General features: G+C 60.6%; 48 protein-coding genes (1 of these 48 only partly in view). 16 read left to right on the top strand and 32 right to left on the bottom strand.

Annotation, left to right across the window (positions count from 1 at the left end; all coding sequences use genetic code 11):
- The 3 genes in view from hemH to ACQZ5N_RS06460 are tightly spaced (at most 57 nt apart) and all read left to right on the top strand, a layout consistent with a single transcriptional unit that may run on beyond the window.
- Positions 1–760 carry the 3' portion of a ferrochelatase gene (gene hemH / locus ACQZ5N_RS06470; RefSeq protein ID WP_448732460.1) on the top strand. It extends 275 nt beyond the left edge of the window, so 760 of the gene's 1,035 nt are visible here — the last part of the coding sequence; its start codon lies beyond the left edge, outside the window; the stop codon is at positions 758–760.
- A gap of 57 nt (positions 761–817) precedes the next feature.
- Positions 818–1,867, top strand: coding sequence for an SPFH domain-containing protein (locus ACQZ5N_RS06465; protein WP_137453620.1), 1,050 nt, complete (start codon positions 818–820; stop codon positions 1,865–1,867).
- Positions 1,868–1,869: 2 nt separating this feature from the next.
- Positions 1,870–2,334: an NfeD family protein gene (locus tag ACQZ5N_RS06460; protein WP_031233584.1), complete on the top strand. Its 465-nt coding sequence runs from the start codon at positions 1,870–1,872 to the stop codon at positions 2,332–2,334.
- Positions 2,335–2,371: 37 nt separating this feature from the next.
- Here the strand turns inward: ACQZ5N_RS06460 and ACQZ5N_RS06455 are convergent, their stop codons facing one another.
- Positions 2,372–3,367 carry a KpsF/GutQ family sugar-phosphate isomerase gene (locus ACQZ5N_RS06455; RefSeq protein WP_174058066.1) on the bottom strand — a complete coding sequence of 332 codons (996 nt, stop codon included), beginning with the start codon at positions 3,365–3,367 and terminating at the stop codon, positions 2,372–2,374.
- 112 nt (positions 3,368–3,479) lie between these two features.
- Entirely contained in the window at positions 3,480–3,845 is a 366-nt protein-coding gene (locus ACQZ5N_RS06450; protein WP_020809352.1) for a PAS domain-containing protein, read from the bottom strand.
- 419 nt (positions 3,846–4,264) lie between these two features.
- On the opposite strand from ACQZ5N_RS06450, the gene uppP reads away from it, so the two are divergent.
- On the top strand, positions 4,265–5,770 hold the full coding sequence (gene uppP, locus ACQZ5N_RS06445) for a polysaccharide biosynthesis protein UppP (RefSeq protein WP_448732459.1): 1,506 nt from the start codon (positions 4,265–4,267) through the stop codon (positions 5,768–5,770).
- 59 nt (positions 5,771–5,829) lie between these two features.
- Here uppP and galU read toward each other — a convergent pair whose 3' ends face one another.
- On the bottom strand, positions 5,830–6,717 hold the full coding sequence (galU, locus tag ACQZ5N_RS06440) for a UTP--glucose-1-phosphate uridylyltransferase GalU (RefSeq protein WP_003519549.1): 888 nt from the start codon (positions 6,715–6,717) through the stop codon (positions 5,830–5,832).
- Positions 6,718–6,912: 195 nt separating this feature from the next.
- Here galU and ACQZ5N_RS06435 point away from each other — a divergent pair, with 195 nt between their 5' ends.
- The 4 genes from ACQZ5N_RS06435 to ACQZ5N_RS06420 all read left to right on the top strand — a co-directional run bounded on the left by ACQZ5N_RS06435 (position 6,913) and on the right by ACQZ5N_RS06420 (position 11,711).
- Entirely contained in the window at positions 6,913–8,136 is a 1,224-nt protein-coding gene (locus ACQZ5N_RS06435) for a lytic murein transglycosylase (protein WP_003519550.1), read from the top strand.
- A gap of 63 nt (positions 8,137–8,199) precedes the next feature.
- Positions 8,200–9,435, top strand: coding sequence for an SGNH/GDSL hydrolase family protein (locus ACQZ5N_RS06430; protein ID WP_448732458.1), 1,236 nt, complete (start codon positions 8,200–8,202; stop codon positions 9,433–9,435).
- A gap of 249 nt (positions 9,436–9,684) precedes the next feature.
- On the top strand, positions 9,685–10,359 hold the full coding sequence (locus ACQZ5N_RS06425; RefSeq protein ID WP_003519552.1) for a response regulator transcription factor: 675 nt from the start codon (positions 9,685–9,687) through the stop codon (positions 10,357–10,359).
- Positions 10,356–11,711, top strand: a complete 1,356-nt coding sequence (locus ACQZ5N_RS06420) for a sensor histidine kinase (RefSeq protein WP_080854235.1) — start codon at positions 10,356–10,358, stop codon at positions 11,709–11,711. Before ACQZ5N_RS06425 ends, ACQZ5N_RS06420 begins: the two co-directional genes overlap by 4 nt.
- Before the next feature lie 84 nt (positions 11,712–11,795).
- Here ACQZ5N_RS06420 and ACQZ5N_RS06415 read toward each other — a convergent pair whose 3' ends face one another.
- Both ACQZ5N_RS06415 and gltB read right to left on the bottom strand, forming a co-directional pair.
- Positions 11,796–13,250 (bottom strand): glutamate synthase subunit beta, encoded by a 1,455-nt coding sequence (locus tag ACQZ5N_RS06415; RefSeq protein WP_127755537.1) that lies wholly within the window; start codon positions 13,248–13,250, stop codon positions 11,796–11,798.
- A gap of 182 nt (positions 13,251–13,432) precedes the next feature.
- Positions 13,433–18,178, bottom strand: a complete 4,746-nt coding sequence (gene gltB, locus ACQZ5N_RS06410; RefSeq protein ID WP_448732457.1) for a glutamate synthase large subunit — start codon at positions 18,176–18,178, stop codon at positions 13,433–13,435.
- 372 nt (positions 18,179–18,550) lie between these two features.
- On the opposite strand from gltB, the gene ACQZ5N_RS06405 reads away from it, so the two are divergent.
- A complete protein-coding gene (locus ACQZ5N_RS06405; protein WP_020809054.1) occupies positions 18,551–19,603 on the top strand; it encodes a threonine aldolase family protein in 1,053 nt (350 codons plus the stop codon).
- Between the two features lie 30 nt (positions 19,604–19,633).
- Here ACQZ5N_RS06405 and ACQZ5N_RS06400 read toward each other — a convergent pair whose 3' ends face one another.
- From ACQZ5N_RS06400 to ACQZ5N_RS06360, 9 genes are all read right to left on the bottom strand, one after another.
- Positions 19,634–20,323, bottom strand: a complete 690-nt coding sequence (locus ACQZ5N_RS06400; protein ID WP_448732456.1) for a response regulator transcription factor — start codon at positions 20,321–20,323, stop codon at positions 19,634–19,636.
- Positions 20,324–20,371: 48 nt separating this feature from the next.
- Positions 20,372–23,074 carry a DUF4118 domain-containing protein gene (locus tag ACQZ5N_RS06395; protein ID WP_448732455.1) on the bottom strand — a complete coding sequence of 901 codons (2,703 nt, stop codon included), beginning with the start codon at positions 23,072–23,074 and terminating at the stop codon, positions 20,372–20,374.
- Positions 23,075–23,128: 54 nt separating this feature from the next.
- The gene (gene kdpC / locus ACQZ5N_RS06390) at positions 23,129–23,695 is read right to left on the bottom strand and encodes a potassium-transporting ATPase subunit KdpC (RefSeq protein WP_448732454.1); all 567 of its coding nucleotides are present in this window, start codon (positions 23,693–23,695) and stop codon (positions 23,129–23,131) included.
- A 12-nt stretch (positions 23,696–23,707) separates the two neighbouring features.
- Positions 23,708–25,792: a potassium-transporting ATPase subunit KdpB gene (gene kdpB, locus ACQZ5N_RS06385; RefSeq protein WP_448732453.1), complete on the bottom strand. Its 2,085-nt coding sequence runs from the start codon at positions 25,790–25,792 to the stop codon at positions 23,708–23,710.
- A 44-nt stretch (positions 25,793–25,836) separates the two neighbouring features.
- On the bottom strand, positions 25,837–25,998 hold the full coding sequence (locus ACQZ5N_RS06380) for a hypothetical protein (protein WP_448732452.1): 162 nt from the start codon (positions 25,996–25,998) through the stop codon (positions 25,837–25,839).
- A gap of 9 nt (positions 25,999–26,007) precedes the next feature.
- The gene (kdpA, locus tag ACQZ5N_RS06375) at positions 26,008–27,711 is read right to left on the bottom strand and encodes a potassium-transporting ATPase subunit KdpA (protein ID WP_448732451.1); all 1,704 of its coding nucleotides are present in this window, start codon (positions 27,709–27,711) and stop codon (positions 26,008–26,010) included.
- 33 nt (positions 27,712–27,744) lie between these two features.
- Positions 27,745–27,834 carry a K(+)-transporting ATPase subunit F gene (gene kdpF, locus ACQZ5N_RS06370; RefSeq protein WP_003506089.1) on the bottom strand — a complete coding sequence of 30 codons (90 nt, stop codon included), beginning with the start codon at positions 27,832–27,834 and terminating at the stop codon, positions 27,745–27,747.
- 375 nt (positions 27,835–28,209) lie between these two features.
- Positions 28,210–29,163, bottom strand: coding sequence for an asparaginase (locus ACQZ5N_RS06365; RefSeq protein WP_448732450.1), 954 nt, complete (start codon positions 29,161–29,163; stop codon positions 28,210–28,212).
- Positions 29,160–30,611, bottom strand: coding sequence for an amino acid permease (locus tag ACQZ5N_RS06360; RefSeq protein ID WP_003519567.1), 1,452 nt, complete (start codon positions 30,609–30,611; stop codon positions 29,160–29,162). The genes ACQZ5N_RS06365 and ACQZ5N_RS06360 overlap by 4 nt, the downstream gene beginning before the upstream one ends.
- A gap of 273 nt (positions 30,612–30,884) precedes the next feature.
- On the opposite strand from ACQZ5N_RS06360, the gene ACQZ5N_RS06355 reads away from it, so the two are divergent.
- Entirely contained in the window at positions 30,885–32,312 is a 1,428-nt protein-coding gene (locus ACQZ5N_RS06355) for an aspartate ammonia-lyase (protein ID WP_448732449.1), read from the top strand.
- On the opposite strand, the gene ACQZ5N_RS06350 is transcribed toward ACQZ5N_RS06355, so the two are convergent.
- The 4 genes from ACQZ5N_RS06350 to ACQZ5N_RS06335 all read right to left on the bottom strand — a co-directional run bounded on the left by ACQZ5N_RS06350 (position 32,281) and on the right by ACQZ5N_RS06335 (position 38,424).
- Positions 32,281–32,997 (bottom strand): FadR/GntR family transcriptional regulator, encoded by a 717-nt coding sequence (locus ACQZ5N_RS06350; RefSeq protein ID WP_020012272.1) that lies wholly within the window; start codon positions 32,995–32,997, stop codon positions 32,281–32,283. The two genes, ACQZ5N_RS06355 and ACQZ5N_RS06350, sit on opposite strands and share 32 nt — an antisense overlap.
- A gap of 197 nt (positions 32,998–33,194) precedes the next feature.
- Entirely contained in the window at positions 33,195–36,266 is a 3,072-nt protein-coding gene (locus ACQZ5N_RS06345; protein WP_448732448.1) for an efflux RND transporter permease subunit, read from the bottom strand.
- Positions 36,263–37,348 carry an efflux RND transporter periplasmic adaptor subunit gene (locus tag ACQZ5N_RS06340; RefSeq protein ID WP_448732447.1) on the bottom strand — a complete coding sequence of 362 codons (1,086 nt, stop codon included), beginning with the start codon at positions 37,346–37,348 and terminating at the stop codon, positions 36,263–36,265. The genes ACQZ5N_RS06345 and ACQZ5N_RS06340 overlap by 4 nt, the downstream gene beginning before the upstream one ends.
- The gene (locus ACQZ5N_RS06335; RefSeq protein ID WP_448732446.1) at positions 37,348–38,424 is read right to left on the bottom strand and encodes an efflux RND transporter periplasmic adaptor subunit; all 1,077 of its coding nucleotides are present in this window, start codon (positions 38,422–38,424) and stop codon (positions 37,348–37,350) included. The genes ACQZ5N_RS06340 and ACQZ5N_RS06335 overlap by 1 nt, the downstream gene beginning before the upstream one ends.
- A 305-nt stretch (positions 38,425–38,729) precedes the next feature.
- Between ACQZ5N_RS06335 and ACQZ5N_RS06330 the strand changes: the two genes are divergently transcribed.
- Positions 38,730–39,344, top strand: a complete 615-nt coding sequence (locus ACQZ5N_RS06330) for a TetR/AcrR family transcriptional regulator (protein ID WP_059757763.1) — start codon at positions 38,730–38,732, stop codon at positions 39,342–39,344.
- Positions 39,345–39,367: 23 nt separating this feature from the next.
- On the opposite strand, the gene ACQZ5N_RS06325 is transcribed toward ACQZ5N_RS06330, so the two are convergent.
- From ACQZ5N_RS06325 to hutC, 12 genes are all read right to left on the bottom strand, one after another.
- On the bottom strand, positions 39,368–40,822 hold the full coding sequence (locus tag ACQZ5N_RS06325; protein ID WP_448732445.1) for an NAD-dependent succinate-semialdehyde dehydrogenase: 1,455 nt from the start codon (positions 40,820–40,822) through the stop codon (positions 39,368–39,370).
- Between the two features lie 10 nt (positions 40,823–40,832).
- The gene (locus tag ACQZ5N_RS06320; protein ID WP_059757769.1) at positions 40,833–41,915 is read right to left on the bottom strand and encodes an ABC transporter ATP-binding protein; all 1,083 of its coding nucleotides are present in this window, start codon (positions 41,913–41,915) and stop codon (positions 40,833–40,835) included.
- Positions 41,912–42,712, bottom strand: coding sequence for an ABC transporter permease (locus tag ACQZ5N_RS06315; RefSeq protein ID WP_080857499.1), 801 nt, complete (start codon positions 42,710–42,712; stop codon positions 41,912–41,914). The genes ACQZ5N_RS06320 and ACQZ5N_RS06315 overlap by 4 nt, the downstream gene beginning before the upstream one ends.
- Position 42,713: 1 nt before the next feature.
- A complete protein-coding gene (locus ACQZ5N_RS06310) occupies positions 42,714–43,541 on the bottom strand; it encodes an ABC transporter permease (RefSeq protein WP_448732553.1) in 828 nt (275 codons plus the stop codon).
- 108 nt (positions 43,542–43,649) lie between these two features.
- On the bottom strand, positions 43,650–44,660 hold the full coding sequence (locus tag ACQZ5N_RS06305) for an ABC transporter substrate-binding protein (RefSeq protein ID WP_448732444.1): 1,011 nt from the start codon (positions 44,658–44,660) through the stop codon (positions 43,650–43,652).
- 57 nt (positions 44,661–44,717) lie between these two features.
- Positions 44,718–45,032 (bottom strand): NIPSNAP family protein, encoded by a 315-nt coding sequence (locus ACQZ5N_RS06300; RefSeq protein WP_448732443.1) that lies wholly within the window; start codon positions 45,030–45,032, stop codon positions 44,718–44,720.
- 4 nt (positions 45,033–45,036) lie between these two features.
- Positions 45,037–46,503 (bottom strand): aldehyde dehydrogenase, encoded by a 1,467-nt coding sequence (locus ACQZ5N_RS06295; protein WP_448732442.1) that lies wholly within the window; start codon positions 46,501–46,503, stop codon positions 45,037–45,039.
- A gap of 4 nt (positions 46,504–46,507) precedes the next feature.
- Complete coding sequence (locus ACQZ5N_RS06290) at positions 46,508–47,548, bottom strand: LLM class flavin-dependent oxidoreductase (RefSeq protein ID WP_448732441.1); 1,041 nt, start codon at positions 47,546–47,548, stop codon at positions 46,508–46,510.
- Entirely contained in the window at positions 47,545–48,483 is a 939-nt protein-coding gene (locus ACQZ5N_RS06285; protein WP_448732440.1) for a flavin reductase, read from the bottom strand. Before ACQZ5N_RS06285 ends, ACQZ5N_RS06290 begins: the two co-directional genes overlap by 4 nt.
- Positions 48,480–49,325: an alpha/beta fold hydrolase gene (locus ACQZ5N_RS06280; protein WP_448732439.1), complete on the bottom strand. Its 846-nt coding sequence runs from the start codon at positions 49,323–49,325 to the stop codon at positions 48,480–48,482. Before ACQZ5N_RS06280 ends, ACQZ5N_RS06285 begins: the two co-directional genes overlap by 4 nt.
- Before the next feature lie 11 nt (positions 49,326–49,336).
- Complete coding sequence (locus ACQZ5N_RS06275) at positions 49,337–49,939, bottom strand: amino acid synthesis family protein (RefSeq protein ID WP_448732438.1); 603 nt, start codon at positions 49,937–49,939, stop codon at positions 49,337–49,339.
- A gap of 277 nt (positions 49,940–50,216) precedes the next feature.
- A complete protein-coding gene (hutC, locus tag ACQZ5N_RS06270) occupies positions 50,217–50,957 on the bottom strand; it encodes a histidine utilization repressor (RefSeq protein WP_003519590.1) in 741 nt (246 codons plus the stop codon).
- Positions 50,958–51,087: 130 nt separating this feature from the next.
- Between hutC and ACQZ5N_RS06265 the strand changes: the two genes are divergently transcribed.
- The 5 genes from ACQZ5N_RS06265 to ACQZ5N_RS06245 all read left to right on the top strand — a co-directional run bounded on the left by ACQZ5N_RS06265 (position 51,088) and on the right by ACQZ5N_RS06245 (position 55,845).
- Positions 51,088–51,429: a hypothetical protein gene (locus ACQZ5N_RS06265; RefSeq protein ID WP_448732437.1), complete on the top strand. Its 342-nt coding sequence runs from the start codon at positions 51,088–51,090 to the stop codon at positions 51,427–51,429.
- 101 nt (positions 51,430–51,530) lie between these two features.
- Positions 51,531–52,568 (top strand): ABC transporter substrate-binding protein, encoded by a 1,038-nt coding sequence (locus ACQZ5N_RS06260; protein WP_448732436.1) that lies wholly within the window; start codon positions 51,531–51,533, stop codon positions 52,566–52,568.
- A 95-nt stretch (positions 52,569–52,663) separates the two neighbouring features.
- Complete coding sequence (locus ACQZ5N_RS06255; protein ID WP_003519593.1) at positions 52,664–53,521, top strand: ABC transporter permease; 858 nt, start codon at positions 52,664–52,666, stop codon at positions 53,519–53,521.
- Positions 53,514–54,344, top strand: a complete 831-nt coding sequence (locus ACQZ5N_RS06250) for a quaternary amine ABC transporter ATP-binding protein (protein WP_003519594.1) — start codon at positions 53,514–53,516, stop codon at positions 54,342–54,344. Before ACQZ5N_RS06255 ends, ACQZ5N_RS06250 begins: the two co-directional genes overlap by 8 nt.
- Positions 54,337–55,845 carry an HAL/PAL/TAL family ammonia-lyase gene (locus ACQZ5N_RS06245; RefSeq protein WP_448732435.1) on the top strand — a complete coding sequence of 503 codons (1,509 nt, stop codon included), beginning with the start codon at positions 54,337–54,339 and terminating at the stop codon, positions 55,843–55,845. The genes ACQZ5N_RS06250 and ACQZ5N_RS06245 overlap by 8 nt, the downstream gene beginning before the upstream one ends.
- Before the next feature lie 42 nt (positions 55,846–55,887).
- Here the strand turns inward: ACQZ5N_RS06245 and ACQZ5N_RS06240 are convergent, their stop codons facing one another.
- Both ACQZ5N_RS06240 and purU read right to left on the bottom strand, forming a co-directional pair.
- The gene (locus ACQZ5N_RS06240) at positions 55,888–56,586 is read right to left on the bottom strand and encodes a GntR family transcriptional regulator (protein ID WP_269831060.1); all 699 of its coding nucleotides are present in this window, start codon (positions 56,584–56,586) and stop codon (positions 55,888–55,890) included.
- A 142-nt stretch (positions 56,587–56,728) separates the two neighbouring features.
- The gene (purU, locus tag ACQZ5N_RS06235) at positions 56,729–57,613 is read right to left on the bottom strand and encodes a formyltetrahydrofolate deformylase (RefSeq protein ID WP_078052082.1); all 885 of its coding nucleotides are present in this window, start codon (positions 57,611–57,613) and stop codon (positions 56,729–56,731) included.
- Between the last annotated feature and the right edge of the window lie 58 nt (positions 57,614–57,671).

Raw genomic sequence — 57,671 nt, 5'->3', positions numbered from 1 at the left:
GCGCACCTATACTCGCAGCCAGGGCGAGCTGCTGGCGGAAGCGCTGAAGGATCTGCCCAATGTCGCGGTCGACTGGGGCATGCGTTACGGCCAGCCCTCCATCGCCTCGAAGATCGACGCGCTGAAGGAACAGGGTTGCGAAAAAATCCTGCTTTTCCCACTTTACCCGCAATATGCTGCATCGACCACGGCAACCGTGAACGACAAGGCTTTCGAGCATCTGATGAAGCTGCGCTGGCAGCCCGCCATCCGCACCGTACCGCCCTATCACGACGATCCGGCCTATATCGAAGCGCTCGCCACCTCCGTCAAAAACCATCTGGCGACGCTGGACTGGGAACCGGAAATGCTGATCACCTCTTTCCACGGCATTCCGCAATCCTATTTCAAAAAGGGCGACCCCTATTATTGTCACTGCCAGAAAACCGCCCGGCTGCTGCGCGAGGCGCTGGGGCGGACAGAGAAAAACTTCATGATCACCTTCCAGTCGCGTTTCGGACCGGAAGAATGGTTGCAGCCCTATACCGACAAGACCGTGGAAAAGCTGGCCTCGGAAGGCATCAAGCGCATCGCCGTGATGAATCCCGGCTTCGTTTCGGATTGTCTTGAGACGCTGGAAGAAATCGCCGGTGAAGCGGGCGAGATTTTCCTGCATAATGGCGGAGAGAAATTTACCCATATTCCCTGCCTGAACGACAGTGCCGAGGGCATGAATGTTCTCGAAAAGGTTGTGCGGCGGGAGTTGCAAGGATGGGTGTAATCTTGCCATAACGATGCCGGGGTAAAACCCGGACGGTTCTGATCAGGAGGAAAAGTGATGATTGCATTGGGCGGTTTCGACATCGTCGTCATGGCAGCGGTGGTTCTCGTTATTCTGGTGCTGTTTGCCGGCATCAAGACCGTGCCCCAGGGGCATCGCTATACGGTTGAACGGTTCGGGCGCTACACCCGCACACTCGAGCCGGGCCTGAACCTCATTGTGCCGTTCTTCGAAACCATCGGTTCGAAAATGAACGTGATGGAGCAGGTCCTGCATATACCGACACAGGAAGTCATCACCCGCGACAATGCCAGCGTCTCCGCCGACGCCGTCACCTTCTACCAGGTCCTCAATGCCGCGCAGGCCGCTTACCAGATCGCCAATCTGGAAATGGCCATCGAAAACCTCACCATGACCAATATCCGTTCGGTGATGGGCTCGATGGACCTCGACGAATTGCTGTCGAACCGCGACGCCATCAACGATCGCCTGCTGCGCGTGGTGGACGAAGCGGTGGGACCATGGGGTATCAAAGTCACCCGCATCGAAATCAAGGACATCGCACCGCCGAAGGATCTCGTCGATTCCATGGCGCGGCAGATGAAGGCCGAGCGCGAAAAACGCGCGCAGGTGCTGGAAGCCGAAGGCGCCCGCAATGCCCAGATCCTGCGGGCGGAAGGCGCAAAGCAATCCGCCATTCTGGAGGCGGAAGGCCAGCGCGAAGCGGCATTCCGCGATGCCGAGGCGCGCGAGCGTCTGGCCGAGGCCGAAGCCAACGCCACCCGCATGGTCTCGGAAGCCATCGCCGCCGGCAATGTCCACGCCATCAACTATTTCGTCGCCCAGAAATATACCGAGGCTCTGGCGGAGATCGGCACGGCGAAGAATTCCAAGATCGTGCTGATGCCGATGGAGGCTTCGGCGCTGATCGGTTCCCTCGGCGGCATCGGCACGATTGCGAAAGAGGTTTTCGGTGACAGGGGCGATGCGCCGACTGCGCCTGCCGCCTCCACAGCGTCCCGCTCCGTGCCGCCGACGCGGCCTTCCGGCCAGAGCATCAACGTCACGATCCCCGGTAATCCCTTCGGCTCTTCATCGGAGAAGTGATGATGTTGCAACGGCTTGCCACTGAGCTGGGACCATGGAGCTGGTGGATCGTCGCCTTCGTGCTTCTGGCCGCCGAACTCATCGCTCCCGGCGTGTTCCTGATCTGGATCGGCCTCGCCGCGCTGGTTATCGGCGCGGTCTCGCTGCTTTTGTGGGATGCGGCATTCTGGGCCTGGCAATTGCAGCTAGTGCTGTTTGCCGCGCTTTCCGTCGTCTTCGCCCTGCTCGGCCGGAAATATTTCGGCAGGAACCGGGCGGCAAGCGACGAACCCTTCCTCAACCAGCGAGAGGCAAGCCTTGTCGGCCGCACCGCGACCCTTCAGGAACCGATTGTCGAAGGGCGTGGCCGGATCAGGCTGGACGATACCTGGTGGCCGGTCAACGGCGAAGACCTGCCGGCCGGCACACGGGTGAGGATCGCTTCCGCACGCGGACGAACGCTGACAATCGAGCCGTTAGACCGATAGGTTTCAGGATCAGCTTTTTTCAGGATCGGCGGTGGCGTCAAGCCACGCCAATTCTCAAGAGATCGTGGAAATGCACCAGCCCGATGGGCCGGTTGTCGTCATCGATGACAATCAGCGCGCCAATGTGGAATTTTTCCAGCGTCGCCAGTGCGCTGGTCGCCAGCACCGATTTTTTGACGGTCTTCGGCGTGCGGGTCATGATGTCATCGACCGTCATCTCGGCGAGGTTGCGTGACAGGTTGCGCGCCATATCGCCCTCGGTAACGATGCCGCACAGGCGGCCATCCTCGTCCAGAATGCCGACGCAGCCGAAATGCTTGCGGGAGAGAACCCCGACCGCTTCCGGCATGGCTGTTCCCTTGTTGACCAGCGGCACACGATCGCCGGTATGCATGATATCGCTGACCAGCGTCAGGCTCGCCCCCAGCTTGCCGCCGGGATGAAACACCTTGAAATCGCCCGCCGTAAAATTGCGCGCCTCCAGCAGTGCAACGGCAAGGGCATCGCCCAGCGCAAGCTGCATCAACGTAGAGGTCGTGGGCGCAAGGCCGAGCGGGCAGGCTTCCTGCTCATTGGGAACCAGCAGCACGATGTCGGAAGCTTGCGCCAGCGATGAATTCTCCGAACAGGTGAGCGCGATCAGCGGAATGGAGAAACGGCGCGAATAGTTGATGATGCTGCGCAGTTCCGCGCTTTCGCCGCCCTTGGAAATGGCCAGCACCACATCATCGCCGCCGATCATGCCCAGATCGCCGTGATTGGCCTCTGCCGCATGCACAAAAAAGGCAGGCGTTCCGGTGGAGGCGAAGGTGGCCGCAAGCTTCGCGCCTATGTGGCCGCTTTTCCCAACCCCGGTAATGATAAGACGGCCATTCGACTGGCCGATGGTCTCGATCGCCTTGCAGAAGGGCTCGGAAAGGCCGTTCCTCAGAGCATCCTCAAGGGCGGCAAGGCCAGCCCGCTCCATCGAAATCGTCCGCACGGCGGATTCGATGGCATTGTCTTCGACCAGTTTGACGGCGCGCGTAATCATGGCCGACTGTTACTCTTTCAGTCGGAATAAGTCCACTCTCCAGCCGGCCAGCGCCGGGTTTTAGTCGATGTCACCCGAAAATGTTCGACGGTCTCGGGACAGCGACATGTCATCAATGACGTCGATCCGGCGGAGAAATCTCCTCCATCGTTCCAAGTCGCTTGAAAGGGATGTTTTCCTCGTCGACCAGATATCGCCCGAGCGTCCTTACCCATGAGACCGAGCCGTCGCTGCGGCGCACGGCATATTCCTGATTATAAAAACTCGCGGCCTTCAGGGTGATCAATGCCGTTTCGATCACACGGTTTCGATGATCCAGGTCCACTTTTTCAAGCATCTGAAAAATGCTGATGCCCTGCATCGCCTGCCGCAGTGGAATCCCGAAGAGTTCAGCACATACTTCGTCTAGATAGAAACGGTCATTGGTAATATCCCAACAATAAAAACCGACCTGCTTGGTGTTCAAAACGGGATTCATGAAACGACGCTGTCACACAAAATAAAATTCAATACCACTTGCTGAGCAATAGAAGATCAGCCCCTATAAACTATAGGGCGATTCCGTGCCGAATTGAAACGTTTTAATCTTCTCATATTAGGAATATTTTTCATTCTTGACCATTTTCCTCCAGTCATAGTGACGGGTGAAATCGACCCACCGGGTCCGATGATCGGCGTCGTTGGCTTTGCGCCCCTGCCATAACACTGAAATCCCGGCGATCTTTATCAACTGTTAACCATAAAAAACCTATTGTTAAAGCGATGTTAAAACTTGCGTCGCCTGTCTGGTCCCTGGTTTCTTCACGTCATTTCATCGGCCTGTCACTCATCGGGCCTGAGGAGATGTCTTGGTGGCCCTTCGATCCGGCATCGGCCAAACTCGCCGGGTGAAAAGGAATGAACGTGAAGGGCACCGCCACACGTCTGCCGACGTCGCGGAAAGCAGCAACCCTGCTGCTCGCCTGCACGATTTTTTACCCGCAGGGAAACACCTTCGCGCAGACTGCAACGACAGCCATACCCGTCTTGCCGGGCAGCGCTTCTGCCGTCGACGGAACAGCTTCACCCACGCCGGCGACGGACAATGGGGTGAGCACTGGCACTGGCACTGTCCCGGCCACAGCTACGCCCACGCCCGCACCGCAACTCTGGCGTCCGTCCAACAATCCCGGCGATCCGATATACGAACAGCAGGACGAAGCGGGCCAACCCTATGCCGAGGCCGAAAATCCCTATGAGCCGACGATGGACGGTGGCGAAAATCCACGGATAGCGACCGAACCCGGCCAGACGCCCGGCATCCGGCTCGGCACATTCCTGCTGCGGCCTTCGATCAGCCAGACGATCAATACGGAAAAGCAGACGAATACCGGCGGTCCTTCCAGACGCAATTATCTGACGACGGGCATACGTGGTACGCTCACCAGCGACTGGTCCCGTCACGCCTTGACGGTGACGGGCGATGGCGCCTGGGAGAGAAATTTCGGCAGCGACAAGGACGGCGAAGAGCCCCGGGCAAAGATAGAGGCCGATCTGCGCCTTGATCTCGGCGAAGAAACGACGGCCAATCTCAAGGCCGGTTATGAATTCAGCCGCGAAGACACGACGGACCCCAATGCTCTCACCGGCGCTGCCGTGCAGGGCGGCGAACACCGCTTCACCACCAGCGCATCGATAGAGCGGGATTTCGGCAAGCTGCGCGGCCTGGCGGCGCTCGATCTCTCGCGCACGGTCTATACGGATGCGAAAGGCGTCGACGGCCGGCCGATCAGCCTCAGCGACCGCGATCAGAACGGCGCGAACCTGCGTGGACGCATCGGTTATGAATTGTCGCCGGCGCTCATCCCCTTCCTCGAATTGAATGCCGGGACGACCAAATATGACAGGCGTCTCGACAATTCGGGCTATGCCCGCTCCTCCAATGCCTATGGGGCGAAGGTCGGCGCGGAAGTCGATCTTGGCGAGAAGACCCGTGGCGAGGCCGCCATCGGCTATCTGCGCAAGCAATATGACGACGATCGCCTCGCCTCGATCGGCGCCTTGACGCTGGATGGCGAACTCAACTGGTCACCCCAGCGCGGCACGAATGTCAATCTCGGCCTGCGCACGACGATAGAGGACTTTGCCGGCGGACCGCAGGGTGGCTGGGTTTCCTATCGGCTGGATGCCGGCCTGACCCACGAATTGCGCAGCAACCTCGTTGCCCGCCTGACGGGGCAGATCGTACATCGCACATTCCCCTCTTCCGACACGGAAAATGCCGTGGAATATACCGCAGGCGCCGGCCTGACCTGGGGGCTCAACCGCTATCTCGACCTGACGGCGGATGTCAGTTACCAGTGGACGCCGGTTTATGACAGCAGCGAGCTGCGCGTCGGCGCAGGACTTGTCCTCAAGCGATAGGCTTCGGCCAAAAAGAAATCCCGGCGCTGAGGCCGGGATCCCGTTGTTGTTCTGGTGAATTACTTCAACCCGTCGATCAGAGCCTTGATCGGCTCTTCGATCGCAGGGCGAATATCGCCACGCTCCAGCGCGAAAGCGACGTTGGCAAGGATGAAACCATCCTTGGCACCGCAATCGAAGGTCTGGCCACGGAAATGATAGCCGGAGAATTCCTGCGACTTCGCGAGCGTCAGCATGCCGTCCGTCAGCTGGATTTCGTTGCCGGCACCGCGCTCCTGATTTTCGAGAATGTCGAAAATCTCGGGCTGAAGAATATAACGGCCGTTGATGTAGAAATTCGACGGCGCCGTACCCTTGGCAGGCTTTTCGACCATTTCGGTGATCTTGAAACCTTCGCCCACGGCATCACCCACGCCGACGATACCGTATTTATGCGTCTGGTCGGGAGCGCATTCCTGCACCGCGATGACGTTGCCCTGGGTCTGGTCGTAAAGTTCGACCATGCCCTTGAGGCAGCTTTTCTGCGAATGCATGATCATATCGGGCAAGAGCACGGCGAAAGGCTCGTCGCCGACGATATCACGGGCGCACCAGACCGCATGGCCAAGACCGAGCGGCACCTGCTGGCGCGTGAAGCTCGCGGTGCCCGCCTTGGGCAGAAGGCCGGCCAGCAATGTCAGCTCGGCATTCTTGTTGCGCTCGCGCAGCATCTGTTCAAGTTCAAATTGAATATCAAAATAATCTTCGATCACCGCCTTGCCGCGGCCGGTGACAAATACAAAATGCTCAATGCCCGCTTCCGCCGCCTCATCGACGACGTATTGAATGACCGGCTTGTCGACGACGGTGAGCATTTCTTTCGGAACCGCCTTGGTTGCGGGCAGGAAACGCGTGCCGAGACCTGCGACCGGAAATACGGCCTTCCGAATTTTCTTCTGTTCTACCACATATCCCTCCTGAGAGATAAAACTTGATCACAATCCCCGCACGCTGTTGTTATTTCAAAAATAACAACGTTTTGTAAAGGGTGACGCTACCATCTATTAATGGTAAAGAATTTGTTGACGTTCTTTTGTTATCCATGATGACGCCCGATGCGTTTTCGCAATCGAAATGACATTCGAGAGAACGAAAGACAGACGATGACAAAGATGATCCTTTCAGATGTCCGCAAATTCGGCTGCATGGTGGTTGCAGGCCTGGCAATCTCGCTGGCGCCCGTTTCGGCCCGCGCCGATCAGGGATTCCGTCAGTGGATCAACCAGTTCTATGCAACAGCTGCGAAAGAAGGCATTAGCAAGGCGACCTATCAGAAGGCCTTTGCCGGTGTCAGCGAGCCGGATCCGGATGCGCTGCGCAAGGCCACCTTCCAGCCGGAATTCACCACGCAAATCTGGGATTATCTCGATTCCCGCGTCAATCCTTACACGGTGCGGATCGGCCGCGAGATGAAGATGAAGCACGCGACGACCCTCAACTGGATCGAGCGTAACTTTAACGTCGACAAGCACATCATTCTCGCCATCTGGTCGATGGAATCGAATTACGGCGCGGTTCTCGAAAAACCCGAGCGTCTGCACAACATCCCGCAGGCGCTGGCAACGCTCGCCTATTCCGATCCCAAACGCGCCAAATTCGCGCGCACGCAATTGATCGCCGCTCTGAAGATTCTCCAGGCGGGCGATGTCACGCCGAAACAGCTGACAGGTTCCTGGGCGGGCGCGATGGGTCATACCCAGTTCATTCCCACCAGCTACCTGCTTTATGCGGTGGATGCGGATGGCAACGGCAAGCGCGACATCTGGCACTCCGTTCCGGACGCGCTGGCAACCGCGGCCAATCTTCTTTCCAAGAACGGCTGGGAGCCCGGCCGGACCTGGGGTTATGAAACCGCCGTTCCGCGTGGTGGCGCCCGTTATGAAGGGCAGACGAAGACCATTGCGGAATGGACGAAGCTCGGCTTCGCCCGCCCGAACGGCAAGAACTTCACGCGCGGCTCCGATCGCGCCATGCTGAAATTGCAGGGCGGAGCAAACGGCCCCGGCTTCCTGATGATGAAGAACTTCTTCACCATCAAGAAATACAACGCCTCCGACAGCTATGCGCTCGCCGTCGGCCTGCTTGCGGATGAGATCGCCGGTTATGGCGGCATGCAGCAGAAATGGCCGCGCCCCGATGGGACGCTGGACATTCGTGAAAAATTCGAGCTGCAGACCCGCATGAAGGAACTCGGCTATTATGACGGCGAGGTCGATGGGAACTTCGGCTCCGGGTCGAAAGCCGCCATCAGCGCCATCCAGTCGCGCATGGGTATGGAAACCGACGGCCAACCGTCGCAGCGGTTGCTGAGAGCCCTGCGCAATTGATAATGTGCCGGTGAATTCGGCGGCGGCGTGAACGCCGCCGATGCATCCGGAAAGGTTGATGTCATGAGTAGGAAACCTGCGGCAAAGAACGGAAGAACCGGCTGGCGTTTCTGCGCCGTCCTTCTTTCCGCTGTCCTTGCCGTGCCGCTCGTTCCTTCCGAAAGCTTCGCCCAGGAGCAACGGCGCACCCTGTTTGAAATGCTCTTCGGCAGACCGGTGGGCCGCGATGGCGGATCCGGGCGCGAATACCAGCCCCGCAACCGCCGCGACTTTCCGTCTGCTCCGCGCGAAAGATCGGTCACCCGCCCACAACCCGCCAGAAAAGCGCCCTCGGTGGTGCAGATGCGGACCGCAAAGCCGGAGCCGGCCGCCAAGCTTGAAAATGCGCGACGCGTTCTGGTCATCGGCGATTTTCTCGCCGGCGGCATGGGTGAAGAACTGGTCAATGCCTTCGCCAGTTCGCCTGCAATCGCTGTCGATGTGCGTGCCAATGGTTCTTCCGGCCTCGTCCGTACCGATTATTACGACTGGTTCACCAACCTGCCGCAATTCATCAGCGAGACCAAACCGGCCACCATCGTCATCATGATGGGATCGAACGATCGCCAGCAGATGCAGATCGGCGATATCAGGGAAAAATTCGGCACGGAGGTCTGGTTCAGGGAATATGAGCGGCGGATCGACGAGCTTCTGGCCCTTGCCGGGCGCCAAAAGGTGCCGCTGCTGTGGGTTGGCCTGCCTGCCTTCCAGTCGCCGTCGCTTTCGGCCGATCTCGTCGGTTTCAACCGGCTTTATCGCAGCCATGTCGAGAAATATGGCGGCGAATTCGTGGACGTCTGGGACGGTTTCGTCGATGAGGCGGGAAAATTCGTCATTACCGGCTACGACATGAACGGCCAGCAGGCGCGCCTGCGCGAGGCCGATGGCATCGGCATGACCCAGGCCGGCAAACGCAAGCTTGCATTTTACGTCGAAAAATTCGTGCGCAGGCACCTCGATAGCGCGGGGCCGGACCTCGTGAAACTGGACGGCAGCAATCTGCCGGCGCTTACCTCCCTGCCCGCACTCGGCATCGATGCCGGGCAGGTGCGTACCCAGCCTATCAGCCTCACCGATCCCAATCTCGATGGCGGCGACAAGCTGCTGGGCGATGCCCCTTTGACCGCCGGACCGACACGCGTATCCGTGGTGGAATCGCCGCGCGAAAGGTTGACCAAGCGGGGCGAGATGGCCGATGCACCGGCAGGCCGCATCGATGACTATCGTGTGGCGCCCGATACCACACAGGCAAAACAATAAGCGCTTTCGCAGCGGCCTGACCGCCCCGCAGCGGGCGTAATGTTTAGGCAATCCGCACATGACAGGATAGGTACAGCTTTGCAGGAATGCGGGGGTTGGCCATCCACCATCCCCGATCCCCTTTTTGCATGGCGACATCTATTTGACGGCGACGCCTCGCTTGTTCGTAGCGTCAGCGGCGCCGTCGGTTTTTTGCCTTTCGCCGCGCCCCTTTCCGGAAGGTACGCCGGACAATACCGAGATGAATTCATGCGCCTGCTGCTTGTTGAAGACGAACGCGAAATGGCAGCAGCCCTGTCCGCCGCGCTCCACCGGTTCGATATTATCGTGGATACGGTCGGCACGCTCGATCTTGCCCGTCACGCCATCATGGACGGCGTCCACGATCTTGTCGTGCTTGACCGGCAATTGCCCGACGGTGACGGCATCCAGCTTATCGAAGATTTGCGACTCCTGCCCGTCACCCCGCCCGTCATCGTGCTGACGGCGCAGGGCGCGCTTGTGGATCGGGTGAATGGTCTGAACCTCGGTGCGGACGATTATCTGGCCAAGCCATTCGCGGTCGAGGAACTGCTTGCGCGCATCCGCGCCCTGATGCGCCGGCCGGCCGGCGCCGTGACGATGACGGCAAAACTGGGCAGGCTGGAATTCTGCTTCGAAACCCGCGAAGTGCGCATCAAAGGCGAATTCCTTCCGCTGACCAGACGCGAACTGCTGATCCTCGAAGCCCTGTTGCGGCGACAGGGCAGAACGGTGCTGCGCTCATTGCTTGAGGAAGCCGTTTATAATTTCGACGATGAGATCCAGTCCAATGCACTCGATTCCCATATTTCCCGCTTGCGCCGGAAATTGGCGGCCGCGGATGCGGGCCTTGAGGTCCACGGCATTCGCGGCGTCGGCTACCTGCTGAGGGCAACCTCGTGAAGCTGGCCAGAAGAAAATCGCTCAAGCGCCGGCTCACCATTCAACTCCTGCTGTTCCAGATCGGCAGCCTGTTCTTCGTCACTGCCGCCATTGTCACCTATATGTCGAGCGGCGGCGCAGGCAGCGCGCTGCTCAGCCCGGAGGCGGCCCAGATAACCGCCAACGCGATCATACGGAATGAGGACAATCGGCTGGTTCTCAAAGAAACGCCCGAATTCATCAACCTGCGCAGCAATACCTCCGATTTCTGGTTCGTCGCGGTCAGCGAAAAAGGTGAGATCGTGCAGGGCGGACAGGTGCCCGAGGCATTCAGCAACATGGATCAGCAGCTGAGCGACATCAGGGTCTCCGACGTGCGCGACGCGGCGCTGTCCTATTCCTACCTCGCCGTGGTGCGCATCGCCGTCGTTCGCCGCGCTTCGGGGCCGGCGGGAGAATTCGTCATGATCGGCAAAGGCGGGCCGTTCAGCATGACCTTCCCCGTTTTGTTGTTCTCGAACATATTGATCATGCCTGTCCTCATTCTCATGTCCATCGTGACGGTCGTGACCATCCCCTGGATCATCCGCCGGGAATTTCGCGCCCTTTCCACCATTGCCCGCACGGCGGAAACCATCGATATCGACAGACGTGGATACCGATTGCCGGATGGCGATATTCCACGGGAGGTGCAGCCGCTCGTGCATGCCGTCAACGGCGCGTTGAAGCGGCTGGACGATGGCTACGAACGGCACAAGCGCTTCATTCTCGATGCCGCCCATGAATTACGCACCCCCGTCGCCATTCTCCAGACCCGGGTGGAAACGCTGCTGGACGGCCCGGCCCGCAGCAGAATATTGGCGGATGCCAGCCGTATCGCCGTGCTGGCCGAACAATTGCTAGATTTGCAGCGCCTTGGCGGGCAGAAGGCCCCTCTGGTTCCCCTTGATCTTGTCACCCTGTGCAGATCGGTCGTCGCCGATATGGCCCCGCTCGCCATATCACAGGGATATGCGCTGTCCTTCGAACCGGAGGAAGAGCCTATCCTCGCCCTTGCCGACGACGCTTCGTTGCAGCGCGCCCTGATGAACATCGTGCAAAACGCCATCGAACATGGCGGCAATCGCGGCACGATCACGATAAGGGTCGCGGCAAACCGGGTGATCGAGATAGCCGACGAAGGCAATGGTATTCCCGAAGAGGACCGGGAGCTGGTTTTCGATGCCTTCCACCGCCTGCGGCCGAAAGATCGCGGCACCGGGCTTGGGCTCAACCTCGTGCAGGAAATCGTCCGCTATCACGGCGGGGAGATTACCATCAGCGATGCATCCACCGGTGGCGCCTGCTTCCGTATCACCCTTCCCTATTGCTGAAGAAGAAGCCGTCATTTTCGCAACCAAAAGAAAAGGCCTGTTGCATCTGCAACAGGCCTTTTCAGTTCGTATTACCGTCGGTGCTTAGCGCGGAAGAACGGTCGCACCCATCAGCGCTTCATCGATCGCACGCGCCGCCTGGCGGCCTTCGCGGATCGCCCAGACCACCAGCGACTGGCCACGGCGCACGTCGCCCGCCGCCCACAGCTTGTCGACCGAGGTTTTGTAGTCCGTTTCGTTGGCGATCACATTGGTGGAGCCACGACGGTCAGTGTTGAGCGTCAGCTTGCCGTCCATTTCCTTCAGCACGCTGTCCGTGAAGGGACCGGAAAAGCCGATGGCAATGAAGGCGAGATCGGCCTTGATGATGAATTCCGTGCCGGCAATCGGCTTGCGGCGGTCATCCACCTGGCAGCACTTCACGCCGGTCAACACGCCGTCTTCGCCGACGAATTCGAGCGTTGCCACCTGGAACTCGCGGATGGCGCCTTCGGCCTGCGACGACGAGGTGCGCATCTTGGTCGCCCAGAAGGGCCAGACCGCCAGCTTATCTTCCTTTTCCGGCGGCATCGGGCGGATGTCGAGCTGCGTGACCTTCACCGCACCCTGACGGAAAGCCGTGCCAACGCAGTCGGATGCGGTATCGCCACCACCAACAACGACGACATGCTTGCCGCCGGCAAGAATCGGATCGGCCGGCCAGCCGACGCTATCGATATTTTCGCGACCGACGCGGCGGTTCTGCTGCACGAGGTAAGGCATGGCATCGTAAACGCCATGCAGATCGGCGCCGCCGATACCGGCCGGGCGCGGGGTTTCCGAACCGCCGCAATAAAGCACGGCATCGTGGTCGGCCAGAAGCGCCTCAACCGTTACATCGACGCCGACATTGACGCCGCAATGGAAGGTGACGCCTTCACCCTTGATCTGTTCGACACGGCGGTCGATGAAGTTCTTCTCCATCTTGAAGTCCGGGATGCCGTAACGCAGCAGGCCGCCGGGCTTGGATTCGCGCTCATAGACATGAACTTCGTGGCCGGCGCGGCCGAGCTGCTGCGCCGCCGCCATGCCCGAAGGACCGGAACCGATGATGGCGACTCGTCTGCCGGTGTGGATCGTCGCCGGCTTCGGCACGATGAAGCCCAGCTCATAGGCCTTGTCGGCGATGGCCTGCTCGACGGTCTTGATCGCGACCGGCGCGTCCTCGAGGTTCAGCGTACACGCCTCCTCACAAGGCGCGGGACAGACGCGGCCGGTAAATTCCGGGAAGTTGTTGGTGGAATGGAGGTTGCGGATCGCCTCTTCCCAATTGTTGTTATAGACCAGATCGTTCCAGTCGGGGATCTGGTTGTGCACGGGACAGCCCGTCGGGCCATGACAGTAGGGAATGCCGCAATCCATGCAGCGCGCCGCCTGCTTCTGCACCTCGGCATCCGACATCGGAATGGTGAATTCGCGGAAATGGCGAATACGATCCGATGCGGGCTGATACTTGCCCACCTGCCGGTCGATCTCCAGAAAACCTGTAACCTTGCCCACGTTTATGTCCTCACATCAAAGTGGAGCGCCTGTCGGGCCCCAGTGCCAGTAAGCGAAACCAAAAGCCGCCCCCAGCACGATGAACTCAAATCCGGTCTCGCCGCTCGTTCAGGTGATCGCCGTGGGAACGGCGACCGCGATCATCAGCGAGACCAGTTGGTGTAGTATCCTCACGCGGCGGATTACTCCGCCGCCACGCCCATGCGCATGCGCTCCATTTCCTCAAGCGCACGACGGTATTCGACCGGCATGACCTTGCGGAACTTCGGACGGAACTCGCTCCAGCGGTCGAGTATATCCTTGGCGCGCGACGAGTTCGTGTAATGGAAGTGGTTGGAGATCAGCTGGTAGAGACGCTCCTCGTCGTGGCGCGTCATGTCCTCGGAAACGTCCACGCGTCCCTTGTGCATGAGGTCGCCGCCGTGATGGTGCAGCTTCTCCAGCATGTCGTCTTCTTCCGGAACCGGCTCCAGCTCGACCATGGCCATGTTGCAGCGAGTGGCGAAATCGCCCTTCTCGTCGAGAACATAGGCCACGCCGCCGGACATGCCGGCCGCGAAGTTGCGGCCCGTTTCACCGAGAACAACGACGATGCCGCCGGTCATGTATTCGCAACCGTGGTCGCCGACACCTTCGACAACCGCGACCGCGCCGGAGTTACGCACCGCGAAACGCTCGCCAGCCACGCCACGGAAATAGCACTCGCCGGTGATCGCGCCGTAAAGAACGGTATTGCCGACAATGATCGAGTTTTCCGCAACGATACGGGTATTTTCCGGCGGGCGCACGATGATGCGGCCACCCGAAAGGCCCTTGCCGACATAGTCGTTGCCGTCACCCACCAGATCGAAGGTGATGCCACGGGCGAGGAAAGCGCCGAAGGATTGGCCCGCCGTCCCCTTGAGGGTGACGTGGATCGTATCGTCCTTGAGGCCCTTGTGACCCCAGCGCTTGGCAAGCGCACCCGACAGCATGGCGCCGGCGGAACGGTCGACGTTCTTGATCGGCACTTCGAAGACCACGGGCTCGCGGTTTTCGAGCGACGGCAGGGACTTCTCGATCAGCTTGCGGTCGAGAATATCGTCGATCGGGTGCTTCTGGCGCTCGGTCCAGAAGGTTGCTTCCTTCGGAGCTTCGACCTTGTGGAAGATGCGGTTGAAATCCAGCCCCTTGGCCTTCCAGTGCGCCAGCATCTCGTCCTTCTCGAGCAGCTCGGAAGCGCCGATGATCTCGTCCAGCCTGGTAACGCCAAGCGAAGCGAGGATTTCGCGCACTTCTTCGGCCACGAAGAAGAAGTAGTTGATGACGTGTTCCGGCGTGCCCTTGAAGCGCTTGCGCAGAACCGGGTCCTGCGTCGCGACGCCGACCGGGCAGGTGTTGAGATGGCACTTGCGCATCATGATGCAGCCGGCCGCGATCAGCGGCGCGGTGGCAAAGCCGAATTCATCCGCACCGAGCAGCGCGCCGATGATGACGTCGCGGCCGGTCTTCAGACCGCCATCTACCTGCAGGGCAACGCGCGAGCGAAGACCATTCAGCACCAGCGTCTGCTGGGTTTCGGCAAGACCGATTTCCCATGGGGAACCGGCGTGCTTCAGCGAGGTAAGCGGCGAAGCGCCCGTGCCGCCATCGAAACCGGCAACGGTGATATGGTCGGCGCGCGCCTTGGCGACACCGGCCGCAACCGTGCCGACGCCGACTTCCGACACCAGCTTCACCGAAACATCGGCTTCCGGGTTGACGTTCTTCAGGTCGTAGATCAGCTGCGCCAGATCTTCGATGGAGTAGATATCGTGATGCGGCGGCGGCGAGATGAGGCCGACGCCCGGCGTCGAATGACGCGTCTTGGCAACCGTCGCATCCACCTTGTGGCCGGGCAGCTGGCCGCCTTCGCCGGGCTTGGCACCCTGCGCCACCTTGATCTGCAGCATATCGGCATTGACGAGATATTCGGTCGTTACACCGAAACGTCCGGAAGCGATCTGCTTGATGGCCGAGCGTTCCGGGTTCGGCTTGCCGTTCAACAGCGGCATGTAACGGTCGGATTCTTCGCCGCCCTCACCCGTGTTGGACTTGCCGCCGATACGGTTCATGGCAATCGCAAGCGTGGTATGCGCCTCGCGGCTGATCGAGCCGAAGGACATGGCGCCAGTCGAGAACCGCTTGACGATATCAGCCGCCGGCTCGACATCGTCGATGGAAACCGGCTTGCGGCCGAGCGCTTCCGCCGACTTGACCTTGAACAGGCCGCGAATGGTGTTCATGCGCAGCGCCGTCTCGTTCACCATGCCGGCGAATTCGCGGTAGCGATCCTGGCTGTTGCCGCGCACGGCGTGTTGCAGCGAGGCAACGGCGTCCGGCGTCCAGGCATGGCTTTCGCCGCGCATGCGATAGGCGTATTCGCCGCCGATATCGAGCGTGTTGGCAAGGATCGGATCCTTGCCGAAGGCAGCCGTGTGGCGCGTTACGGTTTCTTCGGCAATCTCAGTCAGGCCGACGCCTTCGATGGAGGTGGCGGTGCCGAAGAAATACTTCTCGACGAATTCCGAGGAAAGGCCGATGGCGTCGAAGATCTGCGCGCCGCAATAGGACTGGTAGGTGGAAATGCCCATCTTGGACATGACCTTGAGGATGCCCTTACCCACCGCCTTGATGTAGCGATAGACCACTTCATCGTCGGAGACTTCCTTCGGGAAGGCGCCGTGCTTGTGCATGTCGAGCAGCGTATCGAAGGCGAGATAGGGGTTGATCGCTTCGGCACCATAACCGGCCAGCAGACAGAAATGGTGGATTTCGCGCGGCTCACCGGTTTCCACGACGAGGCCGACCGAGGTGCGCAGACCCTTGCGGATCAGGTGGTGGTGCACGGCGGCCGTTGCCAGCAGGGCGGGGATCGCAATGCGGTCCGGGCCGAGCTGGCGGTCGGAAAGAACGATGATGTTGTAACCGCCGCGAACGGCCGATTCCGCACGCTCGCACAGGCGGTCGAGCATTTCAGGCATGCCTTCGGCACCGCGCTCCACATCATAGGTAAAGTCGAGCGTCTTGGTGTCGAAACGGTCTTCCGTGTGGCCGATGGAGCGGATCTTTTCCAGATCGCCATTGGTCAGGATCGGCTGGCGCACTTCCAGACGCTTGGCGCGGGCGGCACCTTCATGATCAAGAATGTTCGGGCGGGGACCGATGAAGGACACGAGGCTCATGACAAGCTCTTCGCGGATCGGATCGATCGGCGGGTTGGTGACCTGCGCGAAGTTCTGCTTGAAATAGGTGTAAAGCAGCTTCGACTTTTCCGACATGGCCGAGATCGGCGTATCGGTCCCCATCGAGCCGATGGCTTCCTGACCGGTGGTCGCCATCGGCGACATCAGCAGCTTCGTATCTTCGCTGGTGTAACCGAAGGCCTGCTGGCGGTCGAGCAGCGACACGTCGCGGCGCAGCGCGCGCGGTTCTACCGGCTTCAGCTCTTCTAGGATGAGCTGCGTGCGGTCGAGCCAGGTGCGGTAAGGGTGCTTGGCGGCAAGCTCGTGCTTCACTTCCTCGTCGGAAACGATGGAACCCTTTTCCATGTCGATCAGCAGCATCTTGCCGGGTTGCAAGCGCCACTTCTTGACGATGCGCTCTTCCGGCACCGGCAGCGTGCCTGCTTCCGACGCCATGATGATGCGGTCGTCATCGGTGACGAGGTAACGCGCCGGGCGCAGGCCGTTGCGGTCGAGCGTCGCGCCGATCTGCTTGCCATCGGTGAAGGCGACGGCGGCCGGGCCGTCCCACGGCTCCATCAGCGCTGCGTGATATTCGTAGAATGCCTTGCGTTCGGCCGACATGGACTGGTTGCCGGCCCAGGCCTCCGGGATCAGCATCATCACGGCATGGGCCATGGAGTAGCCGCCGCGCACGAGGAATTCGAGCGCGTTGTCGAAACAGGCCGTGTCCGACTGGCCCTCATAGGAGATCGGCCAGAGCTTGGAGATATCGTCGCCGAACAGCACGGAGGAAACCGACGCCTGACGCGCCGCCATCCAGTTGACGTTGCCGCGCAGCGTGTTGATTTCGCCGTTATGGGCGACCATGCGGTAGGGGTGCGCCAGCTTCCAGGACGGGAAAGTGTTGGTCGAAAAACGCTGATGCACCAGCGCAACCGCGGATTCGAAGCGCGGATCGGCAAGATCCTTGTAATAGGCGCCCACCTGATAGGCGAGGAACATGCCCTTGTAGACGATGGTCGAGGAGGAGAGTGAAACGGGATAGAAATCCTGCGTTTCCTTGCCGCCGCCCTCGTCATAGATGCGGTTGGAGAGCACCTTGCGGATCAGGAACAGCTTGCGCTCGAAATCGGCATTGCTTGCGGCATCGCGGCCGGCGCCGATGAAGACCTGCACGTGGTGCGGTTCGGTCGCTGCAATATCCGGAGCCTTGGAGAGCGAGGAATTATCGACCGGCACATCGCGGAAGCCGAGGAACTGCTGCCCCTCTTCGCCGATGACGTCAACGATGACCTTCTTGTAATGCTCGATGCGGGAAGGATCGCGCGGCATGAAGATGTGGCCGACGGCATATTCACCGGCCTTCGGCAGAGTGACGCCCTGCGCCGCCATTTCCTCGCGGAAGAAGCGGTCGGGGATCTGCACGAGAATGCCCGCACCATCGCCCATCAGAGGATCGGCGCCGACGGCACCGCGATGCGTCAGGTTTTCAAGGATGAACAGGCCGTCCTTGACGATCTGGTGCGACTTGGCGCCCTTCATATGGGCAACGAAGCCGACGCCGCATGCATCATGTTCATTGGCCGGATCGTAAAGACCCTGCCTTTCCGGCAAACCGCCCGCGAAACGCGCTTTCGCAGAAACGGGTGCGGCCGCAGCCGCGGTGGGACAGTCTGTGGTCAGGGTGGCGGCGGCGATTTCCGCCTGCGGCTTGTTCGTCATTTTTGTCCCTCCTGCAAAATTACTTGCATGGTTTCATGCGAAGATCCGGCTCGACACGAATTTTCGCTTCCCGCAAAATCCGCATTCAATCCGGCTCGACCAAATTTAGGACAGCAAAGCTGTCTCAATTCACGAGGATTTTGGCAGAAACAGGCGAATTTAGCAAGGGCGTGAATCCAATTAGTGAAAGCCCCATTTTGCAGCGAAGTTTCGATACTGACCTATTGCGCGAAACTTTCTTATCACAACACCCGGAGAGCCATTGCTTTCATTACCGGATTTGCCAATCGCAATCTTAGGTCATAGAACTTTGCCGTTCATCGCGCCACGCATTCCCAAACCAGAACCCCAGCCATCGGAAAGCCTTCAGAGATGTTTTTTGCTTCAGACAATTGGGCCGGCGCCCACCCTGCCGTCAACGAACGGCTTTCGCGGGAATCCACGCGCTTTGCCGCCGCTTACGGCACCAGCGAACTCGATCTCTCCATCGAAAAGCGCTTCAACGAGATTTTCGAGCGCGAGGTCGCGGTGTTTTTCGTCGCCACCGGCACGGCTGCCAATTCGCTTTCGCTAGCCAGCATCGCCCGCGCCGGCGGCCTGACCTTCTGTCATTCCGAAGCACATGTGATCGAGGACGAGTGCGGCGCGCCGGATTTCTTTTCCGGCATGCGCATGGTCGCCGTCGAGGGACCGAACGGCAAGATGTTGCCGGAGAACCTCATCGAGCGCATTGCGCGTTATCCGCAGGATGCCGTGCATCACGGTCGCGCCGCAGCTATCACCATGACGCAGGCGACCGAGGCCGGCACGGTCTACACGCTCGATGAAATCGACGCCATCGCCAAAATCGCCAAGGATAACGGCCTGCCGCTGCATATGGACGGCGCACGTTTTGCCAATGCGCTGGCCGCCCTCGGTACAACGCCCGCCGAAATGACCTGGAAACGCGGCGTCGACGTCTTGTCTTTCGGCGGCACGAAAAATGGCTGCTGGTGTGCGGAAGCCATCGTCTTCTTCGATCCCTCGCTCGCCCGGGATTTTTCCTTCCTGCGCAAGCGCACCGCCCAGCTTTTTTCCAAGTCGCGCTTCATCGCCGCGCAGTTCGAAGCCTATCTGCAGGACGATCTGTGGCTCGGTCTCGCCAGCCACGCCAATGCCATGGCCAACCGGCTGCGCGCCGGTTTCGCTTCGCTGAACAGCGCCCGCCTTGCATGGCCGACCCAGGCCAATGAAGTTTTCGCTATTCTGCCAAAGGCCGCCGCCGAAGCCGCCACGGCAAAGGGTGCGAAGTTCTATGACTGGCTGGAGCCGCGCGACATGCCGGAAAAGGTCGGCAAGGACGAAGTGCTGATCCGCATGGTCACCAGCTTTGCGACGACCGAGGCCGATGTGGACGAATTCCTGTCGATCTGCGCCGCCGTTTAAACTATCGGAGGGCGTCGCCTTGCGGCGCCCTCACACCTCCTGCAGCCGGTAGCCGACCCCGGTTTCCGTCAGAATATAGCGCGGCTGATCCGGGATTTTTTCGATCTTCTGGCGAAGCTGGCGGACGTAAACCCGCAAATATTGCACGTCGGTCAGTTCATCCCATACATGCTCCAGCAGGAAACGGTGCGTCAGCACCTTGCCGGCATGCTGCACCAGAACCCTGAGAATGTCGTATTCCTTGGGCGAGAGCTTCACCTCCCGGTCCTCCACCTTGACGATACGCCTGACCAGATCGACGGAAAGATCGCCGGTCTGGAACACCGGCCTCTCCCCCTGGCTTTGCAGACGATGGCGCAGGGCGACGCGGATGCGGGCGACGAGTTCGTTCATGCCGAAAGGCTTGGTGATATAGTCATCCGCCCCCAGTTCCAGGGCCCTGACGATACCCGCCTCATCCGTGCGGCTGGAGAGGATGATGACCGGCAGCGCCAGCCCTTCGCCGCGCCATTTCGCCAGAAGATCATGCCCCGACATATCCGGCAGGCCGAGATCGAGAACGACGAGATCGGGCTTGTCCTCACTGACCAGCTCCATGGCCACCTTCGCATTCATCGCCTCGCTCACCGTATATTCTTGGGTCGACAGCCCTACGCGCAAAAGCTTGCGGATCGGCGGTTCGTCGTCGACGATCAGAATACGAACGGCGGAATTGGTCATTCCCGATCTCCTTCAGCGGCATAGCTGCTTGTCGCCGGCAATCGCGCCTTAATCATGGTCTATCACCGGCGCATCGGCGGGAACCGGCAGACTGACGGTAAACTGCGCACCGGTACGGCCCGACCTGTTTTCCGCGCGGATCGAACCGCCCATGGCCTCGATAAACCCTTTGCAGATCGATAGCCCCAGGCCCGTTCCGGCCTGCACATGATCCGCCTTGCGTACCCGGTAGAAACTGTCAAACACCCGTTCCGTATCGTCGGGCGGAATACCCGGCCCCGCATCGGCCACGGAGAGGAAGATATTCTTGCCTTGCCGCCAGCCGCGAATCTCGATGGCTGTGTGTTCGGGAGCGTATTTGGCGGCATTGTCGATGAGATTGAACAGGACCTGTTCGAAAAGCACGGGGTCGACCTTCAGCATCGGCAGGTCGGAGGGAATATCCAGAACGATCTCATGCCTGACGACGATTTTCGCCGCGCGCGAAAGTGCGGTTCCAACCATATCGCCCACGAAATGCAGGCCGTAATTCGGCTCCATCGCGCCCGAACCGATCCGCGTCATATCAAGAAGGTTGGAGATGAAGCGGTTCAGCCGCTCAGATTCCTCGACGATCGTCGACAGCAGTTCGGCGCGGGCATCCGGCGGGATGTCCTCGCCGAAATCCTTCAGCGTTCCGGCCGAGCCCAGAATGGCCGCAAGCGGCGTTTTAAGGTCGTGGGAGATGGATGTCAGGAGTGCGGTGCGCAGCCGATCGGTTTCCGCCGCAAGCCTTGCCCGGTCGACATCCGAGACGAGTTGAATACGCTCGATGGCGAGCGCCGCCTGATCGGCCAAAGCATCGAACAGTCGCTGCTGTTCCGGCGTCAGAAGCGGACCGAGCCGGTCATCGTCCAGCCCCACCACGCCGACGGCGCCGCTGCCGGTGCGCAGGGGCAGATAAAGCCGTTTGGCGCCGGGAAGCGTATCCGCGCCCCTGCCCGCAGCCTTGTTATGTTCCCAGGCCCATTGCGCGGCGGCAATATCGGCGTCCACCAGCGTATCGTCCGGCGGATATCCCGCCTTGACCGTGATCGTATTGTTTTCCGGTAGAAGCAGAACGATCCGAACCTTCAGCATCGAGGCCATCTGGAAAGCGGCCGCCCACAGCACATCGTCCAGCGTTCCCGTCACCGAAAGCTTCTTGGAGAACAGATATAAATCTTCCGTCGTTCGCGCCCTTGCCCGCGCGGCGGCGGCCTGCCGTTGTACGGCTGCCGTGAGATTGGAGGCGACAAGCGCCACACCGAGATAAAACAGCAGCGCCACGACACTTTCCGGATCGCGAACGGTCAGGGTGTAACGCGGCTCAAGGAAGAAAAAATTGAATGCAAAAGCGCCGAGCAGGGAAGCATAAAGCGCTGGCCCCAGCCCGCCGCGCACGGCGGCGGCCAGAACCGCCATCAGGAACACCAGCGCCAGATTTCTGACATCGAGCGTCTGGTCGAGCACGATGCCGGCCACGATCGCCAAACCGACGAACAGGGTGCTGTTAAGATAAGGCCGTATGGAACGATGCGATTGCGCCGAGGCCGGCTTTGCGGCCTGGCCCAGCTTCTCTTCTTTTTTATCGCCGGAAATGACGTGAACGCTGATATCGCCCGCATGATCGATCAGATCATGCGTCAGCGAACGCTGAAAAATCCGCTGCCACCACGATTTTCGCGGGCGGCCGATGATGATGTGGGTGAAATTATTGGCGTTGGCGTAGGAGATGATCTCCCGCGTCAGATCGAGCGCCGGCAGGGTCACCGTCTCGCCGCCGAGCTGCTGCGCGAGCCGCATGGTGCCGGCCAGCCGGTCCTTCTCCACCTCCGACAATTGTTGCGAACGCGGCGTATCGAGATGCAGCGCCGTCCACGGTGCGCGCAGACGATCCGCCTGCCGGCGGGCATAACGCACCAGACCCGGGCCATTGCCGCCGTGGTCCAGGCAAACCAGAACCCGGTCTCCAGCGGCCCACGGGCCGGAAATCGCATGGGACTGCATGTGGTTGAGCAGTTGCTCGTCCACCCGTTGCGCGGTGCGCCGCAGCGCAAGTTCGCGTAGCGCCGTCAGATTGCCGCGCGAAAAATAATTCTCGATGGCGCGCCGGGCGGTGCGGGGCAGGTAAACCTTGCCATCCTGCAGACGCTTGATCAGATCGTCTGGCGTAATATCGATGATTTCGACATCGTCGGCCCGGTCGATAATGCTGTCGGGCACTGTTTCGCGAACGCGGATGCGGGTGATCTGCGCAACGACGTCGTTCAGGCTTTCGACATGCTGGATGTTCAGCGTCGTATAGACATCGATGCCCTGCGCGAGAATTTCCTGAACATCCATGTAGCGCTTGGGGTGGCGGCTGCCGGCGGCATTGGTGTGGGCCAGTTCATCGACCAGAACCAGAGCGGGACGACGGGCGAGAATGGCATCGAGATCCATCTCTTCCAGCACCTGACCGCGATAATCGATACGCCGGCGCGCGATGATCTCGAAACCCTGCACCAGCGTTTCGGTTTCCCGGCGGCCGTGGGTTTCCACGACGCCGATGACGGCATCCACCCCATCCGCCAGCTTCGCCCGGCCGGACATCAGCATTTCATAGGTCTTGCCGACGCCCGGTGCCGCCCCTAAAAATATCTTCAGCCGGCCCCGCGCCTCGCGCCGGGCGTTTTCCAGCAGCGCATCGGGCGATGGTCGGCTCGGCATATCGCGATTGTCGTCAGGCATTTAACCCACCAGTGTCGAGGCTATGGCTTGCGAACAAGCCATAGCCATTTCAGTTCATGAGCCGGCTGCGTCAAGAGCCATGTTGAGCGCCAGCACATTCACGACCGGCTCTCCCATGAATCCGAGTTCCGGTCCTTCGACATGGCGCTCGACAATGGTACGCAGGGATGCCTCATCCATGCCCCTTGCTTTGGCGACACGGGGAACCTGAAAATAAGCGGCCTCCGGCGAAACATGCGGATCAAGGCCGCTGCCCGAGGCCGTCACCAGATCGGCCGGAACCTCGGCCGCCGGATTTTCGGCTTTTGCGGCCTCGTAGTCCTGTTTCACCCGGTCGATGAGCTTGGCGCTCGTCGGGCCGAGATTGGAGCCGGACGACGAAGCGGCATTGTAACCATCGCCGGCAGCCGATGGCCTGCCATGGAAATATTTCTCACCGGCAAAGGCCTGCCCGATCAATTGCGAACCCACAACCACACCACTATTTTCAATGAGGCTGCCATTGGCCTGAAAGGGGAAGATCGCCTGCGCGAGACCCGTCATGCCCAGAGGATAGGCAAGGCCGGTGATGGCGGTGGTGGCGAGGATGAGCACCAATGCGGGACGAAGCTGTTTGAACATTGTCTTTACTCCTCAGGCGAGACCGAGCGCCGTGACGGCGAGGTCGATGGCCTTGATGCCGATGAAGGGAACGATGATGCCGCCGAGGCCATAGATGACCAGATTGCGCGACAGCAGCGCACCCGCGCCGATCGGACGATATTTGACGCCCTTCAGCGACAGGGGAATGAGCGCGATGATGATGAGCGCGTTGAAGATGATGGCCGACAGGATGGCGCTCTGCGGTGTCGCAAGTCCCATCACATTCAGAACGCCGAGCTGCGGATAGAGCGCCAGGAACATTGCCGGGATAATGGCGAAATATTTGGCGATATCGTTGGCGATGGAGAACGTCGTCAGCGCGCCGCGCGTCATCAGCAATTGCTTGCCGATTTCGACGATCTCGATGAGCTTGGTCGGATCGCTGTCGAGATCGACCATATTGCCCGCCTCGCGTGCCGCCACCGTACCCGTGTTCATGGCAACGCCGACATCGGCCTGCGCCAGTGCCGGCGCGTCGTTGGTGCCATCGCCGCACATGGCGACGAGCTTACCCTTGGCCTGTTCCTCGCGGATAAGCTCCAGCTTGTTTTCCGGTGTCGCCTGGGCGAGGAAATCATCGACGCCGGCTTCCGCTGCTATTGCCGCGGCCGTCATGGGGTTGTCGCCGGTGATCATCACCGTGCGGATGCCCATGCGGCGAAGCTCTGCGAAACGCTCGCGAATGCCGCCCTTGACGATGTCCTTCAACTGCACGACGCCGAGCAGCTTTCCATCCCGCACGACGGCGAGCGGCGTGCCGCCGGTCTTGGCGATCTCTTCCGCAATTGTCCGGATGCCGCGTGCGGCGTCCGTTTCGGTTTTGACGGCAAGCGCCACATTGCCCTGTTGCGAAGCGCCGCCGTTAACATAGGCTAGAACGGCGTCGACTGCGCCTTTGCGAATGGAGGAACCTTCGAAATCGACACCGCTCATGCGGGTCTGGGCGGTGAATGGTACGAAATTCGCATGCAGCTTCTGCATGTCACGGGCGCGGATGCCGTATTTTTCCTTGGCGAGAACCACGATGGAACGGCCTTCCGGCGTTTCGTCGGCAAGGGATGCAAGCTGCGCCGCATCGGCCAGTTCCTGCTCGGAAACACCGGCAACGGGGCGAAACTCGGTCGCCTGCCGGTTACCGAGGGTGATGGTGCCGGTCTTGTCGAGCAGCAGCGTATCCACATCGCCGGCGGCCTCGACGGCGCGGCCGGACATGGCGAGCACGTTGAAACGCACCAGCCTGTCCATGCCGGCAATGCCGATAGCTGACAGAAGCGCGCCGATGGTGGTGGGGATGAGCGTCACGAACAGCGCCACCAGCACGATGATCGGGATGGAACCGCCAGCATAGGCCGCAAAGCTTGGAATGGTCGCGGTGGCCAGAACGAAGATCAGCGTCATGCCCGCGAGCAGAATGTTGAGCGCGATCTCATTCGGCGTTTTCTGGCGTTCAGCGCCTTCGACCAGCGAAATCATCCGGTCAAGGAAGGTGGAACCGGCGGCGGCGGTGATGCGAACCCTGATCCAGTCCGACAGCACCTGCGTGCCGCCGGTGACGGCAGAGCGATCACCGCCGGATTCACGGATGACGGGAGCAGATTCGCCTGTTATCGCCGCCTCGTTGACGGAGGCGACACCTTCGATGACCTCACCGTCGGAGGGGATGATATCGCCCGCCTCGACGAGAACGACATCGTTCACCTTCAGGCTGGTGCCCGCCACCATCTTATACTGGCTGCGATCATCGCCGGTGAGCAGTTTCGCCTGGGTTTCGGTGCGGGTCCGGCGCAGCGAATCCGCCTGCGCCTTGCCGCGCCCTTCGGCGACGGCTTCCGCGAAATTGGCGAACAATACGGTGAACCAGAGCCAGAGATTGATCTGGAAGGAAAAACCGAGATTGGCGCCGCCCATGATGAGATCGCGGATGAACAACACGGTCGTCAGCACCGACACCGTCGCGACCACGAACATGACCGGGTTGCGGGCAAGCGTGCGCGGATTGAGCTTTTTGAATGCGGCGGCAATCGCCGGCACGAGAATGCGAGAATCGAGGATGCTCGCTTGTTTGGACTGGCTCATGAAGAGGCTCCAGCGTTTGAAACGGGGCGACCGATGAAGGTCGATCAGCCCGTGATAACTTCGAGAGCGACAACGGCGGCGACGAGAGCCGCCATCATCGCGAGAATGACATTGGAAGCGCACCAGCCGCCGGGCGTGGCGCTCCCTTTGACGGGAGCGCCTTTGCGGGTGGAGACGATGCGGTTACTTCGGGACTTGTCGTTCATGGCGTCACCTCAGAAGAGCTGGCCTGCCGCCATCACCAGATGTTCGGCAACGGGGCCGAGCGCCAGTGCAGGCAGGAAGGTAAGGCCGCCGACGATCAGGATCGTGCCGACCAGCAGGCCGACGAAGAGCGGGCCATCCGTCGGGAAGGTGCCAGCCGAAGCCGGAACGGTCTTCTTGGTGACCAGCGAACCGGCAATGGCGAGTGCCGGAATGATCACCAGAAAACGTCCCATCAGCATGCCGAGACCAAGCGTGATGTTGTACCAGGTGGTGTTGCCGGTGAGGCCGCCGAAAGCGGAGCCGTTATTGGCGGCCGCCGAGGTATAGGCATAGAGGATTTCGGAGAAGCCGTGCGGCCCCGCCGTGCCGATCGATGCGACCGCCGAGGGCAGTACGGTAGCCGTTGCCGTGAAGACCAGCATGGCGAGCGGCAGGCAGAGAATGGCCAGAACCGCCATCTTCATTTCCTTGGCCTCGATCTTCTTGCCGAGATATTCCGGCGTGCGCCCGACCATCAGACCCGCCACGAAGATGGCGATGACGATGAAGAGCAGAATGCCGTAAAAACCCGCGCCGACGCCGCCGACGATAACTTCGCCCAGCTGCATGTTGATGAGTGGGATAAGACCGCCCAGCGCCGTGAAGCTGCCATGCATCGCGTTGACCGCGCCGCAGGATGCGGCGGTGGTGATGACCGCAAAGAGCGACGAAAGGGCCAGGCCGAAACGGACCTCCTTGCCCTCCATATTGCCGCCGGCAAGCCCGAAGCCGTGCATCAGCGGGTTTCCGGCCGCTTCCGCCCAATAGGTGACGGCGACGCCGGCGATGAACAGCACGCCCATGGCGGCGAGAATCGCCCAGCCCTGGCGCTGGTTGCCAACCATGCGGCCGAAGACGTTGGTAAAGGCTGCACCAATGGCGAAGATCGACACCATCTGGATCATGTTGGAAATGGCGTCGGGGTTCTCGAAGGGATGCGCCGAATTGGCGTTGAAGAAGCCGCCGCCATTGGTGCCCAGCATCTTGATCGCCAGCTGCGACGCGACGGGGCCGACGGCAATCGTCTGCTGCGCGCCTTCCAGCGTCTGCGCGTTCACGTAGGCGCCGAGCGTCTGCGGCACGCCGAGCCATACGTAAACGAGGGTCAGCACGATGCAGAGGGGTAAAAGCACGTAGAGGGTCGAGCGGACCATATCCACCCAGAAATTGCCGATCGCCTTGCCGGAAGCGCGGGAAAATGCGCGGATGAGGCCGATGGCGATGGCCATGCCTGTTGCGGCGGAGACGAAGTTCTGCACGGTGAGACCCGCCATCTGGGTCAGATAGGACAGGGTGCTTTCGCCGCCATAATTCTGCCAGTTGGTGTTGGTGACGAAGCTGACCGCCGTGTTGAAGGACAATTCCGGCCCCACGGCCGCCATTCCCTGCGGATTATAGGGCAGCACCGCCTGAAAGCGCATCAGGGCATAAAGCAGGGCAAAACCGAGCAGGTTGAAGAGAAGCATGGAGAAAGCATAGGTCGTCCAGTGCTGCTCCTCACGCTCGCTTGTCCCGGCAAGGGCATAAAGGCCGCGCTCGACCGGTGCGAGAACCGGTGACAGCAGGGTGCGCTCGCCATTAAAGACACGCGCCATATAGAAGCCGAGCGGCTTCACCAGCGCAAAAATGATCCCGCAAAACAGCAGAATCTGAAACCATCCATTGAGGGTCATGGTATTGAACTTTCAATAGCCGCCGCTTCCCGATCAGAAACGTTCGGGGCGAATGAGAGCATAGGTGAGATAGGCGGCGATAAAGACCGTGACGGCGCCGCTCAAGATATAGTCGAATGTCATCGCAGCCTCCGTCTAAAGCCGGTCGCAGGCGCGCGTATAGGCAAAGCAGAGGGCGAAAAACACCGTGGCTGCGCCGATCAGAACAATATCCATCATCGATGGGACTCCTTTTTATTCGAGGAGCCGGACAGGAAGAAAAGCGCCGTCATGTGGGACGTCGCTTTTCATTCTTTCTGGCTGAGAAGGGAACACCATCCCTTCACGCACAGAAGAATGCACCCGAACCGCATAAAGGTTCGAGACGGCCACAGAGACAATAAAATAGGAATCCTATAGGAATTTCGATGCCCGCCGGTCGCGGGCATCGCTGCCGCTACTTAGAGTTTTGACGCATTTCCGGACGGAAAAGCGGGGTCCACTTTTCCTGGAAATGCTCTAAGCGAGCGGGCTGTCACCAAAAGCGGAAACGATGGTTTCCGCCGGGCTTTTACCGGCCAGCAGCGCGGCCAGCAAAATGCGGGCCTGACCCGGGCGAAGCGTGGATGAATGCACGGCGCCCGCCGCGACAAGATCATGCCCGCCGCCGCCGCCGCCATAAGTCGCCACCAGCCGCCCTTCCGGCACGCGGCTGGAAACGATGACGGGAACGCCGCGTTCGGCGCAGCGCTTCACGGCTTCGGCGATACGCGGATTGGCGTTGCCGGAACCGAGTGCGGCAAGGACGATGCCTTTCGCGCCGGCCTGCAGGCTTGCATCGATATGGGCCGCGTCACAGCCGGGATGAATGGCGACGATATCGATGCGCTGATCGGCGACCGGGGCGGAAAGCCGCAGCGTTGCGGCGGCAGCCAGCGGCCGGGCGGAGCGGAAGGCGTCCGCCTCGTCCGCGCTCAGCTTGTAAAGCCCCCAGGCCGGCAGACAGCGGCCGCCGAACGAGAGGAGCACGCCTTTTGCGGCATTCGCCTGATCGAGCGCTGTTTCTATGGCCCGGGCCAGATTGGCCGGCCCGTCCGCGTCCTTATGGTCTGCTGTAAACTGCGCGCCGGTGAAGACCACCGGCTTTGTGATGGCCCGCTGCAGATGCACGAGCAGCGAGGATTCTTCCATGGCGTCGGTGCCATGCAGAATCACGATGCCGGCAACGGCGGGATCATCGAGCTCGGCGCCCACCGCATCGCTGATGCGCTGCATGTCTGCCAGTGTCAGGCTGGAGGAATCCTTCGCCATCAGGTCGACCGGCTTCAGCCGGGCGTTGATCTGCGGAACCAGCGCCAGCAGATCCTCACCCGAAAGGCTGGGCGTGCTGACGCCATCGGCGCCACGCCGGCTGGCGATGGTGCCGCCGGTGGCGATGACCGCCACCAGAGGCGTTGCGTCCTGCCCGCTCACTGCGATGCTCCCGCACGCTCGTCCGCAAGGCGGTAGATGCGGTCACGCAGCAGATACCAGCCGATGACGAGCGCCGGGATGATGATCAGCAGCGAGGCGATGGTCCAGGAGCCGACGGGATAGTCGAAGGCCATCAGCACCAGTACGCCGAACAGGAAGATGAGCGTGAGAATGCCGGTATAGGGCGCGCCGAACATGCGGAAATCCGGACGCACGAGTTCACCGCGCTCGGAAAGCTGCCAGAGCTTTAACTGGCAGAGCACGATGACGGCCCATGCGCAGATGATGCCAAGCGCCGAGAGGTTGAGCGCGATCTCGAAGGCCGAAGCGGGAACGACGGCGTTCAGCGCCACGCCGAGAACAGTGACGACGGCGGTCACCGCGATGCCGCCATAGGGCACGCCGTTCTTGTTCATCTTCGCAAGTGCTGCCGGCGCCGAGCCGGAAACCGCCATCGAATGCAGGATGCGGCCGGTGGAATAAAGCCCGGCATTGAGCGAGGACAGCACGGCGGTCAGAACCACGAGGTTCATGATCACATCAGCGCCCTGCACGCCGATGGAACCGAAGAAGGTGACGAAGGGGCTCTCGCCGGCCTTATAGGCGGTATAGGGCAGAAGCAGCGCGAACAGCAGCACCGAACCGACATAAAAGACCACGAGACGCAGGACCACGGCGCGGATGGCGCGGGGCATGACCTTGCGCGGGTCTTCCGTCTCGCCTGCCGCCGTGCCGATCAGTTCGATGGAGGCATAAGCGAAGACGACGCCCTGTATGATCACGAAGGCTGGCAAAATACCGTTCGGGAAGAAACCGCCATTATCGGTGATGATGCTGAAACCGGTGACATGGCCTTCGATGGGGGTGCCGAAAATGACGAAATAAATGCCGACCACGAGGAAGATCGCAAGCGCCAGCACCTTGATAAGGCTGAACCAGAATTCAAGCTCGCCGAAGACTTTCACCGACAGCATGTTCATCGCCAGCACGACCAGAAGCGCCGTCATCGCGAAGACCCACTGGTCGATACCCGCCAGCCACGGAACATATTGCTTGAAGAAATTCATGTAGAGGGCGACGGCAGTCACATCCGCCACCGAAGTCATGGCCCAGTTCAGCCAATACATCCAGCCGGCCGCAAAGGCCATTTTCTCGCCGTAGAACTCACGGGCATAGGATACGAAGGAGCCGGAGCTGGGACGATGCATGATCAGTTCGCCAAGTGCGCGCAGCACCAGAAACGCGAAGAAACCACAAAGCGCATAAACAAAGACCAGCGCCGGGCCTGCCTGCGCCAGACGCCCGCCCGCACCGAGGAAAAGCCCGGTGCCGATGGCGCCGCCAATGGCGATCATCTGGATCTGACGCGGCTTGAGGGCCTTGTGGTAACCGAGATCTTCTTCAACGAAGACCTCACGGTCGGCAGACGCCGTTTTCCCAGAATGCATGGATATTTATCCTCCCGATAAAGTGCTTGCAGTCGGCGATAAGCCGGAAATGAAAATGAAACTGGCACAGTCCGCGCTGGAATATGGCCAGCATGCATGCTCATGCGCGCTGTAAAGCTGCATGACAGATTTTCGCCCCTCATAATGGCAGATAATGCCGTTCGTCAAGCGTATTCGATATGATTGACCTTCTTCTCCACCCCAATTAAGGTCAAAAAATCTGTAAGACAGCTTTACAGATATAGCAACACTTAAAAGCCAGTGGAGGAAAAAGTGAGCGTGACGCGCAAGGAGCATGATTTGCTCGGGACGAAGGAAATTCCGGCGGATGTCTATTGGGGCGTGCACACGGCGCGCGCTGTGGAAAACTTCAAGATCACCGGGGTGACCATCGGCCACAACCCCTATCTCGTCCGGGGACTGGCCTATGTGAAGGAGGCGGCGGCACGCGCAAATCACGAGCTCGGCCTTCTCGACACAGAACGCATGGAAGCCATCGCCGAAGCCTGCCACGAAATCCGCGCCGGCGCGCTGCATAAGCAGTTCGTGGTGGATGAAATCCAGGGCGGTGCCGGCACCTCCACCAACATGAACGCCAATGAGGTCATCGCCAACCGTGCGCTCGAACTGCTCGGTCACGAAAAAGGCGATTATGCCCGCCTTCACCCCAATGACCATGTCAATCTCAGCCAGTCGACCAACGACGCCTATCCGACCGCAATCAATGTCGGGCTGATCGAGGCCATCGACGATCTGGCCGCTTCCATGGGCGTACTGAAGGATGCCTTCGACCGCAAGGCGCAGGAATTCGCCGGCTTCATCAAGATCGGCCGCACACAATTGCAGGACGCCGTGCCGATGACACTCGGCCAGGAATTCCGCACCTTCGTGGTGATGCTGGGAGAAGATCAGGCGCGCCTCATCGAATCCGCAGCACTTCTGCACGAGATCAATCTCGGCGCCACCGCCATCGGTACCGGGCTCAATGCACCGCGTGGTTATGCCGAGCTTGCCTGCCAGCATCTGGCGGAACTGACCGGACGACCGCTGGTGACGGCGGCAGACCTCATCGAAGCCACGCAGGACCCCGGCGCCTTCGTGCATCTCTCCGGCGTGCTGAAACGCGTTGCCGTGAAGCTGTCGAAAACCTGCAACGACCTTCGCCTGCTCTCTTCCGGCCCGCGCGCTGGTATCGGCGAAATCACCTTGCCCTCCGTTCAGGCGGGTTCCAGCATCATGCCAGGCAAGATCAATCCGGTCATTCCCGAAGTGGTCAACCAGGTGGCCTATGCGGTGATCGGCAATGACATCACCATCACCATGGCCGCTGAAGCCGGGCAATTGCAGTTGAACGCTTTCGAGCCGATCATCGTGCGAGCCTTGTCGCAGAGCATCAGCCAGCTCAGCGCCGCGTGCCGAACGCTAGCGGAACGCTGCGTGGACGGTATCGTGGCCAATCCGGCGATCATGGCACAGCGCGTGGAAGAATCCATCGGTCTCGCCACCGCGCTCAACCCGCTGATCGGTTATTATGCGGCGACCGAAGTGGCGAAGGAAGCGCTTGCCAGCGGCCGCACCGTGCCGCAGGTGGTTCTGGAACGCGGTTATCTCACCGATGCGCAATTGCAGCAGGCGCTGAGCCCGCGGCACCTTGCAAACCTGCCCGCCATCACGGCTGGCGAAGCCGATCTTCGCCAATAATCGTCGTCACCACCTGCTTCACCTGCCCAAGGTGAAGCTCCATCGCTTCCCGCGCCTCGGGCGCTGAACCCCGCCGGATCGCCTCGACGATCCGGCGGTGCTCGAAATTCGAGGCGACGCGTCGACCCGCCATCAGGTTCACCATTTCGGATTGTTGGGACAACGCCTCGCGGGCATCGGCCACCACCTTGGCGAATAGCCTGTTGGCCGAAGCTTCCGCAATGGCGCAATGGAATTGCCCATCCAGCAGCACCCAGGGATGCGGCCTTTCTTCGGCTTCCATCCGATCACAGAGGTCAAGCAAGACTTCCAGCTGAGCATTCGTGCGCCTCAACGCCGCCCAACCGGCCGCAGGAACTTCGATGAAGGGGCGAGCCTCGATCAGATCGCGGGCGGAATAGGCGCCGTAATTCAATTCGGAAGGCGGCGTCGGCGTCATCACATAGGTGCCGCTTCCCGTGCGGGTCTGCGTCAGCCCCAGGGTCTGGAGCGACCGCAAAGCCTCGCGAATGATCGGTCGGCTAACGCCATATCGGGCGGCCAGATGGGCTTCGGAAGGCAGCCGGGTGCCGACCGCAAGCTGCCCCGAGGTGATGGCGGAACGGATATCATCGAACACCGCTTCCGCGGCATTCTTGCGATTGATCGGCTGCGCATCCGCAAGCCAATCCGACAACCCGCCCATCTTCAAACCCTCCGCACTCTCAATATGTTCGCAATATCAACGCAAAACCAGACAACCGCCCAAACGCAAAGGACGGCCGCCGCTCTCGCGGCCAAGCCGACCTTCCTAACATTATCCTGCCCGCCGGAACAACGACGGCGGATATTTTTGTTGGAGCGAGGGTACGGTATCGCCGCACCCTCGCTCCGCGTCCGATATTACGCCTTGATTTCCGCTGCCTCCGGCTTGTCATCCTCACGCGGAATGCGGAACCACGCGACATAGAGCGCCGGCAGGAAAAGCAGCGTGAGCGCCGTGCCAACCACAATGCCGCCCATCATCGCATAGGCCATCGGCCCCCAGAAGATTTCCCGGGAGATGGGGATGAGGGCAAGGGTGGCCGCCGCCGCCGTCAGCATGATCGGCCGCATGCGATGCTCGGTCGCCTCGATGACGGCACGCCACGCCGAGACCCCTTCGCTTCTCAGATGCTCGATCTGCACGACGAGAATGACCGAGTTGCGGATCAGGATGCCGATCAGCGCCAGCACGCCGAGAATGGCGACGAAGCCCATCGGCGCATTGGAGAAGAGCAGCGCCACCACGACGCCGATCAGGGCAGTCGGCGCCACGGCGAAGACCAGGAACAGCCGGCTGAAGCTCTGCAACTGGATCATCAGGATGGTCGCCATCGCAAACAGCATCATCGGCACCACGGCAACGATTGGCCCTTGCGAATCCGCGCTGGATTCTACCGAGCCGCCGGTCTCCAGCGTGTAGCCGACGGGAAGCGCTTTCTGGAACGCCTCGATCTTCGGCTTCAGCTGTTCCACGATTGTGGCGGGCTGCGTCGAGCCGATGACGGCAGCCTTAACGGTGACAGTCGGGATCCGGTCGCGACGCCAGATGGTCGGCTGCTCCAGCTCGTAGCGGAAATTGGCGATTGCCGAGAGCGGCACGGCCTTGCCGTTGGTTGCCGGCAATTGCAGGTTCTGCAAGGTTTCGATGGAGCCGCGCTCCGAAAGCTGCGCCCGCGCCACCACGTTGACGAGGTAGATATCGTCCCTCACCTGCGTGACGGTGGAGCCTTCGACAATGCTGTTCATGGCATTGGCGATGTCTTCCGAGGAGACGCCAAGCTGGCGGGCCTTGTCCTGTAGAACATCCACTTTCACCACGCGCGTCGGCTCGTTCCAGTCCATCACCATGTTGGACAAGAGCCGGTGTTCGCCGACGATGCCCGACAATTGCTGCCCGAGCTCGCGCACCTTCTGGATATCAGGGCCACTCAGGCGATATTGCACCGGCTTTCCGACCGGCGGACCGATATCGAGCAGTTTCACGAAGGCGTCGGTGCCGATAAAAGTCTTATTCAGATAGTCCTGCAACTCGGCGCGCACCTTGTCACGCACATCCAGCCCCTTGGTGACGATGACCGTCTGGCCGAAGGTGACATCCGGCGTCTGTACGTCGAAAGACAGGATGAAACGCGGCGCGCCTTCACCGACATAGGTTGTCCAATGGTCGATATCCGGATTCTTGGCCAGCATGTCCTGCTCGAACTGCGCCATCTGCCGGTTGGTCTCGGCAATGGAACTGTTCTGCGGCAGGTTCCAGTCAACGATCAGCTCCACGCGGTCGGATGACGGGAAGAACTGCTGCTGCACAAGGCTCATGCCGCCAACGGAAAGACCGAACAGCGCAATGGTGAGGATAATCGTCACCCAGCGCCAGCGCAGCGCCCGGCCGAGAAGCCAGGAAAAGGCGGAGGCAAAACGGCCCTTCTTTTCATGGTGCGATTTCATCGTCTTCGGCAGGATCGTCACGCCGAGCAACGGCGTGAACAGGACCGCGACGATCCATGACACGATCAGCGAAACGGCGATCACCACAAAAAGCGTGAAGGTGAATTCACCCGCCGCGCTGTTGTTGAGACCGACCGGAATGAAGCCGGCAACGGTGACCAGCGTACCGGTCAACATCGGGAAGGCGGTCGAGGTGTAAACATAGGTCGCCGCTTTCCTGAGATCGTCACCGACCTCAAGCCGCGCGACCATCATCTCGACGGCGATCATCGCGTCGTCGACGAGAAGCCCGAGCGCGATGATGAGGGCGCCCAGAGAGATACGCTGCAAGGAAATGCCGGTATATTCCATGTAGACGAAAGTGATCGCCAGCACGAGCGGAATGGAAACCGCAACCACCATGCCGGCCCTGAGGCCAAGGCTGATGAAGCTGATGACGAGAACGATGGCGATGGCCTCGAACAGCGCCGAGGTGAAGCCAGAGACCGCCTCATCGACCACGGCCGGCTGATCGGACACACGATGCACATCGACGCCAACAGGCAGATCCGCCACCACCCGCTTCATCTCAGCATCCAGCGCCTCGCCGAAATGCAGCAGGTTCGCGCCGGTTTTCATACCGATAGCAAGGCCGATGGCCGGCTGGCCGTTGAAGCGGAACAGCGAGGACGGCGGATCGACATAACCGCGCCGGATCGTCGCCACTTCCGTCAACGGGAAGAACCGGTTGTTGACCCGCAGATTGATGGACCGCAGGCTGTCTTCCGAGGTGAACTGGCCGCTGACGCGCAGCGCCACACGCTCAGGCCCGGCATTGACGAAGCCGGATTGCGTGACGGCGTTCTGGGCTTGCAGCGTCTTGATGATCGACTGCTGGTCGATGCCAAGCGCCGCGATCTGCCGCGTGGAGAACTCCAGATAGATCGTCTCGTCCTGCGCGCCGATGACATCGACCTTGCCGATATTATCGACGGTCAGCACCTTCGCACGGGCATCCTCCACCAGATCGCGTAATTGCCGCTGGCTGAGACCGTCGCTGGTGAAGGCATAGATATTGCCATAGACATCGCCAAAGCGGTCATTGAAGAAGGGACCGACAACGCCCGAGGGGAAATCGCCCTTGATGTCGCCGATCATGTTGCGCACCCGCACCCAGGTCGGCTCGACGTTGCGCGCCTTGGTTTCCGGCACCAGCTCCACGAAGATCGTCGTGCGGCCGGCCACCGTCTGGCTGCGCAGATGGTCGAGATTGTCGAGTTCCTCAAGCTTTTTCTCGATCCTGTCGGTCACCTGCCGCGCCACTTCCTCTGCGGAAGCGCCGGGCCATTGCGCGCTGATCACCATGGTCTTGATGGTGAAGTTCGGATCTTCCTCGCGGCCGAGGTTGAGATAGGAGAAAACGCCGGCAAGAACGAAAACCAGCATGAAGTACCAGACGAGCGAACGGTGTTCGAGCGCCCAGTCGGAGAGATTGAATTTCTTCACTGACGGACCTCCTGATCGATCCTGATGGCCTGTCCATCCTTGAGCTTGTGAACGCCGGCGCTGGCAACACGTTCGCCGGGCTTGACGCCGCCGGCGATGCGCACGCTGCCGCCTTCGGCAGGCTCGCCCTCTATCGTGACCGGGCGGAACGTTACCGTTGCCGTATCGGCATTGACGATCCAGACGCCCCATCCATTGTCGGTCTTCAGCAGGGCCGATGACGGAAGCATGATCTGCGGTTCGGAGGCGGCAAGCACCGAGGCCGTGACGACGGAACCGAGCCGAAATGCCGGCGGCGCATCCTGAAGGCTGATTTTCGTGCGGCGCGTGCGCGTCGCCGTTTCGGCTTCCGGAGCAATCTCGCGCACCACGCCGGTGGTGCGGATTTTCGGGTCGAGCTGCAGGGCGATCTCGAAGGCGGAGCCGATCTCCAGACGCTGCGCCGCAAATTGCGGAACGTCGACCACCACATCGCGCACTTCCGGCCGGGCAATGGTCACGACCGTTTGCCCGGCCGAGACGACCTGACCGATTTCGCCTGAGGTTGCCGTCACCACACCGTCAAATTCCGCATGCAGCTGCGCATAACCCAGTTGCTCTTCGGCCTTGTCCAGATTGGCGCGGGCCTTGGCGACGGACGCATTGGCGGTGCGGGTGGCCTGCTCGGCCTCTTCCAGTGCCGCTTCCGTGCCGCTGCGGGCTTCCGCCAGCACGCGCTGGCGCTGCTCGGTCGTCACTGCATTGGCCAGCTGCGCTTCCGCATTGGAGAGGTCGGATTGCGCGCTCTTCACCGCAAGCTCGAGCGCGAGCGGATCGATTGACGCCACCACGTCACCCTTCTTCACCAGATCGGCGACATCGACATTGCGGGCGATAATGCGCCCGAGCACGCGAAAGCCGAGATCGGTCTGAATGCGCGATTCCACCGTGCCGGTCAGCCGCAGGGCATCGGCCGGCTTCTCTTCCGCGACGACGGAAAGCACCGGGCGCGGCGCCTCGGCGGCGGCTTCTTGCTTGTCCTCGCAGGAGGAAATCGCAATCGCCACAGCCACCAAAAACAAGCTTTTGTATATACTGGACATTATTGTGCCTGCCCCTTTTCATAGGCGACCTTTTCACCGGCGCGGAGAAATTTGGTGCCGACGGTGACGACGAGATCGCCGGGATTAAGCCCCTGCGTGATGACGAATTGACCCGTCTCGTAATCGGCGACCTCGATGCGCCGCATGGCGATTTCCGAGGATTGCGGATCGACCACCCAGACGGCGGGGAAGCCGTCCTGCGACGTCATCGCCGACCACGGAAGCTCAATCGCATCGACCTGTTTGAAGCGGAAATGGCCGGATACGGGCGCGCCGAGCGGCATGGTCATATCGCCGTTCAGGCCGACCTTGACCCTGATCGTTCCATTGTCCGGGTCTATCGTCGGAGAAATCTCCCGCACCGGCGCCGCAACACTGCGGGCGGGGTCCGACAGGAGGCTGACATTGACGAGATTGTCGATATCACGCTCAAGGAAGAGGGATTCATAAACATCGAAGACCGCATCGCGCGGCCCGTCATGCGCCAGCGTGAAGACGAGCTGGGCGGCCTGCGCCACCTGGCCGACCTCCACATTACGCGCCGTGATAACGCCATCCGCATCCGCCCTGAGTTCGGTATAGGACAGGGCATCGCGCGCCGTATCGAGCTGCGCCTGCGCCGATCTCACCGCTCCTTGCGTCGTGAGCAGGGTTTCCTGGGCCTTGTCGACCGCCGAACGCGAGGTCACCTGCGTCTTGAAAAGGCTTTGCTGACGGTCGAACGTCAATTGCGCCTGCGTCTGCTGCGCTTCGGCAGATTGCAGGTTGGCCAGGGCGACATCGAGATCGGCCTTCTGCTCTTCGGGATCCATGCGGGCAAGCAATTGCCCGGTCTTCACCCGTGCGCCCACATCCACCAGCCGCTCGGTGATCTTGCCGCTGACCCGGAAAGACAGATCCGTCTGGACCCGTGCCTTTACTTCGCCCGTGATGACGCTACCGCGATCAACGGGCTTTTTCTCAGCCGTGACCACATCGACGGTGCGGAGCGGCTTTTCGGCGGGCGGCTCTTCATTGCTGCAGGACGACAGGGCGAAAATACCGCCAAGCGCCGCCGCGATAAGAATGGTTCTCATGGTGACCTCTTGATCTTCGCCTCATCCTATAATATTTGACTGACTGAATAGTCAATGAAATTCTTATGCCGCTGATCGGGGAGCTGTCCGGAGTATCGGTACAGGTTCCCGAATGACCGTTCCCTTCTCGTCCGGCACATACCTGCGGGCGCATTGGCAATGTTCCGGCATATTGAAGCATGCGCGCGCCTTCACAAAAATCGTTCCGGTTTTTGCGCCGGTGCTATAGGCAAACCCATTCTCTCATTTCCGCCAATCGCGACGGACAGAAGGGCACGCGTCAAAAAATAGAAGGATCCGGGGCCATGGCGAAAGCAAAACTGACACGTGCTGAACAGAAGATACAACGTCCGTTGCAAATTCTCGATGCCGCATTCGAGGAATTCACCAAAAGGGGATTTACCGCGACGCGGGTGGAAGACATCGCGGAACGGGTGGGGGTGACGAAAGGGACGGTCTACGTCTATTTCGAAACCAAGGAGGCGCTCTTCGAAGCGATGGTCAAGCATGCCTCCCTGCCATTCCAGGAGGCGTTCAAGGCCTATACGCATACATCCGACGACCCGGTCGAGGAGCTTCGCCTGCTGCTGGAATTCCTGTTCGATGCACTCGTCGACAACAAGAAGATGCGGGAACTGTTCCGCTTGATCCTTGCGGAAGGCGCAAAATTTCCCGATCTCATCGACCAGCACCATGACACGTTGATGGCGCCTGTCTTTGCGCGCATCGATACGATCCTCGAGGAGGGCGTGGCGAAAAAAAGGTTCAGGGCCAATCCTCCCGAACTTGCCAAAGTCGTGATGTCGCCCATGGTCGGAACATTGGTGTTTCGGCTGATTTTCAACGACCGACGCATTCTGGACAGACAGGCCGTCCTGAAAATACATCTCGAGCTGATCATGCGTGGGCTGCTGGCATAGGCATCATTCTTCGCGGCCCGGCCTTAGCCGACGCCGCCGATGCAGACATATTTGAGCTCGGTATATTCCTCGATGCCGTGGCGTGAGCCTTCCCGGCCGAGGCCCGACATCTTGACACCACCGAAAGGCGCCTCGGCGGTGGAAATAGCCCCCGTATTGACGCCGACCATGCCATATTCGAGCGCCTCGGCAACCCGGAAGACCCGCGACAGATCGCGCGCATAAAAATAGGAGGCGAGACCGAAATCGGTATTGTTCGCCTGCGCGATCACATCCGCCTCATCCTCGAAGCGGAAGAGCGGCGCAAGCGGTCCGAAGGTTTCCTCACGCGCCACCTGCATGCCGGCATCGACATTGCGCAGGATCGTCGGCTCGAAGAAATTGCCGCCCAGTGCATGCCTCTTGCCGCCGATGGCAATCTCGGCGCCTTTCGAAAGCGCATCGGCAATATGCGCCTCCACTTTGGCGACCGCGTTTGCATCGATAAGAGGCCCGAGAATGCTTGCCCCTTCCAACCCGTTACCGACCTTCAATTGCGCGACGGCCTCTGCGAATTTTTCAGCGAAAGCATCATAGACGCCGCTCTGCACATAAAGACGGTTGGCGCAAACGCAGGTCTGACCATTGTTGCGGAATTTGGCGAGGATCGCGCCCTCGACAGCGGCATCGAGATCGGCGTCATCGAAGACGATGAAGGGCGCATTGCCGCCGAGTTCCAGCCCCAGTTTCTTGATCGTCGGCGCACATTGCCGGTAAAGATGTTCGCCCGTACGCGTCGAGCCGGTAAAGGTCAGAAGGCGGATATCCGGGCTTGCCGTCATTTCTGCGCCTATCTCCGCCGCTGGCCCCGTCAAAATGCTGAAAAGCGCAAGCGGCAGGCCGGCGCGCTCTGCAAGGATGGCAAGGGCGATGGCCGAAAACGGCGTTTGCGGCGCCGGTTTCAGCACCACTGCACAGCCGGCGGCCAGCGCCGGGCCGGCTTTGCGGGTGATCATGGCATTGGGGAAATTCCACGGCGTAATGGCTGCAACCACGCCCACGGGCTGGCGAAGAACCAGAATGCGTTTATCCGGCTGGTGGCCGGGCACTGTCTCGCCATTGATCCGCCGTGCTTCCTCGGCAAACCATTCGATGAAGCTCGCACCATAGGCGATCTCACCCTTTGCTTCCGCCAGCGGCTTTCCCTGTTCCAGCGTCAGTATCATGCCGAGATCGTCACGGTTTTCCATGACGAGCCGGAACCATTCCTTCAGGATATTCGCACGCTCGCCGGCGGTGCGGCGGGCCCATTCCTTCTGGGCGATCACGGCGGCAGCGATTGCTTCTCTCGTTTCCTTCGCACCGAGTTCTGGAACCCGCCCGACGATCTCACCGGTTGCGGGATTACGGATCGCCGCCGTTTCACGGCCATCGCAACCGATCCAGCGACCGGCCACCGGCACTTTCTCGCCGAAGAGTGTGGGATCATTCAGATGCATGGCCCATCCCTCAACAGAAGACCTGCGCCGAGGCCGGATCGAAGGCGAGATGCACGAGGTCGCCACGGCTGAGGCCGGAAATCGCCTCGTGGCCGAAAGGCAGGCGCACCGCAAGCGGCTCACCCGAGCCGGTATGGGCCACCACATGGACATTGTTGCCGAGGAAAGTGATGTCGCTGACCGTGGCCTGGAAACCGGCGGCGGCGACCGGCCGGTTGCGGCTGAGCTGCAGCCGCTCCGGGCGCAGCATCAGCGCCGCTTTCTTTCCCGGCGTGGCTTCGCCATGCATCGGAATATGATCGAAAACGATATCCCGGCCGAGCGATACCGTCGCCTTGCCGCCCGAGGCGGCGAGGAGATCGCAGGCGATGAAATCGCTGTCGCCGATGAATTCAGCCACGAAACGGGTCGCCGGGTGAGCGTAAAGCTCCGGTCCCGTGCCGATCTGGTCGATAACCCCCTTGGAAAACACGGCGATCCTGTCGGAAAGACGAAGGGCCTCTTCCTGATCGTGGGTAACGTAGAGGATCGTCACTTCCGTCTGCTGGTGAATGCGGCGGATTTCGAACTGGATTTCTTCGCGCAGCTTCTTGTCGAGCGCCGACAGCGGCTCATCCATCAGAAGCACCGGCGGGTCGTAGGCAAGCGCCCGGGCCAGCGCCACGCGTTGCTGCTGGCCGCCCGACATTTGCGCCGGTTTTCTGTCCTCGAAACCTTCGAGACGGACAAGCCGCAGCATTTCCTTCACCTTCGCATCGATTTCCGCCTTGCTCTTGCGGCGGACCTTCAGCGGAAAGGCGATGTTCTCGCCGACCGACAGATGCGGAAACAGGGTGTAGCGCTGAAAGACCATGCCGATATTGCGTTTGTGCGACGGCGTCGACAGCAGGCTTTCGCCGTTCAGCAGAATATCGCCCGATGTCGGCTGCTCGAAACCGGCAAGGATATAAAGCGTCGTGCTCTTGCCCGAGCCGGACGGCCCGAGAAATGTCATGAACTCACCCGGCTGCACGTCGAGATTGACGTCCTGAACGGCGACGACCGGTCCGTATTGCTTGCGGATGCCGCGAATCTGCAGGAGCGGTTTGGTCATGTTTTCAGTCCTTTTCGCACAGCCGCGACAAGCAGCATGAGAATGATGGTCACCGCGATGAGAAGCGTGGAGGCGGCCGCAATAACCGGCGTCAGATCCTGGCGCAGCGTTGCCCAGATTTTCACCGGCAGCGTCTGCAATGTCGGGCTTGCCATGAAGATCGCCAGCACCACCTCATCCCACGAGGTGAGGAAGGAGAAGATCGCCGCCGAGAACAGGCCGTGGCTGATGGCGGGAAGCGTGATGCGGATTTTCGCCTGCAACGGGCTTGCGCCGCACAGCACCGCCGCATCCTCAATCGATTTGTCGAAACCCTCGAGCGCGCCGGTCAACGCCAGAATGGAAAAAGGCAGCGCCACGACGAGATGGGCAATGACGAAACCGGCAGTGGTACCGGCAAGGCCAAGTTTCAGAAAAAAGGCGTAAAGCGCCACCGCCAGCACCACGACGGGCAAGATCATCGGCGTCATGAACAGCGCGCGAAGCGTGTTACGCCCAATGAAACGGCCGCGCACCAGCCCGAAGGAGGCGACAAGACCGATCAGCACGGACAGCACCGTGACCATGAGGGCGATGCGCAGGCTCGTCCAGGCGGCCTCCAGCCATCGCGGATCGGCGAAGAAATCCGCATACCATTTCAATGTCCAGCCGGGCGGCGGAAAAATCAGCCATTGCGACGAGCCGAAGGACAGTGCTGCGATGAAAACGATGGGCAGGATGAGAAATGCCGTCGTCAGCACCGTGATCAGGAGGAGCAGCCATTTCCAGAGGCCGAGGCTGTTATAGTTCAAAAGCATGTCAGCGCCCCCCTGCCCCGGCCGCACCGAAAAATTTGAGCTGTATGGCGTAAAGCGTCAGCGTCACCACCAGCAGCGCCAGTGCGGCCGCCCCGCCCATGCCCCAGTTGACCAGCGACTGGACGAATTGCGCGATGAGTTCGGCCAGCATCATGTTCGCCGTGCCGCCGAGCAGCGCGGGGGTGACGAAATAACCGAGCGACATGACGAAGACCATCAGCGCGCCGGAAATCATGCCGGGCGCTGCCAGCGGAATGAGGATGCGGGTCAGCGCCTGAAAGCGTGTCGCCCCGCACAGCGCCGCCGCCTGAAGAATGGCCGGATCGATCTTGCGGATGACGCCATAGAGCGGAATGATGATGAAGGGCAGCATGATATAGGTCATGCCTATCGTTACGCCGGTAAGATTGTTGACCAGCGCCAGAGGCTGATCGATGATGCCCAGCCCCATCAGCGTCTTGTTCACCACGCCCGTGCGCTGCAACAGCACCATCCACGCATAGGTGCGCGCCAGTAGATTGGTCCACATCGACAGGAGCAATATGGCAAAGACGATGGAAGCGAGCCGCGGCGGCATGATGGCGAGCGCCCAGGCGACGGGAAAGCCGATCGCCAGCGACACGACCGTGACCAGCGCCGACACCGCGAAGGTATTGAAGAAAATCTTCAGATAGGTGGAGCTTCCCAGCAGGGCGGCATAGTTGCCCAATCCGAGGACGGGTTCGGTGACGCTGCGCGACAACAGGATCAGAACCGGAACGACGAAGAACAGGACAAGCAGGACAAGCGCCGGCAGGGTAGCCGTAAAGTTGCCGGGCCGGAAAGGCATCCGCACCTTTGCTTTCTGGCTGACTGTTTCATCGGTAAGCGAAACCATGCCCAAACCTCCCGGACGTGGAAAATCGCGCGGGCGCCTGTCGCGGCCCGCGCCGTTATCTTACTTCGCCTGCCAGGCGTACCAGCGCTCGCCGATCTCGTCGCGATGCTGCGCCCAGTAATTCATATCGGCATTGACCTGGCTTGCCGTCTGCTGGTCCGGCAGGGTCTTGGCGGTTTCCGGATCCATCAGCTTGGCGGATTCGATATTGACCGGCGCATAACCCGTCGCGGTCGCCATATCCGCCTGCGCCTGCGCAGAGGTGGCGAGCGCGATGAACTTCATCGCCGCATCCTTGTTCTTCGTTCCCTTGGGAACGACAAGGGAATCCGCCGCGGTGATGTTCTGCTGCCAGGAGGTCTCCACCTTCACGCCGCTTTTTTCAAGAGCCGTCATGCGGCCGTTCCAGACGCTGCCGAAGGGCGCTTCCGCAGATGCAATCAACTGCTGCGACTGCGCACCGCCGGACCACCAGATGATATCGGATTTGATCGTATCGAGCTTCTTGAAAGCGCGGTCGAGATCGAGCGGATAAAGCTTGTCGGCGGCCACGCCATCGGCCAGAAGGGCGGCTTCGATCACACCCGGCGCAGACCATTTGTAGAAGGTGCGTTTTCCCGGAAATTTCGCGGTGTCGAACAGATCGGCCCAGCTCTTCGGGCAGGCGGCCACGGCATCGACATTGCAGCCGATGACGAAGGAATAATAAAAACTGCCGACGGAGTAGTCCGTCACGAAGCGCGGATCGAGCTTGGTCTTGTCGATGACGGCAAAATCGAGCTTCTCCAACAGGCCTTTCGGGCCGGCCTGTGCGGCATAATCGCCCTCGACATCGACCACATCCCAGGTCACGCCGTTCGCCTCAACCATGGCTTTCAATTTGCCGTAGTCCGTCGGACCGTCCTGCACCACGTTAATGCCGGTCGATACCATGAATTTTTCAGCCCACGCCGCCTTCTGGGCGTCCTGCGTGGTTCCTCCCCAGCTGGAGAAAACCAGATCATTCGCCTCAGCGGCTGCGCCCAAGGCAAAAAGAGCGGCGCATGTCGTCAATACCAGTTTCAATTTCATGTTCCCTTACTCCGTTTTAGAGCTTCTTGTTGGTATGCACGTCGCGACCGGCGCATTTCACCCGAGCGGTGAAAACCGCGCCGGTTTCATGATCTTGTTTTCGGCGACTTCGATGAGGTCGCGGATTTTCGGAAGGAAGGACAACCAGCGCGGATCGGCCATCAGCCGTGCGCGCCGTTCCTCGCGGTCATCCAGGCTCGAAAAGGCCCATATATGGACGATCTCATTGATCGGGCCGATCTCGGAGAAGAAGTAACCCACCAGCTCGCCGAGATGGCTCTTCTGGATTTTGATGCCCTCTTCCTCGACCACCTTGAGGTAGGCGGGAATGGCGCCGTTCTTCAGCCGGTAGGTGCGGATTTCGTAAAACATGGGCTCACCGCATCACAAAGGGATCGGGGATCGGGTCATCGGAGGTGCGCAACCATATGGTCTTGGTGCGCGTGTAATCGAGCGCCGCCGCAAGCCCGCCCTCGCGTCCGTCGCCCGACAGGCCAAATCCGCCGAAAGGCGCAATCGGCGAGACCGCACGGTAGGTATTCACCCAGACGATGCCGGCCCGGATCGCCTTCATCAGACGGTGGGCGCGCGTCAGGTTCTGCGTGAAGACACCGGAGGCAAGCCCATAGACCGTGTCATTGGCCAGCGCGATGGCTTCCGCTTCGGTTTCAAAGGAAATGACCGAGAGGACGGGGCCGAAGAACTCTTTCTCCATCGATGGGGAACGAATGCCGTCGCAATCGAGAATGGTTGGCCGATAGAAATAACCGTCGCCGTCTACAGGCGCACCGCCTGTGACAACCTTGGCGCCCGCGTCCACGGAGGCGGAAACCAGAGAAACGATATGCTTTCTCTGGCGCTCCGTCGCCAGCGGGCCTACTTCCGTCGCCATATCCAGCGGCGAGCCGATGCGGATCGCCTCAGCCTTCGCCTTCAGAATCTCGAGGAACCGATCCTTAACGCTTCTTTCGATGATCAGCCGCGAGCCGGCGACGCAGCTCTGGCCGGTCGCGGCAAAAATGCCAGCCACCTGCGCATTGGCGGCGCTCTCGAGATCGGCGTCGGCAAAAACGAGGATCGGCGATTTGCCGCCGAGTTCCAGCGAGGTGGAAGCGAGGTTTTCAGCCGAATTGCGCACGATATGACGCGCCGTTTCCGGACCGCCGGTAAAGGCGATATGAGCCACCTTCGGATGGGTGGTGAGCGCCGTGCCGCAGGACGCGCCGAAGCCGGAGACGATATTGACGACGCCGGCGGGAAAACCGGCCTCATGCACCAGCCGGGCGAATTCCAGAAGGGGTGCCGGCCCATCTTCCGAGGCCTTGACGACGATGGTGCAGCCGGCGGCCAGTGCGGGACCGATCTTGACGGCGGCGAGAAACAGCTGGCTGTTCCACGGCACGATGGCCGCCACGACGCCCACGGGTTCGCGCCGCAGCCAGACATCCATATCCGGCTTGTCGATCGGCAGATAGGCGCCCTCGATCTTGTCGGCCAGACCCGCATAATAACGATAATAATCCGCGACATAGGCAATCTGCGCGGAGGTCTCACGGATGATCTTGCCGGTATCGCGGGTTTCGAGTTCGGCGAGCGTCTTCGCATTCTCAGTGACCAGATCGGCGAGCTGGTAGAGCAGCTTGCCACGCTGTGTCGCCGTCAGTTTCGACCAGCCTGCATCTTCGTAAAGCGCCCGGTGAGCGGCCTCGACCGCACGGCCGACATCCGCCTCGCGGCTTTCCGGCATTTCGGCCCATGCAGTGCCGCTTGCGGGATCGAGACTTGCGAAACGCGCCTCGCCGTCTTCGAAATGTCCGTCGATATAGCACTGGAAACTGCGCATCGCGTTACTCCCCGAAAGCCGGCATGACATCGGACAGGAAGCGCTCCAGCGAGGCCTTCTTACGCTCGAAGCTCATGCCCGTATCGATCCAGAAGGAATATTCGTCATAGCCCATGGCCTCGTAAGATTTAAGCCGGCTAATCACCTCATCGGCATTGCCGACGACATTGTTCTTTCGCATGACATCGGTGGAAAGCATCGCGTTGGCGGCGATGTCTTCGGGCGCAATACGCTCGATCAGCCCCTGATGGATCGGTTTTTCGTTTTTGAACCAGGCGAAGAAGTAATTGTAATAGACGCTCATCTCATGCGCCGCCTGAGCGATATCGGCTTCATCGGAACCGACATAGGTGTGGCGAAGCAACATGATTTTCGGCCGCTGTTTTTCCGGGTTCTTGGCGCAGGCATCGTTGAAGCGGCCCATCAGGGTTTCCACCTCGTCATCGCCCTGCCAGAGTGGCGTCACCTGCACGTTGCAATCATTGGCGACGGCGAATTCATGCGAGTTCGGATCGCGCGCCGCCACCCAGATCGGCGGGAAAGGCTGCTGCAATGGCTTGGGAGCGGAGGTGGTGGCCGGAAATTTGTAGAATTCGCCGTCATGGGCATAGTCGCCCGCCCACACACCTTTGACGGCTGGGATCAGCTCGCGCATGCGCTGGCCGGCGCCCCAGGCATCGAGACCCGGAAGCAGCCGCTCATATTCAAACGAGTACGCGCCTCGCGCAATGCCGATATCGAGACGGCCGTCGCAGATGAGGTCGGTCATCGCTGCTTCGCCGGCAAGCTTGATCGGGTGCCAGAAGGGCGCGATCACCGTGCCCGTCCCGAGACGCGCCGTCCTGGTGCGCCGGGCAAGATCGGCAATCGTCACGAAGGGGTTCGGCGCAATGGTGAAATCCATGCCGTGATGTTCACCGGTCCAGATGGCATGCATGCCGCCGCGATCGGCGATTTCGCAAAGCGTCACAAACTCCTCGTAGAGCGTCTTGTGATCCTGCGAGGCGTCCAGCCGTTCCATATGAACGAAGAGGGAGAATTTCATGGGTTTGCCGCCTTCATCGAGATGGGATGAACCCTGCCGGCAGTCTCGTTACCGACATAGACACCGAAATTGCCGATTGAACTTTCCAGCGCGAACCGGTTGACAATGTCCGCGGTCGCGCCGGAGTCGAACTTTGCCGAAGCCAGCGCGCCGGGCAACAGAAAACGGCCCTGGCGCGGCGCATCGTCCCCATCCGCCAGCGCGTGGTAGACAATGTGCTGACGCCCATCCGCCTTGTTTTCATAAACCGAGTAAAGAAAGCCCGTCCTGACCCTCAGTCCGGTCAGCTCTTCCAGCCGCGCCGTCAGCGCCGCGACCGGATCGCCGCCCGCCACGACGCAGCCGGGCAGCGACAGCACATCCTCCCCGACGAGGTAAATCTCGCCGCGACGCTCAAGAACCGCGCCGACAGCGATTTCACCCTCTGCCGCAGCCGAAAGCGCCTTGGCGGCCAGCATCGGCGTGAAGTAACCGCCGCGCGCATAACCGAGGCCGTTCAGACCGCTATTCTCGAAAGCGTCGATACGACCGAGCAGAATGACGTGGTCTCCGGCCTCGATAACCTCCTGCATCGAACATTCGAACCAGGCCGCAACATCGGCAAAGACCGGTGAGCCTGCCGGCGCATCCGACCAGATGGCGGCGGCAAAACGATCTTCCACCGGCCGGGCAAACGTATTGGACAGGTCCTTCTGGCCTTCCGACAGAATATTGACGGCGAAATTTTTCGCACCCGTCATCGTCGCGAAATTGCGCGAGGTGCGGGCAAGGCAGATCAGCAGCAGCGGCGGATCGAGCGAGACCGAGGTGAAGGAATTTGCGGTGAAACCCACCGGCTTTCCGGCTTCGTCGCGGGTGGTAACGATCGTCACCCCCGTCACGAAGGCGCCGAATGCGTCGCGCAGGGCGCGCGGGTCAAGGGTTGCAACGGTCATTGCGGCTCCTCCTCTAAAGCCAGCCATTCGGCCATCAGTGCATTGACGGTTTCGGGTGCGGTCAGATTGACCATATGCCGGTGCGCCTCGACGATGCGGGCATAACCGCGCGGCGTGATCGCCGCCATCTGTTCTGCCATCAGGGGCGTGGAGTTCGGATCGTCCGAACCGGTCAGAAAAAGCGCCGGGCAGGTGACTAAAGGCCAGCGGTCGGCATAGGTCTCGTCCCCGCCCGCAAAGGCGGTATAGGCGACCGCGTAACCTTCCGGATCGACCATTTCCAGCCAGCCTCTCGTCAATTCCCGCGCGTGCTGGCTTTTCAGATCATCGCCGAACCAGCGCAGCAAGGGGCCTTCCTTGTCCACGCCCGTGGTGCGGATCGCCGCCGCGCGCGCAAGCACCGCTGCCTTCGCAACGGGGTCGCGGCGATAAACACCGTTCAGATACCCGACACGCGCTATGCGATCTCCAAGCATCGCGGCTGCCCCGCCGGAAATCAGCGCCCCCATGGAATGCCCGGCGACATTGGCGCGGTCTATCCGCATGTCGTCGAGAAACCGGCCGAACCAGCCGACGAAATCCTCAAGAGTGCTGCCGGCCGCAAGACGTTCGCTGCCGCCGTGGCCCGGCATATCGACCGCGATGACGCGGTGCGTCCTCGAAAACACCTCGATCTGCGGCGTCCAGGCTTCGAGCCGCATTCCAACACCGTGGATGAGGATCAGATTCTCGCCCGCGCCGGCTTCGAAATAGGCGGCCCCGCCTCCGGTCGTTTTCCGGGGGAGCGTGGCGGCGCCTGCCTTTGCACCATTGACCCGTGACGTGTCGGCGACCCTTTGCATTGGTGTGCGCCTCAAACGCCGGCCGGATTGGCGACATCCTGACCGAGATCCTTCAGATCCTGATAACGGTCGCCGATGCGGTGATGCGGCCGGCCGCCAACGGAAGCACCGAGCGCGATCACAATCTCGTCGGCGGCCGGAGCATCGGGAATGGCCGTCTGGATCGTCAGATAATGCGAACGACGGCCTTCATCATTCTTGTCCATCAGGGGGATCATGATCGGCGCATTGCCGGGGCCGCGCGTGTTGCAGAAGGCAAGATAGGATTTGGCGCCGACCGCCTGACGATAGTGATTGCCGAAGCGCAGCGTATGGATGAGCGCGGAGGCATGTTCGATCTCACCATCCAGCCCCACGACGGCCGCCTTGCCATAGGCCTCCACCGCCTCACCGGAACCGACAGCGTCAAGGATCATCTTCGTCAGCAACTCGCCAAGCACCGGCGCGCCTGCGTGAATTTCCAGCTTCAGATCAGCTACGAAACCTTTGCCCGCCCACGGATTTTTAACGACCGCAATGGCGGCGAACAGCTTCAACGGCGCTGCGGCAGCCTTGCCCCCCTCAATCAACGTCGTTTCGACCTGCAGCAGGGTCTTGCGGATCTGGATGGACATCAGCGCTCTCTCCGTAAATATGATGGCTTATGGTATGCCATAATATATAACTGTCAAGTACCGTAATCCCGCAAGGGCGAGCAGTTGAATTTTGGGGATTGTCGTCGCCGATAAGTCGAGCGCTATGGGCAACCGATTGCACTTGGCAAGCAACGATTGGAGGCGGGAAAATGGGGCAGATTTGACCGGGGCATCATCAGCCGGGCTGGATACGCAAGTAGCCGTCTTGTACGGCGGTAATGTTCCGGAAGATCAGAGCAACTGAGGCCGGCGGCCTCTATTCCTGACTTTCAAGCCGATATCGGGAACCGGGATAGAGCAGCCGTACGGACGTGACGGCACGGCTCGATGACCAGGTTCTGCGGCGCACCAGAAGGCAGGGCTCATTTCGGCTGATGGCCATCAATTTGCATTCCCAGGGCTGGGGCGATGCCGCCTCGATAAATTGCTCGGTACGCGAAATCGGCGCCGCCGCCGTCAGATAGGCATTCGGGGTAAGCGTATTGAAGTCCTGCATCAGATAATCCGGAGCGATCTCCGCATTGACGAAGCGATCTTCAAGCTGGATCGGCACATCGTCTTCGTGGTGCACGATGATGGAGTGAAAAACCTTCGCCCCCACGGCGATCTCCAGCGCCGTTGCAAGATCGGGACCGCAAACTTCCGTCTGGGCGAGGATCAGGCTCGGCCGATGCGTCGAACCGCGCTCCTTGATCTCGTCGGCGATATTGCGCACGCCCATCATGCCGGCGCTTCGTTTTTTCGGGGCGACAAAGGACCCGCGCCCCTGCACACGAACGATCACCCCCTCGGTTGCCAGCTCCCGCAGCGCGCGGTTTGCCGTCATGCGACTGACACCCAGCATGTCGACGATCTCGTTTTCGGAGGGTATCCTGTGGTTGGTCAACCACTCGCCGCTGGCGATCTTTTCCTTGATCTGTTCTTTCACCCGCTCATACAGCGGCAGGGAGGAGCGATCGCCCGAGACAGGAAACTCGTTTTCGGTGACGGGCAGCATTGAAACTCCTAAAAATCGGGCGACTGCACAAAACGCAGCCAGAATCCGCGCAAGCACAAAATTATCACATCCTATCTTGCTTGTCTTTCGCAAATGTGTGAAGTTACATATACAACTTGAGGGGAAAATAATGGCAAGCGAAGACTCGATCTCCAGCGGCCGCAAGTCTCCCGCCGATGGTCGGGGCGATATTCGAATGCCCGCCCAGCGCAACGGCAGGAGCTGCCATACCGACGCCGAAGCCATGTTTGGTGGCTCGGCCGGACAATATGCGCTGAAAGACCGCCCTTGCCGGAACCCGCCAACCGCATACGCCTTCGACCCGGCATGGCCAATGCGCGTGAAGCATATGAATTTCTCAAAGTTGTATAGTGAACTTCCGACACACCGCTCCAGGGTGAACATCGAATTCCATATTGATTCGACGAGCGCCCGGCCGCCGATTTCGACGGGACATGAAATGCACCAATGACCGCCGGGCTGAGGGGTAGACATCTGCTCAGGGCGCGCCCGGCTGAAACCACAAAACGCATGCCAGCAACTTGCCAATCATCAAACCAAAAGGGGAATGCAATGCTGAATTCAAAGCTGAAAATCGCGCTGGCCACCACCGCGCTCATCATGGGAGCCTATGCCGGGTCCGCGAGAGCGGAAGGCTATTGCGCCGCTGGAAAGACCATCACCTTCGCCGGCATCGACTGGGAAAGCGGTGCTTTCATCACCGAAGTCATGAAGGAAATCCTCTCCAAGGGCTATGATTGCAAGGTCGATTCCATTCCCGGCAACTCCGTGACGCTGGAACAGGCGACCGCCAATAACGATGTGCAGATCTTCGCTGAAGAATGGATCGGCCGCTCCGACGTCTGGAACAAGGCTGCGGAAGCCGGTCAGGTAACATCGGTCGGCAAGACCTTCGTTGGCGCCGCCGAAGGTTGGTTCGTGCCGGAATATCTGGTCAAGGGCGACCCGGCAAAAGGCATCGAAGCCAAGGCTCCGGACCTGAAGAGCGTCGACCAGCTTTCCGACCCGAAGATCGTCGAACTGTTCAAGGATCCGGAAGAGCCGACCAAGGGCCGCTTCCTCAATTGCCCCTCGGGCTGGACCTGCGAAGGCGTCAACACCGCCAAGCTGCAGGCCTACAAGCTGGAAGCAAACTATGTGAACTTCCGCCCCGGCACCGGCACCGCTCTCGACGCCGCAATTGCCGCCGCCTACCTCCAGGGCGAGCCGATGCTGTTCTATTACTGGAGCCCGACGGCAATCATGGGCAAATACAAGCTCATCCAGTTGCAGGAGCCGGCCTATAGCGACACCTGCTGGAAGGAACTGACGAGCGCCGATGGAAAGCGCGACGCCGGTTGCGCCTTCCCCTCCGTCGAGGTGGCCTATGGCGTGAACAGCACCTTTGCGAAGGAAGCGCCGGACATCATCGCGATCCTTGAAAAGGCGACATTCCCGCTAGCGGAGATCAACTCCAGCCTCGCCTACATGACCGACAAGCAGGTCGATGCGACAACCGCCGCAAAGACCTTCCTTCAGACCAAGGCCGATATCTGGGGCAGCTGGGTTTCTGCGGACGCCAAGGCGCGGATCGAAGCCGCCGTCAAGTAAACATCGCAGGCGCGCCGGGCTTCCGGCGCGCATTTTCCCGTCAGGACAGGGGCCGGCTACCGGACATGGGGTCGGCAGGCGCGAGGACGACACCAATGTTTCCTGAAGTTTTCCATATTTCCATCCGAGGCCCGATCAATGAGATCGTGCGTTCGCTGGTGGTGAATTACGGCTCCGTTTTCAAGGCGATATCGCAGACGATCCTGCAGGCGATCCTCTTCGTGGAATGGGTGCTGCGCGGTCTGCCGTGGTGGGTCATTTTTCTGGTCTTCCTGGTGCTCGCCTGGTTCGCGGCGAAGAAGATTTCGCTCGTCATCATGGTGGCGGTGATGCTTTTCATCGTCGGCGCGCTCGGTCTCTGGGACCTGACGATGCAGACGCTGGCGCTGATGCTGATTGCCAGCCTCATCTCCATCGTCATCGGCGTGCCCATGGGCATCCTGCTTGCCAAAAGCGAGTGGGCAAGGCGCATCACCCTGCCGGTGCTCGACGTCATGCAGACCATGCCGAGCTTCGTCTATCTCATTCCCGCCATCATGCTTTTCGGCCTCGGCAAGGTTCCGGCCGTGCTGGCGACCATCGTTTATGCCGTCCCGCCGCTGATCCGCCTGACCGATCTCGGCATCCGGCAGGTAGACCGTGAAGTGGTGGAGGCGGCGACCGCGTTTGGCGGCAGCCCGAGACAAATCCTCTTCGGCGTCGAATTGCCGCTCGCCACGCCCACGATCATGGCCGGCCTCAACCAGACGATCATGATGGCGCTCTCCATGGTCGTCGTCGCCTCGATGATCGGCGCACGCGGTCTCGGTGAGCAGGTGCTGAACGGCATCCAGACGCTCGATGTCGGCAAAGGCCTCGAAGCGGGTCTAGGCATCGTTATTCTCGCAATCGTGCTCGATCGTATCACCCAGGGTTTTGGCCGATCCAGCCGAAAGGAAATGGGCAATGACTGATATCCATATCCGCAACGTGTCCAAGATCTTCGGCGGCAACTGGAAGGCCGCGCTCGCCATGGCGCAGCAGGGCGCGGAGAAAAGCGACATCCTGGCAAAGACGGGATGCAGCGTCGGGCTCGACAATGTCAGCCTCGATATAGCCGGCGGCCGCATTTTCGTGATCATGGGCCTTTCCGGTTCCGGCAAATCGACGCTGGTGCGCCACATCAACCGTCTTATCGAACCGACAAGCGGCGAGATTCTCGTCGGCGACGACAATGTTCTCGCACTGAAACCGAAGGACCTGCGCGACTTCCGCAACCGGCGCGTCAGCATGGTGTTCCAGAATTTCGGCCTGATGCCGCACCGCACCGTGTTGCAGAACGTCGTTTATGGCCAGCGTGTGCGCGGGCTGACCAAGGCCGACGCGCGGCCCATCGGCATGAAGTGGATCGAGACCGTCGGCCTTTCTGGTTATGAGGACAAGTTTCCGCACCAGCTTTCCGGCGGTATGAAGCAACGCGTCGGCCTCGCCCGCGCGCTGGCGGCCGATACCGACGTCATCCTGATGGACGAGGCCTTTTCGGCGCTCGACCCGTTGATCCGCGCCGACATGCAGGATCAGTTGCTGCAGCTCGAAAAGAACCTGCACAAGACTATCGTTTTCATCACCCACGATCTCGACGAGGCGCTCCGCATCGGCGCGCAGATCGCGATCCTGAAGGACGGCAAACTGGTGCAGGTGGGAACGCCGGACCAGATCCTCAACAGCCCCGCAAACGACTATGTCGCCCGTTTCGTGGAACGCCGCACGGGTGCGGGAGAAGGCCAGCATGGCTGATACGATCACCATCGATCGCCCCCTCACCTGGCAAGAGATCGCCGCTGTTGCAAAGGGCGCCACGCTTTCCCTGTCGGATAAAGCGTGGCGGCGCATTGCCGAAGCCCGCGCCATCGTCGATGCGCTCGTCGAAAAACGGGTGCGCGGTTACGGCATCAATACGGGTGTCGGCGCACTCTGCGATGTGATCGTCGACATCCCGCAGCAGCAGGCCCTTTCCCGCAATATTATACTCAGCCATTCCTGCGGCGTCGGAGAACCGCTCGGGCGCGAAGAAACGCGTGCCATCATGGCCGCCCAGATCAACAACTTTGCGCATGGTTATTCCGGCGTGCAGGTCAAGACGGTCGAAGCGCTACTCGCCCTGCTGAATGGCGATATTCTTCCCCTCATTCCATCAAAGGGCTCGGTGGGTTACCTCACCCATGCCGCGGCGATAGGGCTGGTGCTGATCGGCGAAGGCCAGGCCCGCCACGGCGGCGAACTCATCAGCGGCAGGCAGGGGCTCGAAAAGCTCGGCCTCGAACCCATGGTTCTGCAGGCGAAGGAGGGGCTCAGCCTCGTCAACGGCACACCCTGCGCCACCGGCCTCGCCAGCCTCGCGCTTGCCCGCACGACTTCGCTCCTTGACTGGGCCGATGCGGCAGCGGCAATGAGCTATGAAAACCTTGGTGCGCAGGCCGATCCGTTCGCCGCAGGGCCGCTGGCACTGCGCAGCTCGCCCGGCATCCAGACCGTCGGCGCAAACCTGCGCCAGCTTCTGGCGGCAAGCCCGCTTCTTGCCCGGTCGGCCGGATCGCGCACGCAGGATCCGCTCAGCCTGCGCGCCGTGCCGCAGGTGCATGGCGCCGTTCGCGACAGCGTCGCGCAGATCGCCGACGTCGTAGACCGCGAGCTCGCAAGCGTCACGGACAACCCGGTCGTCGGCGGCACGCCACAGTCGCCCGAGGTCCATTCCCAGGCCCATGCTGTCGGTGCGGCGCTCGGGCTTGCCATGGATGGGCTGGCGACGGCCGCAGCCGAACTCGCAGCGATTTCCGAGCGACGTATCGACCGGCTCGTCAACCCGCTTGTCAGCGGGCTGCCCGCCTTTCTGGCGGAAAGTGACGGTGTCTGTTCCGGTTTCATGATCATCCAGTACACGGCCGCAGCGCTTGCCGCGGAAAACCGCCGCCTCGCCGCCCCCGCCAGCCTCGATGGCGGCATCACCTCCGCCTTGCAGGAGGATATACTGACACATGCCACCGCCGCCGCCGACAAGACGCTTTCGATTATCGACAATCTGGAAACCATTCTCGCAATCGAGATCATGAGCGCGTCACAGGCTTACGACATGCAGCCGGGCGAAGGCGGCCGTGCGCCCGGCACCGATACGCTCTACCGGCGTGTCCGGATGGCGGCGCCATTTTACCGCGACGACCAGCCGCTCAACGATCTGGTAGCTGCCGTTCGGGAAATGCTGCAAACCACGCTTGCGGGGATAGGTGCCGACGCAGTTTGAATGCTACGCTGGAAATTTTAGCCGCACACGATGCGGAAGAGGTTACTCTTTGCCGGTCTTCTGGGCGATGAGAACGGCTTCCGCAATCGCGCTTGCGCTCGCAACATGGTCCAGAGCCGCCTTGTAAGCGGCGTCTCCGTCCCCCTGCCGGATGGCTTCGACGATTTTTTCCATTTGCGCCGGACCTTCGGTATCGCGGCTTTTCGTCTTGATCGTCATCGAACGAAGATGGTTGATCCGCACTGTCAGCAGGTTGACGACGCCCCAGGCGACATGCCGGTCGATCTTGCTGAACAGCGTCTGATAAAAGGACGAGGTATGCGCCAGAACGCCCGGCATATCCTTGGCGACATAGCTTTCGCGGATATGACTGAGCGACACTTCAAGCGCTTCCACGATGGCAGGATCGCGGCGCTCCGCACAAAGGCGTGCCGCCATTCCTTCCAGCGCACCGCGAATTTCATAGATCTGCTTCGCCTCATCGAGATCGAGCATCGCGACCATCGGGCCCTTGTTCGGCAAATTCGCCACCAGCCCCTCGGATTCCAGATGCCGCAGAACCTCACGAACGATGGTGCGGGAAACGCCGAGCTGGGCGCAGAGATCGCGCTCCACCAGACGGTCGCCCGGGCGGAAATAACCGTTCACGATGGCGTCACGGACCTTGTCGAGAGCGAGCTCCCTCAGCGTCTTTGTCGGGCGCTCAACGCGAATGGCAGTTCCGTGCGAAGCATCTGTCATGGTATCACCTCGTTTGACACCTCCCGTTTCGTTGCAACGCAGTTACGAACAAAACGGGAAATGGCTTTTGTATTATGGCGTACCAGCTTATTTAGCGCCGTGCTCTGCTTAAGGCAACATCAGCACGGCTCACGCAGAATGCTCATCCCATTCTTTCCGAAGCGTAAGAGCCGGGACCGGGGGGAAACACCACGGTTCGGCTACCGTTCAGGAATACACGCCGATGAATATGGGCGTGGATGGCACGCGCCAGCACCTGCGCCTCCACGTCGCGGCCGAGCGACACGTAATCCTCGGCCGACTGGGCATGGGTGATACGCACAGTATCCTGCTCGATGATCGGTCCCTCATCCAGATCGGCGGTCACATAATGCGCCGTCGCACCGATCAGCTTCACACCGCGCTGATAGGCCTGCTTGTAAGGGTTGGCCCCCTTGAAGGACGGCAGGAAGGAGTGATGGATATTGATGATCCTGCCCGACATCGCCTCGCACATCCTGTCGGAAAGCACCTGCATGTAACGCGCCAGCACGATGAGTTCCGTACCCGAACTTTCCACGATCTCCATGATCCGGGCTTCGGCCTGCGGCTTGTTCTCTTTCGTCACCGGAATGTGGTGGAACGGAATGTCGTGATTGACGACGACCTTCTGATAATCGAAATGGTTGGAAACCACACCGACAATATCGATCGGCAGCGCCCCGATGCGCCAGCGGTAGAGCAGGTCATTGAGGCAATGGCCGAAGCGCGACACCATCAAAAGAACCTTCATCCGCTCTGCCTGATCGTGCAGCGCCACCTCCATGCCGAACTTTTCCGAGATCGGAGCAAGCCCGGCCATCAAGGCGTCGCGTGTCGCACCCTCCTCGGAAATGAAACCCACGCGTATGAAAAAACGGCCAGTGCCGAGATCGTCGAATTGCGAACTGTCGACGATGTTGCATCCCTTCTCAGCGAGAAAGCCTGAAAGGGCGGCGACAATGCCGCGGGTGGATTTGCATGTCACGGTCAGGACGAAGTTCGTCATCTGGCACTCTTTCTGTCATCGATAAAGCATGTCGCCCAAAAGTGTGCAGCGGTTTTGG

The organism is Agrobacterium sp. 22-221-1 (assembly GCF_053522445.1).
Note: the sequence above shows the minus strand (reverse complement) of the source record. Positions and strands in the feature narration are given on the sequence as shown.

Excerpts from the sequence above, each read along its gene's own strand:
- purU (WP_078052082.1), bottom strand. The coding sequence starts at position 57,613 with ATGACGAACTTCGTCCTGACCGTGACATGCAAATCCACCCGCGGCATT.
- hutC (WP_003519590.1), bottom strand. The coding sequence starts at position 50,957 with ATGCTGCCCGTCACCGAAAACGAGTTTCCTGTCTCGGGCGATCGCTCC.
- ACQZ5N_RS06275 (WP_448732438.1), bottom strand. The coding sequence starts at position 49,939 with ATGTCCATCCAGATCCGCAAGACCCTGCTGCAGGTCGAAACGACGTTG.
- ACQZ5N_RS06260 (WP_448732436.1), top strand. The coding sequence starts at position 51,531 with ATGCTGAATTCAAAGCTGAAAATCGCGCTGGCCACCACCGCGCTCATC.
- ACQZ5N_RS06295 (WP_448732442.1), bottom strand. The coding sequence starts at position 46,503 with ATGCGCAGTTTCCAGTGCTATATCGACGGACATTTCGAAGACGGCGAG.
- ACQZ5N_RS06310 (WP_448732553.1), bottom strand. The coding sequence starts at position 43,541 with ATGCCTTTCCGGCCCGGCAACTTTACGGCTACCCTGCCGGCGCTTGTC.
- ACQZ5N_RS06325 (WP_448732445.1), bottom strand. The coding sequence starts at position 40,822 with ATGCATCTGAATGATCCCACACTCTTCGGCGAGAAAGTGCCGGTGGCC.
- kdpB (WP_448732453.1), bottom strand. The coding sequence starts at position 25,792 with ATGAGCCAGTCCAAACAAGCGAGCATCCTCGATTCTCGCATTCTCGTG.
- ACQZ5N_RS06290 (WP_448732441.1), bottom strand. The coding sequence starts at position 47,548 with ATGAAATTCTCCCTCTTCGTTCATATGGAACGGCTGGACGCCTCGCAG.
- ACQZ5N_RS06250 (WP_003519594.1), top strand. The coding sequence starts at position 53,514 with ATGACTGATATCCATATCCGCAACGTGTCCAAGATCTTCGGCGGCAAC.
- ACQZ5N_RS06465 (WP_137453620.1), top strand. The coding sequence starts at position 818 with ATGATTGCATTGGGCGGTTTCGACATCGTCGTCATGGCAGCGGTGGTT.
- ACQZ5N_RS06315 (WP_080857499.1), bottom strand. The coding sequence starts at position 42,712 with ATGCTTTTGAACTATAACAGCCTCGGCCTCTGGAAATGGCTGCTCCTC.
- gltB (WP_448732457.1), bottom strand. The coding sequence starts at position 18,178 with ATGACGAACAAGCCGCAGGCGGAAATCGCCGCCGCCACCCTGACCACA.
- ACQZ5N_RS06255 (WP_003519593.1), top strand. The coding sequence starts at position 52,664 with ATGTTTCCTGAAGTTTTCCATATTTCCATCCGAGGCCCGATCAATGAG.
- kdpA (WP_448732451.1), bottom strand. The coding sequence starts at position 27,711 with ATGACCCTCAATGGATGGTTTCAGATTCTGCTGTTTTGCGGGATCATT.
- ACQZ5N_RS06240 (WP_269831060.1), bottom strand. The coding sequence starts at position 56,586 with ATGACAGATGCTTCGCACGGAACTGCCATTCGCGTTGAGCGCCCGACA.
- ACQZ5N_RS06330 (WP_059757763.1), top strand. The coding sequence starts at position 38,730 with ATGGCGAAAGCAAAACTGACACGTGCTGAACAGAAGATACAACGTCCG.
- uppP (WP_448732459.1), top strand. The coding sequence starts at position 4,265 with ATGAACGTGAAGGGCACCGCCACACGTCTGCCGACGTCGCGGAAAGCA.
- ACQZ5N_RS06265 (WP_448732437.1), top strand. The coding sequence starts at position 51,088 with ATGGCAAGCGAAGACTCGATCTCCAGCGGCCGCAAGTCTCCCGCCGAT.
- ACQZ5N_RS06350 (WP_020012272.1), bottom strand. The coding sequence starts at position 32,997 with ATGGGCGGGTTGTCGGATTGGCTTGCGGATGCGCAGCCGATCAATCGC.
- kdpF (WP_003506089.1), bottom strand. The coding sequence starts at position 27,834 with ATGACATTCGACTATATCTTGAGCGGCGCCGTCACGGTCTTTATCGCC.
- ACQZ5N_RS06395 (WP_448732455.1), bottom strand. The coding sequence starts at position 23,074 with ATGCCTGACGACAATCGCGATATGCCGAGCCGACCATCGCCCGATGCG.
- ACQZ5N_RS06435 (WP_003519550.1), top strand. The coding sequence starts at position 6,913 with ATGACAAAGATGATCCTTTCAGATGTCCGCAAATTCGGCTGCATGGTG.
- ACQZ5N_RS06305 (WP_448732444.1), bottom strand. The coding sequence starts at position 44,660 with ATGAAATTGAAACTGGTATTGACGACATGCGCCGCTCTTTTTGCCTTG.
- ACQZ5N_RS06300 (WP_448732443.1), bottom strand. The coding sequence starts at position 45,032 with ATGTTTTACGAAATCCGCACCTACCGGCTGAAGAACGGCGCCATTCCC.
- ACQZ5N_RS06360 (WP_003519567.1), bottom strand. The coding sequence starts at position 30,611 with ATGCATTCTGGGAAAACGGCGTCTGCCGACCGTGAGGTCTTCGTTGAA.
- ACQZ5N_RS06460 (WP_031233584.1), top strand. The coding sequence starts at position 1,870 with ATGTTGCAACGGCTTGCCACTGAGCTGGGACCATGGAGCTGGTGGATC.
- ACQZ5N_RS06455 (WP_174058066.1), bottom strand. The coding sequence starts at position 3,367 with ATGATTACGCGCGCCGTCAAACTGGTCGAAGACAATGCCATCGAATCC.
- ACQZ5N_RS06280 (WP_448732439.1), bottom strand. The coding sequence starts at position 49,325 with ATGCAAAGGGTCGCCGACACGTCACGGGTCAATGGTGCAAAGGCAGGC.
- ACQZ5N_RS06405 (WP_020809054.1), top strand. The coding sequence starts at position 18,551 with ATGTTTTTTGCTTCAGACAATTGGGCCGGCGCCCACCCTGCCGTCAAC.
- ACQZ5N_RS06320 (WP_059757769.1), bottom strand. The coding sequence starts at position 41,915 with ATGACCAAACCGCTCCTGCAGATTCGCGGCATCCGCAAGCAATACGGA.
- ACQZ5N_RS06400 (WP_448732456.1), bottom strand. The coding sequence starts at position 20,323 with ATGACCAATTCCGCCGTTCGTATTCTGATCGTCGACGACGAACCGCCG.
- ACQZ5N_RS06425 (WP_003519552.1), top strand. The coding sequence starts at position 9,685 with ATGCGCCTGCTGCTTGTTGAAGACGAACGCGAAATGGCAGCAGCCCTG.
- ACQZ5N_RS06245 (WP_448732435.1), top strand. The coding sequence starts at position 54,337 with ATGGCTGATACGATCACCATCGATCGCCCCCTCACCTGGCAAGAGATC.
- ACQZ5N_RS06430 (WP_448732458.1), top strand. The coding sequence starts at position 8,200 with ATGAGTAGGAAACCTGCGGCAAAGAACGGAAGAACCGGCTGGCGTTTC.
- ACQZ5N_RS06335 (WP_448732446.1), bottom strand. The coding sequence starts at position 38,424 with ATGAGAACCATTCTTATCGCGGCGGCGCTTGGCGGTATTTTCGCCCTG.
- ACQZ5N_RS06380 (WP_448732452.1), bottom strand. The coding sequence starts at position 25,998 with ATGAACGACAAGTCCCGAAGTAACCGCATCGTCTCCACCCGCAAAGGC.
- kdpC (WP_448732454.1), bottom strand. The coding sequence starts at position 23,695 with ATGTTCAAACAGCTTCGTCCCGCATTGGTGCTCATCCTCGCCACCACC.
- ACQZ5N_RS06285 (WP_448732440.1), bottom strand. The coding sequence starts at position 48,483 with ATGACCGTTGCAACCCTTGACCCGCGCGCCCTGCGCGACGCATTCGGC.
- ACQZ5N_RS06450 (WP_020809352.1), bottom strand. The coding sequence starts at position 3,845 with ATGAATCCCGTTTTGAACACCAAGCAGGTCGGTTTTTATTGTTGGGAT.
- ACQZ5N_RS06340 (WP_448732447.1), bottom strand. The coding sequence starts at position 37,348 with ATGTCCAGTATATACAAAAGCTTGTTTTTGGTGGCTGTGGCGATTGCG.